Below are 57,671 nucleotides of genomic sequence, written 5' to 3' on the forward strand. Positions count from 1 at the left end.
ACAGGCTGGCGCCGTGGTCCACGCTGGCGGCCTGGCAGCTCAAGCTGCCGCCTGCGCCGGCTGCGGGGGTCACGGTGTAGCGGTTGACCTCGAACAGCGCCGTGACGCTGCGGTTGACGTCCATGGTCAGGCTGCAAGGGCCGGTGCCGCTGCAGTCGCCGCCCCAGCCGCTGAAATGGTGGCCTGCCGCCGCCACGGCGGACAGGCTGACGCCAACGGCCGAGGTGTAGCTGGCGTTGCAGGTGCCCCCGCTGGCCGTGCAGGCGATGGCGCTGGCCGCGTCGCTCACCGTGCCCTCGCCGGTGACGGCCACGCTGAGCACCTGGCGCGGCGCCTGTGGCAGCTCGACCGCGCCCAGGTCGCACCCTGCGCCCTGTGGGCGCAGAGCGCCCCGCTGGTCAACGGCCGGGCACAGGCCGGCATCGCCCACATCGATGGCCGCCCCCGCCAGGCCAGGCATCCGCGTCTGCCCCAGGCCGCCGTTGTCGGCCAGGGGCCCGAGCAGCGGATCGCCGGTCAGCACGCTGGCACAGGTGGCGCTGGCCGGGCAACCGCTCTGCACGATGCTGTGCGAGATCTGTGCGGCGCCCCCCAAGATGTCCTGCGTCGCCGCGTTGCTGGCCTGGTTGTCCCAGAAGATGGCGTTGGTGACGATCGGCCTGGCGTTGCTGCCCTGGTTGTAGATGGCGCCCCCCATGTGGTTGAGGCCCAGCGCGGCATTCCCCGTGAAGGTGACGTTGGTCAGCCGCATGGCGTTGGTGCCCGCATTGCCCTGGTTGTAGATGGCACCGCCACCGTTCACGCCCGTGCCGGTGGTGGCGTTGTTGACAAAGGTGGCGTTGGTGATGACCGGGCTGGCCTGCGGGGCGCCCGCGCTGCCGCTGCTGTTGTAGATCGCGCCACCATTGGGCGCGCGGTTGTTGCTGAAGGTGGCGCCCGTGATGACGGGGTGGGCCTGGCCGTCCACGTTGGCGTAGCTGTACACGGCGCCCCCTACCGCGGTGGCCGTGTTGCCGTCAAACACCACGTCGGTCAGCTGTGGGCTGGCCGTGCCGCGGGCGTTCGTCCCCGCATCCAGCATCAGCGCGCCGCCGTAGCGCGCCGTGTTGTTGAGGAAGCGCACGCGCTGGATGCGGGGGCTGCAGCTGCGGTTCACGTTGAACAGGCTGGCGTTGCAGTACGCGCCGCCGCCCCAGCCGAAGCCGGTCAGGTTGCTGCCGTTCTGGATGGTGAGGCCTTCGATCACGGTGTCGGCGGTGATCGAGCCTCCCGCGGTGGTGCCGTCCAGGGTCAACACCCGCTGGGCACCCCCGCCATCGAGCACGGCCAGGCCAGGATCGATGGGCGTCACGCGGTCGCTGGCCGCGGCTTCGGTGCCCGCGAAACCACCACGCAGCACGAGGTTGCGGTTGATGACCAAGCCGCCGGTGTAAGTGCCAGGGGCCAGCCAGACTTCGGTGCAGCTGGCGGTGGCCAGCGCGCTCGCCAGGTTCTTGGGCGTGGTCCAGAGCGCGCCATCGTTACCGGCGGTGCCGGTGGGGCTGACGCGGCAGACGGCGGCCTGGGCGCTGGCGGCGGTCAACAGGCCTGCTGCGAGCAAGGCCAGGGCGTGAGAACAAGGAGGCATGGCGATGAGGGGCCTGGCGCGGGCGCGCGCCCTGGCTCAGGTGGACATCGCCCCATGCTAGGAAGAGACCACGGCCCGCACATCCCGTAAATCAGTGATTCGGTGGCTGGCGTGCTTCGACCGCCACAGCCGCACCCCAAGTCGGGAGGGCACAGGCGGGTCAGGCTCCCGCCCTGCGAGACGGCGAACGCCTCGCCAACCCTTCACCTCAATCGGCCAGCAGGCGGTGCTCCAGCAGCTTCTTGCGCAGCGTGTTGCGGTTCAGGCCCAGCCACTGGGCGGCGCGCGACTGGTTGTTGCCGGCCTTGTTCATCACCAACTCGAGCATGGGCCGTTCGACGGCCTTGACGATCAGGTCATACAGGCCATCCGGCTCGATGCCGCGCAGGTCCTCGAAATAGGTCTGCAGGCTGTCTTTCACACACTCGTCGATCGATTGTTTGCTCATGTCGCAGGCGGTCATCCGGGCTGGGCAAAGCCACCCGGCGTGGCGCAAAAAAGTCGCCGATTCTAACTGCACATTTTTTCAGCACGCCATCCGCCTTTCCCCGACCCCGAGGCAGCGGCCCGCACCACTCGCCCGCCGCCGGCGACAGCGTCCGAGGTCGCCGCCTCACCCCCGAGAAAACCCTCGGTTTCATGCCTGAAAAACCCCGTGCGACAAGGCTTAGCGCCCCGGTGACATGGTTGCGGCGGACCCGCGGCTAGCATGCGTCACGCGACGGCCATGCCACCTGTTCGGATGCCGTCTCTTGGCTTTTTTCGCTGATTTCATCACCATGCAAGACACCCTGCTGACCTTCCCGCGCACCGTTTTCCGCGACGACCACGAAATGCTGCGCGCTTCGGCCCGCCGCTTTTTTGACACCGAGTGCCTGCCCAAGCAGGACGCCTGGAACGAGGCCGGCAAGACCGACCGCGACACCTGGCTCAAAGGCGGCCGTGAAGGCTTGCTGTGCACGGGCATCTCCGAAGAGTACGGCGGCGGCGGCGGCGACTTCGGCCATGCCGCCGTGCTGGTCGAAGAAGCCGCTTACGCCGGCGTGTCCGGCCTGGGCTTTCAGCTGCACTCGGACATCATCGCGCTGTACATCCAGCGCCTGGGCACCGAAGAGCAAAAGAAGAAATGGCTGCCCAAGTGCGTGACCGGCGAGGTCATCCTGGCCGTGGCCATGAGCGAACCCGGCGCGGGCTCGGACCTGAAATCGGTGCGCACCACCGCCATCCGCGATGGCGACGAGTACGTGATCAATGGCTCCAAGACCTTCATCTCGAACGGCCTGAACTGCGACCTGGTCGTGGTGGTCTGCAAGACCAACCCCGAACTCGGCGGCAAGGGCGTGTCGCTGGTGCTGGTCGAGACCGACCGCCCCGGTTTCCGCCGTGGCCGCAAGCTCAACAAGATGGGCCAGGAAGCCGCCGACACGGCCGAGCTGTTCTTTGACGACGTGCGCGTGCCCGTCAGCAACCTGCTGGGTGAAGAAGGCCGCGGCATGAACTACCTGATGCAGGAGCTGCCGCAGGAGCGTTTCATCATCGCCGTGGGCGCCGCCGCCACGCTGGAAGCCTGCTTCGCCGAAACCGTGAAGTACACCAAGGAGCGCATGGTGTTCGGCAAGCCGCTGTTCGACTTCCAGAACACCAAGTTCAAGCTGGCCGAGGTGAAGTCGCGCATCACCGCCGTGCGCATGATGGTGGATGCTTACCTGGTCGAGCACATGAAGCGCAAGCTGACGCTGGAAGAAGCGGCCATTGCCAAGCTGTTCGCCACCGAAGAGCAGACCAAGTGCCTGGACGAGCTGCTGCAGTTCTTCGGCGGTTACGGCTACATGATGGAGTACCGCATCTGCCGTTCGTACGTGGACACGCGCGTGGCCCGCATCTATGGCGGCACCAGCGAAGTGCAGAAGGAGCTGATCGCGCGCAACATCTGATCGCGCCGATCGCCAGGCAGTATGGCTGCACTGCCGTTTTAAACCAAACGGCTACTGCGCCATACTGCCTTTAAACAGGCCACCGCATCCACAACAACGACGCTTTGCAGGAGACAAGATGCACCCTTACCTTCACGCCCAGAATTTCCCCGACAAGCCCGCCTACGTCATGGCCGAAACGGGCGAAACGCTGACCTACCGCCAACTCGACGAACGCTCGAACCAGTTCGCCCAGCTGCTGCGCGCACGGGGCGTGCAAAGCGGTGACCACATCTCGCTGATGCTGGAAAACCGGCTGGAATTCTTCGTCGCCACCTGGGGCGCCCAGCGTGCCGGCATCATCTTCACGGCCCTGAGCACGCGGCTCAAGACCGAAGAGGTGGTCTACATCCTCGAGAACTCGCGCGCCAAGCTGTTCCTCACGTCCAAGGCCTATGGCGATGTGGCGGCCGCCATCCTGCCCCGCATCGAGGCGGGCGTGCCCAACCGCCTGATGATCGACGGCCCCGCACCGGGCTATGACGACTTCGCCACCGAGTTGGCCAAGCAGCCCACGACCCCGATCGCCGACCAGCGCGGCGGCGGCGACATGCTGTATTCCAGCGGCACCACCGGCAAGCCCAAGGGCGTGTTCATCCCGCCCGAGTCCGACGACATCGCTTACGTCGGCACCCTGACCAAGATCTGCGCCAACTACTTTGGCATGAACACCGACACGGTGTACCTGTCGCCCGCGCCGCTCTACCACGCCGCCCCCATGCGCTACTGCATGACGGTGACCCGCCTGGGCGGCACCGTGCACGTGATGCCGCATTTCGATGCGGAGGACTACATGCGCCAGGTGGCCACGCACAAGATCACGCACTCGCAGCTGGTGCCCACCATGTTCGTGCGCATGCTGAAGCTGGACCCGGCCACGCGCGCGCAGTACGACATGTCGTCGCTCAAGTTCGCCATCCATGCGGCCGCGCCCTGCCCGATTCCGGTCAAGCAGCAGATGCTGGACTGGTGGGGCCCCATCATCTGGGAATACTACGCAGGCACCGAGGGCAACGGCCTGACGCTGGTGAACGCCGAGGGCTGGCTGGCCAACAAGGGCACCGTGGGCAAGGCCGTGCTGGGCGTGATCCACATCTGCGACGACGAAGGCAACGAGCTGCCCACGGGCGAGGTCGGCACCATCTACTTCGGCGAGGGCAAGGAATTCACCTACCACGACGACCCCAAGAAAACCGCTGAAACGCGCCACCCCAAGGGCTGGACGACGCTGGGCGATGTGGGCTACGTCAACGAAGGCGGCTACCTGTTCCTGACCGACCGCAAGGCCTACATGATCATCTCGGGCGGGGTGAACATCTACCCGCAAGAGGTGGAAGACCTGCTGGTCACGCACCCCAAGGTGCTGGACGCGGCCGTGTTCGGCATCCCCAACGAGGATTTCGGCGAAGAAGTGAAGGCCGTGGTGCAGCTGCGCGACCCGGCCGAAGCCAGCGACAGCCTGGCCCAGGACCTGATGGACTTCTGCCGCCAGAACCTGTCGTCGATCAAGTCGCCCAAGACGCTGGACTTCATGGACGAGTTGCCGCGCCACCCCACCGGCAAGCTCTACAAGCGGCTGCTGCGCGACCCCTACTGGGCTGGCCGCGCCACCAGCATCATCTGACGCCAGCGCGCGTGGCAGGCCTGGGCGGGCTGCCGGACCCGTTTTTCATGCAGTACCCAACGAGGAGAGACCCATGAACGCGATCCGCAGGACCACCTGGGCCTTGGCTGCCGGCCTGGCCCTCATGAGCACCGCCATGGCGCAGGCGCCCGCGCCGGCCCAGGACGCCGCGAGCTACCCCAACCGCCCGGTGAAGGTGATCGTGGGCTGGGCCGCGGGCGGCGCCACCGACGTCATCGCGCGCGTGCTCAGCGAGAAGTGGAGCAAGTCCATGGGACAGTCCTTCGTGGTCGACAACAAACCGGGCGCCGGCGGCATCATGGGTGCCGATGCGTTGGCCAAGTCGCCGCCCGATGGCTACACCATCTCGGTGTTCCTGAGCGCCACGCTCACCGCCAATCAGTTCGTCTACAACAAGCTGCCCTACAACCCGGACAAAGACTTCGCGCTCATCACGCACCTGACCAATGGCGCCGTGGTGCTGGCCGCGCGGCCCGAGACGCCGTATGCCACCGCCCGCGAATTCGCCGACTACATCAAGGCCCACCCCGGCAAGGTCAAGTACGGCTCGTATGGCACGGGCTCGTTCGGCCACGTCATCATGGCCTACATCGACGAGATGCAGCGCGGCCAGATGACGCACGTGCCCTACAAGGGCGAAACACCGCTGCTGCAGGACCTGGTCGGCGGCTCGGTCGAGCTGGCCCTGGTCAGCGTGGCGAACTCCGAACAGCACGTGAAGGCCGGCAAGCTCAAGTACCTGGGTGTGACGGGCCCCAAGCGCCTGCAGGCCCTGCCCAATGTGCCCACGCTGGCCGAGCAAGGCCTGGACGAGGTGCCCCTGAAGATGGTGGGCTGGACCGGCATCGCGGCGCCCGCCGGCACGCCCAAACCCATCATCGACAAGCTGGTCGCCGAAACCCACAAGGCCTTGCAGGACCCGGCCGTGCAGGCCCGCATCATGGGCTTCGGCAACGAGGTGGTCACCAACGGCACGCCGGCCGAGGCGCTGGCGCGCTACAAGGCCGATGTGCCGATCTGGAAAAAACTCGTCGACCTCTCGGGCGCCAGGGCCAACTGATGCACTGACGCCTGCCCTCTTTCTGTTTACCTGCCAGCGCTTGCGGTTGAAGCGCTGGTTTCGCGCTTGTTGCGCACCAACCCAAGCGGTTAGCCCCGCACTCCGACTCACTGCCAACCATGTTCATTGCCGTATCGCGCCGCGCCCTTGCGCTGGCCCTGCCCGCCCTGCTCGTTACAGGCCATGCCAGCGCCCAGGACGCCGCCGCCAACTACCCCAATCGCCCCGTGCGTGTGATCGTCGGCATGCCCCCAGGCGGCGCCACCGACATCATGGCGCGTGTCATCGGCGAGAAGCTGGGCGCCCAGCTGGGCCAGTCTTTCGTGGTGGACAACCGCCCGGGCGCGGGCGGCATCATCGGCACCGATGCGGTGGCCAAGGCCGCTCCCGATGGCTACACGATTTCGCTGATCCTCAGCGGTGCGGTGATCGCGAATCAGTTCGTCTACAGCAAGCTGCCTTACAACCCGGACAAGGATTTCACCTACGTCTCCCAGGTGATGGAGGGGGTGGTGGTGCTAACGGCCGATGCGAAGGCGCCGTACAAGGATGCCAAGGAGTTTGCGGCGTATGCCAAGGCCAATCCGGGCAAGGTGTCGTATGGCTCGTACAGCACGGGCTCGTATGGGCACGTGGTGATGGCGTACATGAACAAGCAGCAGGGGGCCGACATGACGCATGTGGCCTACAAGGGCGAGGCGCCGATGATCCAGGGCATGCTGGGCGGTGAGGCTCAGCTGGCGTTTGGCAGCGTGATGAACATGGGCCCGCATGTGGCGTCCGGCAAGTTCAAGTACCTGGGGGTGTCCGGTCCCAAGCGCATGGCGGCACTGCCGAATGTGCCGACGCTGGCCGAGCAGGGCCTGACGGATGCGCCCTACCGCATGTCGGGCTGGGCCGGGTTCATCGCACCGGCGGCCACGCCCAAGCCCATCATCGACAAGCTGGCGGCGGCCATTCACACGGCCATGGCCGATCCGGCGATCCAAAAGCGCATCCGCGACATGGGCTTTGAGCCGACGCTGGACAGCTCGCCGGCCAAGAACATGGAGCGCTACAAGCACGATGTGCCGATCTGGAAGAACCTGATCGAGTTGGCCGACGCCAAGATTCAGTGACGGTCGGCGGCAGGCCCCACGCAGGGCGTCTGCCGTGTCGGCCCATCCTCCCCTGGCGCGGGGCGATGTAGCGCGCCGCGTCACCCCCTCATGTGCCGGCTCGGCACAAGGTTCCCCAGCCAGGGGGCCGGCCCACCGCCAGAGCACAGCCGCTGGGCAGCCGGCGATGCCCGTACCGTCTGCGGTATCGTCGGACCTCCCCTCCCTCCGAGCGCAAGCCCTTTTCCCGCCGCCATGCCGCCTGCAGACGCTCCCGCTAACCTGGCCGACCAGGTCGCAGACACCCTTCGCACCGAACTCATGCACGGCGCTTTTGCACCGGGCCAACGCCTGTCCGAGTCCACGCTGTGTGAGCGCCTGGGCGTGTCGCGCAACACGCTGCGCGAAGCCTTTCGCCTGTTGACCAAGGACGGCCTGCTCACCCACACGCCCAACCGCGGCGTCTTCGTCGGCATGCCCAGCATGGCGGCCATCATCGACATCTACCGCGTGCGCCGCATGGTCGAGTGCCACGCCATGGCCCAGGCCTACCCGCTGCACCCGGCCAAAAAGCGCATGCGCAGCGCCGTGGAGCAGGCGCTGGCCGCGCGCGAGGTCCGCGACTGGAATGCCGTGGGCTCGAGCAACATGGACTTCCACATGGCCGTCGTCGAGCTGGCCGACAGCGAACGCACCAACACCTGGTTTGCGCAGGTGCTGGCCGAACTGCGCCTGGCCTTCGGCCTGATGCACGACCCCGAGTTCCTGCACGCGCCCTACGTGGACCGCAACCAGGAGATCCTGGAGCTGGTGCTGGCCAACCAGTTCAGCCAGGCCGCGCAGGCGCTGCACGACTACCTCACGCACTCCGAGCGCATCGTGCTGGCTGTGCACGCGCGCCAGTTGGCCGCGACCAAGGGCCACTGACCCACGGCTCGCGTCGGGCCGGCCAAGCGTCTTGCCGCATCCCCTGAAACTGGAATCACGCGCAGTCGCACAGCGTCTGGTCCCTTCACGAGTCCACCGACCGCTTGCACACCACTGCCTCACCGGCAGGTAGCTCGGCAGCTTGCAACCGTCGCGCCCCTCAGCCTCGGCGGTCAGGAGTATCTTGCTCTCCTTGTTCAATTCTCATCGACTGTTGCCCTGTACTGGCTCACGCGATAGCGGGCAACGCGGGCCAGGCGCGCCTTAGACGTGCGGCGCATCAGCGGCTTGACGGCATTGGCACATCGGGACTGGCTGCTCCCGCCGACGCATCAGCGTGGTGGACCCGCTCCATCATCAGTCGATCCGAGGCGGTGGGAAAAACAGCGCTCGATCGCCCAGGGCAGCGCGTCGACAACATGGGTCGACATGCGCTTCAGGCCATTCTTTTCAGTCAGGGTTCACCTGCAGGTGAACACGGCTCGCCCCCGATCAACGAGCAGCCAGCCGGTTGGCCACCCAAGCCCGTGGCCATCGATTGACCATCGCGGAGTATCCCGCCATAGTCGATTGAAATGCATCGATCATCCGCCCATACCTCACTCAATTCGGATACTCTGTCAATCGATCCAGTCGTCTGACCATCAATGGCAGCGCTTGAGACCGCGCTGACTCACGGCCGCCTTGCGCCGGTCGGTGGACACCGTCAGCGCCGGCCTCGCCCGCCGCCCGAGCGTCCCCCACCGGTGCGTCCACCGCCCGACCGACCGCCACCACCCGAGCGGGGGCCATCGTTCTTGCGCTGGCGGAAGAAGCTGTCGGCGCCGATGTAGCCCTGCGAGGTGCGCAGCGGATCGGGCTGCCCCCCCGCGCCACGGCCGCGGCCGGCCTGGCCGGGCGCGCGGCGACCCCGGCCCTCGGCCACACGGCGGTCGACGAACTCGTCGCCGGGACCCTCTCCGCGGGCCTCGCGGTCGGGACGCGTGAAGCCGTCGCGCGCGTTCTGGATGCGGGCATCGCGGGCCTGGACCATGCGTTGGTCGCGCTGCGACAGCGGACCGCTCGAAGGCCGCGGCCCGCCGCCACGGCCGCTGCGGTCGGCGTTGCGGCCCCGCTTGTTGCGCATGGACTGCACCTCTTGCGCCTTGCGCACCACATGGGCCGGCACCTCGTGGCCCACCTGCGGCAGGCCCACGGCTTCGGTCAGGGCGCGGATGTCGCGGTGGTCCAGCTCCATCCAATGCCCGCGGCGCAGGCCGCGCGGCAGCAGCATGGCGCCGTAGCGGATGCGGATCAGGCGGCTGACGGCGTGACCCACGGCCTCCATCATGCGGCGCACTTCGCGGTTGCGGCCTTCGGAAATGGTGACGCGGTACCACTGGTTGGCGCCCTCGCCGCCACCGTCTTCGATGGCGGAGAACTGGGCCGGGCCGTCTTCGAGCTGCACGCCGTCCAGCAGGCGCTGCTTTTCATCGTCTGACAGCGCCCCCAGCACGCGCACGGCGTACTGGCGTTGCAAGCCGAAACGCGGGTGCATCAGCCGGTTGGCCAGGCTGCCGGAGTTGGTGAACAGCAGCAGGCCTTCGGTGTTCAAGTCCAGGCGCCCGACCGACTGCCACTTGCCCGTGGGCAGCCGCGGCAGGCTGCGGAACACGGTGGGCCGGTTCTGCGGGTCGTTGTGCGACACCACCTCGCCTTCGGGCTTGTGGTAGGCGATGACGCGGGCCGGCGGCGGCGCGATGTGCACGCGCACCGGCTTGCCGTTCACCTTGATCACGTCGCCAAACTGGATGCGCTGGCCCACGTGCGCGGGCTCGTTGTTGACCGAGATGCGCCCTTCTGTGATGAGGCGCTCCATCTCCAGGCGCGAGCCCATGCCAGCCTGCGCCAGCACCTTGTGCAGCTTGGGGGCATCGGCCTGGGGCGCGAGCACCCGCTTGGGGGCTTGCGTGCTGGCGGCCTGCTTGTCGAACGCGCCCGAGGTGATGGCCGAGAAGGCGTCCCAGTCCCGCGGTTGCGCCGCGGCCTCGTCGGCGTGATCGTCAGAGGACTCGTCATGCCATTCGTCAGCGTCCGCGTCGTCGATGCCAACTTCATCCAACAGGGTATCAGACCCTTCCGATGATCCATCAATCGGCACCTGCGAATACCCTCGCTTTTTTTGCGAAGCCCGCTCAGGCTTGGGCCCGCGCAGGGCGGCTTCGGCGCGGCGCGCAGCGGGACCGCGGCGGCGCTTGGCCGGCGCAGCCTCTTGCGGCGGCTCGCCCGATGGCGGCGTGGGCGTCACGCCGTCGCTGGATGCAGCAGGATCGGCGATCGACTTGGGGGTGTCAGGGGAAGAATCGGTGCTCATGGCGGGTCAGGGCTCGGTTGGGTCGTCGCGCCCTTGGGAGGCTGCGGGAGACGATGCCGGCGCAGCCGGATCGGAAAGGTGTGAAACAGAAGTGGCCGTCCACGTGGACGGACGCTCGACTGGCTGAAGTCCCGGCTCAGGAGCCAGGTCGTGAGGTGGGCTCGTGCGCTCGTTGAACGCAGCCGAAGGCGCCTGGGCTGCAGGGTTGGGTGTGACGGGCGGGTCAGGCTCGCCGTCCGCCATGGCTTCGGCAGGCGGCTCGGCAAGATCCTCGCAGACCGGCTCAGCGCTGGATGCAGGGAGCAACGCGGGCTGCTGGCCCTCTGTGCCAGCGTGCCAAGGTTCGGAGGGCACGGTGGCCTCAGGCTGCGGCGGGTGGCTCGTCGGCTCCGGGTCCGGTGGCGATGCGCCTTGCATCACCGGCGCGGGTTGCACAGGGGTCTGGCTGGCGGCGTCCTCGGCCACCGGCTCGGGCATGTCCTGCCCGTCCATGGCGAGATTTTGGGGGTGTGAGGGTGCGCCCGCGTCGACGGACGCATCAACGAACGTGACGACGGGTGCCGCATCAACTGCTGCCTCACCCGGCAGCGCATCGTCCGGCGCCCCACCGGCGCCCGCGGCCGCTTCGGGAAAGAGCTCTGCCGAAGCTTCGTCGCCCAGCCGGGTCATCACCTTGGCCATGACGGCCTCGCTGTGCTCCAGCGTGGGCAGGTCTTCGAGCGAGCCCAGGCCCAGGTCGTCGAGAAAGGCGCGCGTGGTGGCGTACAGCGCCGGCCGACCCGGCCCTTCCCGGTGTCCGATGACCTCGACCCAGCCCCGGTCTTCCAGCTGCTTGATGACCGTGGTGTTGATGGTGACCCCCCGGATGTCTTCCATGTCGCCGCGCGTCACGGGCTGGCGGTAGGCGATGATGGCCAGGGTTTCGAGCGCCGCCCGCGAGTACCGCGGCGGCTTTTCGGGGTGCAGGCGATCGAGGTATTCCCGCATCTGCGGCCGGCTTTGAAAGCGCCAGCCCGACGCCACCTGCACCAGCTCCAGCCCGCGCTGGCTCCACTGCAGCTGCAAGTCTTCGAGCAGGCCACGCACCGTGTCGGCGCTCACGGCGTCGCCAAACAGCGTGCGCAGGTCGCGCAGGCTGACGGGCTGCAGGCTGCACAGGAGTGCGGTTTCCAGAATTTGCTTGGCTGCGATGCTGTTCATGCGCAGGAACGATAGGGGTTGGCCGCGGGGAGCGGCGTGCGGCGTCACGTGTGTCGCCCGATGCGGCCGGTGATGACCTTGGCCTGATGGAGCCCGCTGAAGCTCTCGTGCGCCCGGTTGGCAGGCGCTGCAAGGTGCCCATTGTAATGAGACACCGTGCCGGTGCCAGGTCGAAACGCTTCAACCTACCTTGCGCGGGCGCAATCTCAGGCGCTGGCCAGCCCCAGGGCCTGCAAGGCCGCCTGGATGTCAGCGGGCAACTCGCTCTCCCACGCCAAGGCCTCGCCCGTGACGGGGTGCGTGAACGCAAGCCGCCAGGCGTGCAGCGCCTGGCGGTTCAAGCCCCAGCGGGCTTGGCCGCCATAGACCGCGTCGCCGACCAGCGGATGCCCGAGGTGCGCCATGTGCACGCGGATTTGGTGGGTGCGGCCCGTGCCAAGCTTGGCCTGGACCAGGCACGCCTCGTCGAAGTTGCGCTGCAGCGCAAACGTGGTGTGGGCCGGCTTGCCCGGCTGACGCACCAGATCGACCACGGCCATGCGCAGGCGATTGCGCGGGTCGCGACCGACTGCGGCGTTGACCACGCGCTCGGCCGGTCCGCTCCAGGGTCGGTGCGCCAGGGCTTTGTATTCGCGCCGGACCTCGCGGGCGGCGATGGCGTTCACGAGGGCCTCCATGGTCTGGCGCGTGCGGGCGACGACCATCAGGCCGCTGGTGTCCTTGTCCAGCCGGTGCACGATGCCCGCGCGCGGCAGGTTGACCGCCTGGGCATCGAGCGCCAGCAGACCATTGAGCAGCGTGCCCTGCCAGTTGCCGGGGGCCGGGTGCACCACCAAGCCGGCCGGCTTGTTGATGACGCGCAGGTGTTCGTCGGCGTAGACCGTGACGAGGTCCATCGCTTCGGGGCGGTAGGCCTGCGACTGGGCCGTGGGCTCCAGGTCCACCTCCAGCAACTCGCCGGGCTTGAGCCGCTGCGCCGGCTTGCGCAGCGGTTGCAAGGCGTGCGGCAGGCCGATGCGCACCGCGCCGTCGTCGATGCGCTGCTGCAGGTAGGAGCGTGAAAACTCGGGGACCAGCTCGGCCAGCACCCGGTCCGCACGCTGGCCGACCAGCTCCGGCGTGACGGGCAGGAGCCGCGTCTCGCGTTCACTGCCGGGGGTGTCAGGGGTCTCGGCATCACCGTCGGGCAGCAGGCCGTCGGGGGCATTGTCAAACTTCGTCACCGGAGGAAATGGGGGGTCGATATAATCAAAAGGCTGTGGATATCTGAGATTGAGTGCCCATGCGTCAGCCCCAATTATCGGCTTTGTCTGTCCTGTCCCTGACGGCCGTTCTGGCGCTGGCAGGATGCGCCTCCAAACCCGCCGTCGACCAAACCGTGGGGTGGAGTCCGAACCGCATCTATTCTGAGGCCAAGGACGAAGCCCGCTCCGCCAACTACGACAAGGCGGTGGAGCTGTACGAGCGCCTGGAAGGCCGCGCCGCCGGCACACCGCTGGCCCAGCAGGCCGAGCTCGAAAAAGCCTACACCCAGTACCGCGGTGGCGACAAGGCATCCGCCATCGCCAGCCTGGACCGCTTCATCAAGCTGCACCCCGCCAGCCCGGCTGTCGATTACGCCCTCTACCTCAAGGGCATCGTCAACTTCAACGACGACCTGGGGCTGTTTTCCTTCGTCTCCCGCCAAGATCTGTCCGAGCGCGACCAGCGCGCGGCCAAGGAGTCGTTCGAGGCCTTCAAGGAACTGGCAACGCGTTTCCCCGATTCGCGCTACACGCCCGATGCCACCGAGCGCATGCGTTACATCATCAACGCCCTGGCGCAGTACGAGGTGCACGTGGCCCGCTACTACTTCTCGCGGGGCGCCTACGTGGCCGCCATCAACCGCGCGCAAGTGGCCATCACCGACTACCAGGATGCACCCGCGCTGGAAGAAGCCCTCGAGATCCTGGTCAAGTCCTACGATGCGCTGGGCATGGAGCAGCTGCGCGACGACACCCGCCGCGTGCTCGAAAAAACCTACCCCAACAGCACCGTGCTGACCAAAGGCATGCAGCGCGACTCGGGCCCATGGTGGAAGGTCTGGTGAGCCCCTTGCCGGCCTGAGCGGTGCACCCACTTCGCCCGGCAGGCCCATGATTCGTCTGCTTTTGGTCACGAAGTCTCAGCCCCTGACCCGCATCGGACGCGATGGCGCGTGGCAGTTCATAGAATGAGCGTTCGCCAGACTGCGGGGAGCGTTCCTGGCGCCGACGACCAAGGACAGAACAATCATGACAGAAGGTTATCGACTGACCGCAGCCACCGGTCTGCACAAGGGCGACCGCGAATACCAGCAAGACCAGGTCAGCCTGTTTGCCCATCCACGCAACCATGGCTGTGTGTTGGGTGTGGTGGCCGACGGCATGGGGGGCCGCACGGGCGGACGCAAGGCCGCCGACCAGGTGCTGTTGACAGCGCGCCAGCTGTTCGAACGCTTTTCCCCCGCCAGCGACGACGCCTCGAGCCTGCTGCAGCAGATCGCCTCGGAGGCCCACATGGTGATCAAGCTCACGGCTTTGTCGAGTGAGCAGGACCCGCATTGCACGCTGGCGGCCTTCGTGATCCTGCCCGGCGGCGAGTGCCATTGGCTGCACGTCGGTGATTCGCGCCTCATGCACTTTCGCAACAAGCGCCTGGTGCGGCGCACCAGCGACCACTCGTACGTGCAGGCCCTGGTGGACCGCGGCGAGCTGGACGAAGACGAGGCCCGCGTGCACCCGCAAGGCAATGTGCTGCTGTCGTGCCTGGGCACCGAAGAGGATCCGACGCTGGACAGCCATTTCATCCCCAAGCTCGAGGTGGGCGATGCCTTGCTCGCCTGCACCGACGGCCTGTGGCACTACTTCACCGACGAAGAACTGGCCTCGGTCGTGGGCACCTTGTCGCCCCGCGAGGCCAGCGAGCTGCTGGTGAACAAGGCCCGTGAACGCGCGGCCGGCAGCGGCGACAACCTGTCGTTGGCCATCGTGCGGGTCGAGGTGCTGGAAAACCGCCCCGCCGTGGGCTCGGCGTTTCAAACCCTGCGGTGAGCCACTCCGCATAAATTTTTTGGAGTATGCAGCACTTGCCGTTGATTAACGAACGGCAACAGCACCATACTGCCTCAAATCTGACCAACCCCTTGCGCATGCGTGAACAACCCCAGCACGACCGGGTGTGCCGGCCATGAGTTCAACCGACCTGGGCTCCGCGCCCATTGGGGTGTTTGACAGCGGCATCGGCGGCCTGAGCGTGCTGCGCGCGCTGCTGCAGCGCCTGCCTCAGGAACGCTTTGTGTACGTCGCCGACACCGGCCACGCGCCGTATGGCGAAAAGTCCATCGCCGCCATCACCGAGCGCAGCCAGCGCATCACCCACTTCCTGCGCGATGCCTGCGCGTGCAAGGCCCTGGTCATCGCCTGCAACACGGCCACGGCGGTGGCCGCCCACACGCTGCGCCAAGCCCATGCGGGCTGGCCCATCATCGGCATCGAACCCGCCATCAAACCCGCAGCCGCCCTGACGCGCACCGGCGCCGTGGGCGTGCTGGCCACCCAGGGCACCTTGTCCAGCCCCAAGTACCGCGAGCTGCGCAGCCGCGTCGTGGCCAGCGTGAACGCCGCAGACGACGCCCCCGCTCTGGCCGTGCACGACGTGGCCTGCAACGGCCTGGCCAGCGCCATCGAAGCGCTGGTGGATGCAGCCAACGGCCCCGTGGCCGAGCAGCGCGTGCAAGCGCTTTTGCACCAATACCTGGGTCAGTTGGGCCACTGCGGCGCCGAGCCCGGGCAGGTGGACACCGTGGTGCTGGGATGCACCCACTACCCGCTGATTGCCGACCGCATCCAGGCCCTGTTGCCACCGCAGGTCACCCTGCTGGACCCCGGTGACCGTGTGGCCCTGCACACCCTGAACGTGCTGCACGCGCTGGGGCAGCTCAGCCCGCGCTCGGCCGTTTCATCCGCCCACCAGGCCGTTCACCTGTGGACCAGCGGCGATCCTGACCGCGTGAGCCAGGCCGCCCAGCACTGGATGCACATGGCCCCGCTGCCTGCGCATCCGCTGCCCTGCTGATCGATGTCATTTGTCCCTCCCTCATCGCGGCACCTGGCCGCGTTCCTCGTCGTCACCCTGGCCTTGACCGTGCCCTGGTTGTGGCCCAAAACCTGGGGCCCCCTGACCAATGCCCTGCCTTGGATGGCGTCGGCGGTGTGCGCCATGGTCGCCCTGGCGATCTCGGGCGCGCTATCTCGGGTCAGCGCGGTGTCGACGCTGGTCTGGAGCTTGGTGATTGCCGCCGGGCTGAGTGCGCTCATCGCCTGGCTGCAATTGCTTGACCTGGAAGAGGCCTGGCGCCCCTGGGTGGCCCAGGCCGGCCCCGGCATGGCCTATGGCAATTTGCGCCAGCCCAACCAGCTGGCCAGCCTGTTGGCGCTGGGCCTGTGGGCTGGTGTCTGGCTGTGGCGAACCACTGCCCCGCGCGCGATCCAACGCCTGCTGTTGGTGGCTTACATGACCTGGGTCACCAGCGCCATGGTGATCAGCGCATCGCGCATCGGCCTGGTGCACATCGCCGTCTTGTGGGCTGCGTGCCTGGGGTGGTGGCTGCTCAGGGATCGCCTGCAATCCGCCCGCGCCTGGACCCTCCCCTTGCTGGCTTCGGGCGTTGCCGTGCTGTATGGGCTGTGGCTCGTCGCCGCACCCGCCGTGGAGGAATGGCTCGGCAACGCCTCAGGGCGCGACCTCGTGGATCGCCTCGCCCAGGGCGAGTCCACCTGCGGCAGCCGCCTCATCCTGTGGCGCAACGTGCTGCACCTGATTGCCCTGAAACCCTGGACAGGCTGGGGCTGGGGCAACCTCGACTGGGCGCACTACATGACGCTGTACGAGGGGGCGCGCTTTTGCCACATCCTCGACAACGCCCACAACCTGCCCCTGCAACTCGCCGTGGAGCTGGGCGTGCCGATTGCGGCCCTGCTGTGCGGGCTGGCCGCCTGGCGGGTCTGGCGCGCCCGTCCCTGGCGCGAATCGGCCCCCGAGCGCCGCCTCGCGTGGGGCATCCTGCTCGTTGTGGCCGCCCATTCCCTGGTCGAGTACCCGCTTTGGTACGGCCCGTTTCAGCTGGTCAGCCTGTGCGCCCTGGGCATCCTGCTGACGCGCGATCCAGCCGGGGAAGCCGATCGCCAATGGCTGGGACAGGCGGCCTCGTCTTCACGCACCCACGGCTGGCGCGTTGCCGTGGCCAGCGTGGGCCTGGCCCTGCTGGCGTATGCCGCGCACGATTACTGGCGCATCGCCCAGCTGTTTCTGGCCACGCCGGACCGGGCGCCCGACTATGCCGACAACACCTTGGCCAAAGTCAGCGATTCGTGGCTGTTCAAAGGCACCGTGGAGTTCGCCGCTTTGTCGATTCGCGACGTCAATCGCGGCAATGCGGCCGAGATGCTGAGCCTGGCGGAACGCACCCTGCACTATTCGCCAGAACCCCGCGTGGTGGAAAAGCTGCTGGACAGCGCCGCATTGCTTGGCCGCACGGATGTGGTCACCCTGCACAGGGCCCGGTTTCAGGCGGCCTATCCTGAGGACCATGACAACTGGCAAAACGCCAGCCGCTGACTTCACGCCGTTTTCAGCGGCTCAATCCAGCCCCTCAAGATGTCGCCCAACAAAAAGCCCCGCCAATGAAGCGGGGCTTTTTGCGGCGGGATGCCACTTCGACTCAGGCAATCAAAAACTGATCGCGGTCCTTGTCGGCAATCCATTTCGGCGCCTTGCCACGGCCGGTCCAGGTTTCACCGGTGGCCGGATTGCGATATTTGGGCGCCACTTTGGCACCGCTGCTCTTGCTCGAACGTTTACCCGACGAAAACACATCGTCGGCGGTCAGGTCAAACTGTGCCACCAGGGCCCGCACCTGAGCAATCGCGTCCTTCAGCTCCGTTTCGCGCGCTTCGCGAATCTTGGCTTCCAATTCCTCACGCTGCTTCAGCAATTCCTGGTAGTTGCTCATGGTCATTCATCCCAAAAAGTCGGTATGGCGCGATTATACGGATTTTTCAAACGTCATTTTCAATCGGCAATGCAAGCGAATGTGCAATGACTTTATCAATCCTTCGACCATCCAAATCAACGACCTCGAACCGCCAGGGCCCGCACTCGATGCTTTCACCCAGCGCCGGCAAGCGGCCTGAAATGGACATGAGCAAACCTGCCAAAGTGTTGTAACGCCCTTTATCCTGATCGGGCAATTCCTTGATGTCCAAGCGGCTCTTCAATTCACTGACCGGCATCATGCCATCCAGCAGCCAGCTGCCGTCTTCACGCACGACCGCCCAGGCATCGATGGATGCACTGGGTTGCAGCTCGCCCGTGATGGCTTCCAGCAAATCCCTCGGCGTCACCAGACCTTGGACGACGCCATATTCATCCACCACAAACACCATGCGCGCCGATTTGGCACGCAAATGCTCCAGCAACTCCATGCCCGACAGGGTTTCGGGCACGAAAATCGCGGCCTGCGCGTGTTGGCTCAAGGTGTCGTGGCAATCACGACCCAGGGCCAGCAGTTGCGCCAATGCAATCGTGCCATTCACCTCGTCCAGGTTTTCGCGGCACACGGGGTACCACGAATGCACATGGACATTGGCCTGGACCGAGACCTTCTCCAAGGCCTGAGAAACCGTGAGGGTTTCATCCAGCCATTCGATGTCGCCGCGGGGCACCATGAGCGAGGTCAGCGCGCGGTCATCGAGGTGAAACACGTTGCGCACCATCTGGTGCTCGCTTTCCTCGATCAGGCCCGCATCCACCCCCTCTTCCAGGCTGGCGGCGATTTCCTCTTCGGTGACGGCGCGCTGTGATTGGTTATTGATGCGCAGCAGTTTCAAAATCGCCGTGGTGCTCAGCGACAGCAACCAGACAAACGGCTTGGCAACCGTGGCCAAACCCGCCATGGGCGGCGCAACCACCCGCGCCACCTGCTCGGGAAACAGCTGCCCGATGCGCTTGGGCACCAGTTCGCCAAAAATGATGGTGGTGAAGGTGATCGCCGCAACCACCAGCGCCGTGGCCAAAATGCCGGCCGGCTTATCGGCCATGCCCAGGTTTTGCAACCAGGCGGCCACGGGCGCACTGAAGGCCGCCTCACCCACGATGCCGTTCAAAATGCCGATGGAGGTGATGCCCACCTGCACCGTCGACAAAAACCGGGTGGGTGATTCAAGCAACTTCAGCGCCGAGGTCGCCCCTTTGTCTCCTGCTTCGCTGAGGGCGGCCAACCGGGCTTTGCGCGACGATGCCAGCGCCAGCTCCGACATGGCAAACACGCCATTGAGCAATGTGAGAAAAACAATCAGCAGGAGATTCATGCAAAGCCGGCGCGAGCCGGTGGAAAATGACGACATGGCACTGTACTGCATTGGCGACCTGCAGGGCTGCGCAAGCGCCCTGGACTCACTGCTCGCCGCCCTGGATTTCTCCCCCAGCCGGGACACCGCATTTTTTCTGGGCGACCTCGTCAACCGAGGCCCCGATTCCCTGGGTTGCCTGCAACGCGTGCACGCCCTGGGCGATGCCGCCCGGTGCCTGCTGGGCAACCACGACATCCACCTGCTGGCCGTGTCGCAAGGCCTTCGCACGGCCGGCCGCAAGGACACCCTGGGCCCCATCCTCCAGGCCCCCGACGCCGCGGCCTGGATGGACTGGCTGCGTCGGCAGCCTCTGGCGCTGCACGCGGCCGACACCCTCATGGTTCACGCGGGCGTGCTGCCTGACTGGACCTGCGCCCAGACCTTGGCTCTCGCAGCCGAGGTACAGGCCGCGCTGTCGGGGCCCGATTGGCGCGAGGTGCTGGCCGAGCTGTTCGGCAACGAGCCGGCCTGGTCACCCGCGCTGACCGGCGCAGCACGGCTGCGCGCCATCGTCAACGCCTTGACCCGCCTGCGCTACTGCGCCGCCGATGGCCGGCAGGACTTCGAGAACAAGGTCACCACCGATGCGCCGCCGCCCGGCTTCATGCCCTGGTTCGATGTGCCGGGCCGCCAAACGGCGCACGACACCGTCGTCTTCGGCCATTGGTCCACCTTGGGCTGGTTGAACCGCCAGGACGTGTTTTCCATCGACTCCGGCTGCGTCTGGGGTGGTCAGCTCACCGCGCTCGAACTGGGAACCACCCCGGCCGATCACCGCCCCATCCGCGTCCCCTGCCCGCAGGCCCAGGCACCCGGGCGAGGCTGAATGCAGCCCACCCGCCTGAGCCTGAGCAAGCCCACCGCCGACATGAAGCGTCTGGCCCTGGGCCTGCTGGTGGCGGCCGCCACCCTGTATGTGCTGGCCGTCGTCCTGCAGACCACGCGCCCGCATGCCACCTGGTCGTACCTGGCCGCGTTTGCCGAAGCCGCGATGGTGGGCGCGGTGGCCGACTGGTTCGCCGTGGTGGCCCTGTTCCGCCATCCGCTGGGCCTGCCCATTCCCCACACGGCCATCATCCCCGAGAACAAAGACCGCATTGGCGAGAACCTGGCCAATTTCCTCTGCCAACACTTCCTCAGCACCGAGCAGGTGCTGGGCAAGTTGGCCCAGCTCGATGTGCCCGGCAAACTGGCCCGCTGGCTGGCCACACCGGCCCATGCCGAACGCGTGTCCACCCAGCTGACTGTGGTGGCGCAATGGGCGCTGCGTGCGCTGGCCACGCCCCAGGTGCGTGACTTCGTGCAGCAGCTGGCGCACAAAGGGCTGCGCCGCATCGCCATCGCGCCGCTGACCGGCCAGGTCCTGTCCGGCATGACGCACGACGGCCGGCACCAGCAGCTGCTGGACGCCGTCATGCTGCAGGTCGCCACCTGGCTGGGCAAGGAAGGCGTGCAGGAGCACGTCACCGAGGTCATTGCCAAGGAGCTGCGCACGCTGCGCTACGTGGGCCTGGACCAGGTGGCCGCGCGCATGGCCACCGGCAAGCTGGTGCACGCCGTGGCGAACACCCTGCGCGATATGGTGGACGACCCCCAGCATGAACTGCGACAGCGCTTCGACGGCTTTGCCCAGGACTTCGTGCAACGCCTGCAGCACGACCCGGCCTTGCACGAACGCGTCAGCCAATGGCGAGATGCCCTGCTCACCCATCCCGCCGTGTCGGGTTATGTGCAACAGCTCTGGGACGAATTCCTGCAGTGGCTGGCGCAGGATCTCGCACAGCCCGACTCACGCCTCGCCACGCAGGTCGCGTCCATCGTCCAGGCCATTGGCGAACACCTGAAAGCCGACGCCGCGCTGCGCGACTGGCTGCAGGCCGAACTCCTGCGCGCAGCCCCCGCGCTGGTCGATCGCCACCGCGACGACATCCGCCGCTACATCGTGGCGCGCGTGCACCAGTGGAACGCGCAGGAGCTGTCCCAGGAGCTGGAAGCCCACATCGGACGCGATCTGCAGTTCATCCGCATCAACGGCACGCTGGTGGGTGGCCTGATCGGCGTGTTGATTCACGCCCTGACCCAGGCTGCGCTGGCCCTGGCGGCCTGAGGACTGACCTCTTCACCTAAAAGGCTGCCAGCTACACGGCCCCGGCGTTGAGCCAAACCAAAAGCGCATTGCGCGCAACATGCCGAGCCGGTCAAGCACCTCGGTCAATGCCTTGGGCCTACTGCGCAGCGCCGCGCCGCGCCGCGAAAAAATGGTGACTGTGCTCCGGAGGCAGGTCAGCCGCAGCTGCCATGCAACGAACAGCGCCCTTGCCGCCCACACCAGCGACACCGCCTGGAGGCCTGTGCAGATCGCTCAGCACCCCGCTGTGGATGACCACCAGTGTCTGAGCTGACGACCCGCCCATGTCGCCGACGAAAGCGCAACTACGGCCGCCTGAAAAGCAGTATGCCCCGGTTGCCATTCAATCGAAAACGACAACCGGGGCATACTCCCCAGAGGGTTTGCGAATCACTGCGCGTGTTCAGCCGTGCACTGCACCTCGTCGCGCGCATCGTCCAGCGCTTGCCGACGCTCGGCTTCACGCTGCAAGGACTGCTCGGTGCGTGGCTTGGGCGGCGCGAACAGGGCTGCGGTGTTGCGCCGCGAGCGGATGTTGAGCGATGCGCCCTTGCGCAGGCGGCGGCCCTGCGATTCCCAGGCCGGCAGCTCTTGCACCCCAGCCGCCGTCGGCTCGTAGGGCTTGTCGAAGAAGGGATCCGTGGGCGCGGCCTTGTGGGCGCGTGCAGCGTGGCTGGACCCGCCATCGGCGCGCTTGCGCCAGCCGTCGTCATCGCGCCGGCTGCGGCGCTCGTCCCGTTCGCTGCGATCACCGCGGCGCTCTTCACGGTCGCCACGCTCGGGGCGGTCGCTGCGTTCACCACGGTCGCCCCGGCCGACGCGCTCGGGCGCGCGGCGGCGCGTGTCCATGTCCAGCGCCTCCAGCTCGATCGACTTCTTGATCAGCTTTTCGATGTCGGCCACCAGGCGGTTGTCGTTGCCCCCCGATGCGAGGCTGACCGCCAGACCCGACGCCCCTGCCCGGCCGGTGCGGCCAATGCGGTGCACGTAATCCTCGGCATTGAACGGGATGTCGTGGTTGAACACCGCGGGCACATCCTTGATGTCCAGGCCGCGCGCGGCCACATCGGTACAGACCAGCAGGTCGACCTCGCCCTGCTTGAAGGCTTCGAGCGATTTCAGGCGCTCGTCCTGGGTCTTGTTGCCGTGCAGCGCTGCCGTGCGGTAGCCGTCGCGTTCAAACGCCCGGGCCAGGCGTGCGCAACCCAGCTTGGAGTTGGTGAACACGAAGGCCTGCTTGATCTGGCGCTCGCGCAGGATGTGCTCGATGGCGCGTCGCTTGTCGTCTTCGGCCACGCGGAAAAAGCGCTGCTCGACGGTCGAAGCCGTTTCGTTGGGCCGGGCCACCTCGATGGTGACGGGGTTTTGCAGGTAGCTGCCAGCCAGCTTCTTGATCTCGGGCGAGAACGTGGCCGAGAACAGCAGCGTGGTGCGCTTGGGCGGCAGGTGGCTCAGGATGCGTTGCAGGTCGGGCAGGAAGCCGATGTCCAGCATGCGGTCGGCCTCGTCCAGCACCACGTACTCGACCTGGTTGAGCACGGCCGACTTGGCTTCGATGTGGTCGAGCAGCCGGCCGGGCGTGGCCACCAGCACCTCGACGCCGGCCTTGAGCTCGGCCGTCTGCGGCTTCATGTCCACGCCGCCGAACACCACGGCCGAGCGCAGGTTGGTGTACTGGGCATACAGCTTGATCTGCTGCGCCACCTGGTCGGCCAACTCACGGGTCGGCAGCAGCACCAGCGCGCGCACCGGGTGGCGTGCCGGCGACGCCGAGGCGTTTTCATGCTTGAGCAGGCGCTGCAGCAGCGGCAGCGAAAACGCAGCCGTTTTGCCGGTGCCGGTCTGGGCGGCGCCCATCACATCCTGGCCTGCGAGCACCACCGGAATGGCCTGCGCCTGAATCGGGGTCATGTTCTCGTAACCCATTTCAGCCACGGCGCGGGCAATGGGTTCGGCCAATTGGAGAGAGGTGAAAGCTTGTGTCATCTAACCGGCGATTGTCTCACTTAGGACGCATTTGAGTGCAAACCCGGATTTGCCCATAAAACAACATGCGCTTGCCAGACCGCCACAGTCACCTGTTGGACCGCCAGTCGGCACTTGCCTGTCGACAATCGACGTGCACTCAGCCAGCCATCTGACCGGCGGTCCGGGTGCGAGCCACGGTGCGCTGCACGCAGCGTGGCGCCCACCACCCGCCCGCCCCGCCAACCTTTCGCCCCGTCCACCATGATCCGTCGCCGCCTTCTTGCCTGTGCCCTGAGCGGGCTTGCCCCGCTCGCCGTCCACACCACCGCCGTGGCCGAGTCCGCGGCCGCCTGGCCCACCAAACCTGTGAACATCGTCGTCAGCTTCGCGCCGGGTGGCGCGACCGACCTGGTCGGCCGCGTGCTGGCCAAAGAGCTGCAAGCGGTTTTCAAACAGCCCTTCGTCGTCATCAACAAGCCTGGCGCCGGTGGCCAGGTGGGCACCGAGTACGTGGCCAACCAGCACAAAGGCGATGCCTACACGCTGCTGATCAGCGCCACCGGCCACGTGATGGCGCCCTCGTCGCAGTCCAACGTCAAGTACGACCCGGTCAAAAGCTTCGAGCCCGTGGCGCTGCTGATCACCATGCCCAACTACCTGCTGGTCAGGCCCGATCACCCGGCCAAGACCCTGCCCGAGTTCATGGCCTGGGCGAAGACGCAAAAGTCCATCGGCTTTGGCTCGGCCGGCAATGGGGGTGCCACGCACCTGTCGGGTGAGCTGCTGCGCCACAAGACGGGCCTGCCCTTCGCCCATGTGCCCTACCAGGGCAACGGCCCGTCCATGAACGACGTGCTGGCCGGCCACCTGCCCGTCGCGATTTCCGACACCGTCAGCTCCGCCAGCATGGTGTCCTCGGGCAAGCTGCGCCCCATCGCCGTCACCACGGCCAAGCGCAGCCCGCTGTTCAAGGACGTGCCGTCGTTGTCGGAGGCCGGGGTGAAGGACTATGACCTGCAGAACTGGGTCGGCCTCTACTTTTCCGCCAACGTGCCCAAGCCCATCGTCGAGCGCCTGAACAAGGAAGTCGTGCGCATCATGAGCACCGAGCCCGTGCGTTCGCAGATGGAAAAAATGGGGGCCGAGAGCGCCAACGGCTACAGCGCCGCACGCTACACCCAGTTCGTGGGCGACGAGGTCAAGAACTGGGCCAACGTGTTCAAGGTCACTGGCGTTCAGGTCAACCAGTGAGTTCCAAATGGGGTATCGATTCAGATGATAGTGTTTGCCATCGGCAATCACCCCATACCCCAACCAAAATGCATTGACAGGCCGTCAAGCCGCGGACCGTCCCCGTCTGGGCAGGGTGTCTCTTGGCCCTGGCGACCTGGACAGCGGCCGGGGGGCGCGCCTGTGAGACGGTGGATCGGATCGCGCCGGAGCCAACGGAACACGACCGCTTCATCCTGTGGCGCACGGCACGACCGCGCAAAACGCGCGTTGGCCCAAAGCCACTGGCCCTGCCCTGGGACAGGACCGAGTGGGTCGGGCGTCTGCCGCACTGCGCGGTGCGTCAACCCGCCAGGGGCTTGGTGATGGTTTCGTACTTCTGGCCGTTGAAGCGCTGCAGCACTTTTTGCTCCACCGGGTAGTAGTCGGTGGGCGAGGTGTTGACCAGGATGCCGGGGAACAGCAGCGGCGCGGCGTAGTCCTTGAGGCTGGCGGCCTGCTTCATGACGTTGGCGCGCGTCAGGTCATCGCCGCACTGGCGCAGCACCTGGACCAGGGTGGCGGCGGTCGAATAGCTCAGCACGTTCAGCCAGTCGTGCGGATCGCCGGCGGGAAAGTACTGCTTCATCATGGCGAAGTACGCCTGCATGTGCTTGTCCGTGGCAGCTTCGGGCGAGGCCGTGTCCATGATGTAGGAGGCCGAAATCACCCCCTTGGCGTTGTCCAGCCCCGCGGGCTTGAGCACCGAGGCCACCGACTGCGACACGCTGGCCAGGTAGTGGGCCGGTGCCCAGCCCAGCTCAACCACCTTGCGGATGGATTGGGCCGCGAACTTGGGCGTGGTGATGTTGACGAACACGTCGCAGCCGGCCGACTTGAGCTTGACCAGCGCGCTGTCGACCGTGGGGTCGGTCACGTCGTAGGTGACGTGCTGGGTGATCAAGGTCTTCTTGGTCCCCAGGCCGTCCACCAGCCCCTGGAAATTGTCCTTGCCGAAGTCGTCGTTCTGCATCAGCACGCCGATCTTGGCATTCGGGTGGTTTTCCAGGATGTGGCGCGCAAAGATGCGACCCTCGGCCTGGTACGAGGGCTGCCAGCCCATGGTCCACGGAAAGTTCTTGTGATCGCCGAAGCGCGTGGTGCCGGCGCCCACGAACAGTTGCGGCACCTTGCGGGCGTTGAGGTATTTCTGCACCGCAATGTTCTGCGACGAGCCCAGCGACGAGAACATGCACAGCACCTCCTCCTGCTCGACCAGCTTGCGCGTCAACTCGACCGACTTGGCCGGGTTGTAGGCATCGTCCAGGCTGATGAAGTTGATCTGTCGCCCGTTGATGCCGCCCTCGGCATTGAGCTTCTTGAAAAAGGCGTCGAGCGCCTTGCCACAGGTGCCGTAGGCCGAAGCCGGGCCCGAGTACGGCTCAAGGTTGCCCAGCTTGATTTCCTTGTCGTTGGCGCCCACGTCATAGCGCCCCTTGGCCAGGGCAGCGAGCGGCAGGGTGCCGGACAGGGCGGCTGCAGCCCCCACTTTCAGCGCGCGGCGGCGGGATTCGTTCATGGCTTGGATCACACGGGTCTCCTGGGTGGTGAGAGAAGGCACTGCTGCGAGCCGGCAGGCCTGGCCTGCCGGGTGGTCCTGCTGAATGAACAAAGGGGCGACAACTCGCCGGGCTGCCGTGTGCTCAGCGCCCCGCCTGGCTGCGGGCGCCGGCCAGCTTCTTGGCCAGGCCGACCACGCCACCGGGCATGAGGAACATCAGCACGATGAGCACCACGCCATAGATGGCCCAAGGCGCGGCCTTGGAGATGGATTCGGCCAGCGTGGGCACGAACATGATGAACACCGCCCCGAACAAGGCGCCCCACAGCGTGCCGACGCCGCCCACCACGATGCCCACCAGCAGCGAGATCGACAGGAACAGGTTGAACGAGTCGGGCGACACGAACTGCACCGCGATGGCCGACAGCGCGCCCCCCACGCCGGTGTAAGCGGCCGAGATGCCGAAGGTCATGGACTTGTAGTGGCGGTTGTCCACCCCCATGGCCTCCGCCGCCATGGCGTGATCGCGGATCGCCCGCAAGGCGCGGCCGGTGCTGCTCTCGATCATGTTGTGCGCCAGCCAGAACATGACGATGGTCACGATCAGGGCGAACACGTACATCCACTGGTCGGGCGTCAGCGGCAGGCCGAACGGCGCATCGGGCTTCATCAGGATGAGGCCCTGCACGCCGCCGGTCCAGGGCTCGAGCGCCTTGTACTTGAGCAACTGCGGCATGGCCACGCCCAGCGCAAAGGTGGCCAGGGCCAGGTACAGGCCTTCGAGCTTGAGCGCCGGCCGGCCAAACACATAGCCCACCACCAGGCACAAGACCCCCGCGCAGGGGATGGTCAACCAATACGGCATGCCCAGGTGTTCGATGAGCATGCCGGCGGCATAGGCCCCCAGCGCGAAAAACGCACCGTGGCCCAACGAGATCTGGCCGTTGTAGCCCGTCAGCATGTTGAGCCCAATCAGCGCAATGGCATAGGACAGCACCATGGCGCCCTGGAACAGCTGGTAGCCCTTGAGCACGAAGGTGAGCGCGCAGGCCAGGATCAGCACCGCGACGACGGCCAGGCGCGGCAGGCTCATGGCCTTCACCAGGCCGGAAGACGGAATGGGCTGCAGCCCGGCCGGAGCGGCCTTCAAGGTGGATTCATTCATGACAGTCATGGCCTTCCGCTTAAACCCGGGTGACGATCCTGCGGCCCAGCAGGCCCGAGGGCCGCACGATGAGCACCGCCACGATCACGATCAGGGCCACCACGAGCTTGAGCTCCGAGCCCACCACGTAGGCGCCCATGAGGTTTTCCAGCACGCCCACCAGCAACCCGCCGATGACGGCGCCAATGGGGTTGTCGATGCCGCCGATCAAGGCGCCGGCAAAGGCGTAGATCAACACGCCGGTCATCATCGTGGGGTCGAGGAAGACCACGGGCGCCACCATCATCCCGGCCACCGCGCCGATGGCCGCCGCCAGGCCCCAGCCCAGCATCAGCATGCGGCCCACGCGGATGCCGACCAGGCGCGACGAACCGGGGTTCTGCGCGGCGGCGCGCATGGCCAGGCCAAGCGGCGTCAGCTTGAAGAAGGCAAACAGCAGCGCCACCATGACCAGGGCCACGAAGATGGTGCCCACCTCGTGCGCCGACATCAGCGAGCTGCCGTACCAGGCGTTGCTGGGGAACGGGCTCGGGAAGGGCTTGATGGTGTAGCCGAAGATCCAGCCGGCCAGGCTGTGGAAGATCACCATCAGCCCGATGAAGACCACGACGATAGACAGCATGGGCGCGTTGTGCAGCGGCCGGATGACCGCGAACTCGACCACGGCGCCGATGGCGAACGACAGCACCACCGTGAGCACGAAAGCCCCCCAGTACGGCATGCCGGCATTGATGAGCATCCACGCCAGGAAGGTGGAGAACATGGCCATCTCACCCTGCGCGAAATTGATGTGTTGCGTGGCCTGGTAGATCATCACCAGCGCCAGGGCCACGCAGCCGTAGATGCCGCCTGTGGCCAACCCCGCGAGCACCTGATGTGCGAACTCTTGCATTGCGTCTCCTGTCCTTGTCTTGTGGTCCCCGCTTCGGGCGCAGGCGGCGCGGGCCGGCGCACGTTCGCGGCCCCTACGCTCACCGCACCGATCGCCTACTCGCCCAGGTAGGCGCGGCGCACGGCGTCATTGCGTTTCATCTCGTCCGAGCTGCCCGACAGCACCACACGGCCGGTCTCCAGCAGGTAGGCCGTGTCGGCCATCTCCAGCGCCAGACGGGCGTTCTGCTCGACCAGCAGGATGGACACGCCCTGCTCCTGGTTGATGCGGCGCATGATGCCGAAGATGTCCTTGACGACCAGCGGTGCCAGGCCGAACGACGGCTCGTCGAGCAGCAGCAGGCGGGGCCGGCCCATCAACGCGCGGCCGATGGCCAGCATCTGCTGCTCGCCGCCCGACAAGGTGCCGGCCTGCTGCTTCTCCCGCTCCTTCAGGCGCGGAAAGTAGTCGTAGATGCGCGCCAGATCGGCCTCGACGCCCTCGCGGCTGCTGCGGGCATAGGCCCCCAGGCGCAGGTTTTCCTCGGTGGTCAGGCCCTGAAACGTGCCCCGTCCGTCGGGCACGTGGCCCACGCCCATCTTGGCAATGGCCTCGGTCGAGCGGCCCACCAGCTCGGTGCCCGCCAGCTTGATCGAGCCGCTGCTGCTGGCCATGAACTGGCACAGCGCGCGCAGGCTGGTGGTCTTGCCGGCGCCATTGGCACCCAGCAAGGTGGTGACCTTGCCCTGCATCACGTCCAGGTCGATGCCGTGCAGCACCTCGATTTTTCCGTAGCGGGCCTTGAGGCCGCGCACTTCCAGCAAAGCAGTCATTCATCACCTCCGTGCGTTTGCGTCGCGGCTTTAGCAGTATCCCTGATCGCCCGATCATCACCAATCGGGCGCAGCACCATACTGCATATGGATGCAATGCTCATGCCATTGCCTCCTCGGCCTCGGCGCCCAGGTAGGCGCGAATCACCTCGGGGTGGGCGCGCACCTCGGCGGGCGTGCCTTCGGCGATCTTCTTGCCGAAGTTCAGCGCCACCACGTGGTCCGACAGGCCCATCACCAGCCCCATGTGGTGCTCCACCAGCAGCACGGTGATGCCCATGCGGTCGCGGATGCTGCGGATCAGCTCGCTGAGCTTGTCCAGCTCCTCGTGGTTGAGCCCGCAAGCGGGCTCGTCGAGCAGCAGCAGCTTGGGTTCGGTGGCCAGGGCGCGTGCCAGCTCCACGCGCTTTTGCGTGCCGAACGGCAGGTCACCCACCAGCTTGTCGGCATGCGGGGTCAGCTCCAGCCAGTCCAGCAGTTGCTGGGCCTTGGCCTGAGCTTCGGCCTCGCGCCGCTTGGCGCCCGGAAGGCGCAGGGCGCTGCGCGCAAAGCCGGCGTGGTGGCGCGTGTGGCAGCCGATCAGCACGTTTTCGCGCACCGTCATGCTGGCGAACATGGCCAGGTTCTGAAAGGTGCGGCCAATGCCCATGGCCGCCATGCGGTGCCGGGGCACGTGGGTCACGGCCTGGCCTTCCAGCCAGATGGCGCCGCTGTTGCAGGCATACAGCCGCGACAGGCAATTGAACAAGGTGCTCTTGCCGGCCCCGTTGGGCCCGATCAGGGCGCAGATCTGGCCGCGCCGGACCGAAAACGACACGCCGTCCAGGGCCACGATGCCGCCGAACCGGACCGTGACGGCCTCCAGACGCAACAGCTCCGCGCCGCGCGTGTCTTCACCGCTTGACTGCACTGACATGGCACTCCTTGAAAACGATGGCCAGGCCCAGGGGCGCCCCTGCTCGGTGCGGGCAGGGCGTGCACATGGACTCGATCAGCATGGCCACAGTGCCGTTGCTCATTCAACGGCAATTGACCCATACCCATTCAATTCACTCAGATGGTGGGCAAGGCGTGCTCGCGGTACTGCTTGCGCAGCGCCACCTTGAGGATCTTGCCGGTCGCGGTGTGGGGCAAGGCGTCGACGATGACGATGTCGTCGGGCAGCCACCACTTGGCCAGGCGCTGGGCCAGAAAGTCCATCAGCACCGCCGTGTCCACCTGGTGGCCGGCGCGGGGCACGACCAGCAGCAGCGGCCGCTCCTGCCACTTGGGGTGGGCCACGCCAATCACCGCCGCCTCGGCCACCGTGGGGTGCGAGGCCGCCGCGTTCTCGACGTCGATGGACGAAATCCACTCGCCGCCCGACTTGATCACGTCCTTGGCGCGGTCGACCAGCTGCAGGTAGCCCTCCTGGTCGATGGTGGCCACGTCACCGGTCGGGAAAAAGCCCTCGGCATCGAGCTGCGCCCCGCCCTCGTCGCGGAAATAGCCCGAGGCGATCCAAGGCCCGCGCACGTGCAGGTGCCCGCTCGACACGCCGTCCCAGGGCACGCTTTCCCCATCGGGCCCGACGAGCTTGAGGTCCACCCCCCAGACGCCACGGCCCTGCTTGAGCTTGAGCGCCATGACGTCTTCGGCCGGCCAGCTCGCATGGTGCGGCAGCAGGTTGCTGATGACGCCGATGGGGCTGGTTTCCGTCATGCCCCAGCCCTGGATCACGCGGGCGCCAAACTGGTTCTCGAAGCGCTCGAGCATGCCGCGCGACACGGCGGCGCCGCCGATGCCCACGCACTTGACGGCCAGCTCGGCCTTGGGATCGATCTCGGGGTGCTGGTCCAGGTACTGGAACAGCATCATCCACACCGTGGGCACACCCTGCGAGAAGGTCACGCGCTCGTCCTTCATCAGGCGGTAGACGCTTTCGCCGTCCAGGTGCGGGCCGGGCAGCACCAGCTTGGACCCCACCATCGCCGCGGCATAGGGCGCGCCCCAGGCGTTGGCGTGGAACATGGGCACGATGAGCATCAACGTCTCGGCCGACGAGATGCCGAAGGTGTCCAGCGACAGCTCCATCAGCGCATGCAGCACCGTGGACCGGTGCGAATACAGCACGCCCTTGGGGTTGCCCGTGGTGCCCGAGGTGTAGCACAGCGATGACGCGCTGCGCTCGTCGAACTCGGGCCAGGTGTAGGCCTCGCTCTCCGCGTCCAGCAGGGTTTCGTAGCACAGCAGGTTGGGCACGTCGATGGCCGGCATGTGGGCCTCGTCCGTCATGGCGACGAAGGCCCGCACCGAGGTCAGCTGCGGCGCCAGCTGCTCGACCAGCTTGGCAAAGGTGATGTCGAAGAACAGGACCTTGTCTTCCGCGTGGTTGACGATGTAGGCGATCTGTTCGGGAAACAGGCGCGGGTTCACAGTGTGCAGCACCGCCCCCGTGCCCGAGACACCGAAGTACAGCGTCAGGTGGCGGTGAGAGTTCCAGGCCAGCGTGCCGACCCGCTCGCCGGGCGCCACGCCCAGGCGCTGCAGGGCGTTGGCCGCCTGCTTGGCACGCCCGCTCAACTGCCCCCAGGTGGTGCGGTGCATGGGCCCCTCGGGCAGGCGCGACACGATCTCGGTGTGGGGGTGGAAACGCGCCGCATGCTCGAGCAACGACGAAATCATCAACGGGCGGTCCTGCATCAAGCCATGCATCGCGGGCCTCTCTTCATCTCTGTCAACAACGCATCAGAGGTATACCCGAATTCCCGTTTCTCATTCAACGGCAACCCAGGCATACCCACCCCATCAACCCATCAGCGGCTTGGTGAAGGCCTCGTACTGCTGGCCGTTGAAGCGCTGCAGCACCTTTTGCTTGACGGGGTAGTAGTCGGTCGGCGAGGTGTTGCACTCGATGCCCGGGAACAGCAGCGGCGCGGGGAAGTTCTTCAGGTTGGCCGCCTGCTTCATGACGTTGGCCCGGGTGAGCTCGTCGCCGCACTGCTTGAGCACCTGCACCATGGTCGCGCCCATGGAGTAGCCCAGCACGTTCAACGTGTCGTGCGGGTCGCCCGAGGGGTAGAACTCCTTCATGATGGCGAAGTAGTTCTTCATGTGCGGGTCCGTCGCCGCCGCGGGCGACGAGGTCTCCATGATGTAGGCGGCCGAGATGATGCCCTTGGCGTTCTCGAAGCCGGCGGGCTTGAGCACGGCGGACACCGACTGCGACACGCTGGCCAAGTAGTGCGCGGGCTTCCAGCCCAGCTCGGCCACCTTGCGGATGGCCTGGGCCGCGAACTTGGGCGTGGTGATGCTGACGAACACGTCACAGCCGGCCGACTTGAGCTTGACCAGCGCGCTGTCGATGGTGGGATCGGTCAGGTCGTAGGTCAGGTGCTGGGTGATCATGGTCTTGGCCTTGTCGCCCAGGCCATCCAGCAGGCCCTTCATGTTGTCCTTGCCGAAGTCGTCGTTCTGCATCAGCACGCCGATCTTGGCATTCGGGTGGTTTTCCAGGATGTGGCGCGCATAAATGCGACCCTCGGCCTGGTAGGTGGGCTGCCAGCCCATGGTCCACGGGAATTCCTTGTAGTCGCCGAAGCGCGTGGTGCCGGCGTTCACGAACAGCTGCGGCACCTTGCGGGCGTTGAGGTACTTCTGCACCGCGATGTTCTGCGACGAGCCCAGCGAGGCGAACATGCACAGCACCTCCTCCTGCTCGACGAGCTTGCGCGTCATCTCGACCGACTTGGCCGGGTTGTAGGCGTCGTCCAGCGTGACGAAATTGATGCGGCGACCGTTGACCCCGCCCGAGGCGTTGACCTTCTTGAAATAGGCCTCGATGGACTTGCCGCAGGTGCCGTAGGCCGAAGCCGGGCCCGAATACGGGTGCAGGTTGCCCAGCTTGATCTCCTTGTCGCTGGCGCCCACGTCGTAGGTGCCCTTGGCCAGGGCCGTCATGGGCAAGGCGCCCGACAGGGCCGCCATGGCCCCCAGCTTCAGCGCGCGACGACGCTGCTCGTCGATGGAATGAGTCACCCTAGTCTCCTGTGTGTTGTCATGAGGCCGTCAGTGCGGCAGTGGCGGAGGCAGTCTAGCCAGCCACCCCCTGGCGCTGGATCGTCGAAATTGACGAAACGCCGGGGGTGTTTGCCCCATCGTCGCTTGCGACGAGTCGCCTGCCACAGCCGACCCTTCGCGGCTGTCCTGAACGACATTGACGGCACTTGCACGCCCTGCGTAGAGTGCCCGACTCCGTGACCTGCCCCCATCGCGCCACGCCCCATGCCGACCGATGCCGTCCCCCGTCCCGGCGCCCCCGCGCTGAGCCACAAGCTCCACCCACCCGTCGCTCGAACGGGCCAGGTGGTGCGGGCAGCGCTGCAGCAGCGCATCGCGCGGGCCCAGGGGCAGCTGGTGCTGGTCACGGCCCCGGCCGGCTTCGGCAAGACCACGGCCCTGCTGCAGGCCCATGACCACCTGAAACGCCAGGGCCTGCCCTGCCTGTGGCTGACGCTGGACACGGCCGACAACGACACCTCGCGCTTCCTGGCCGGTCTGCAGGCGGCCTTGCAGCTGGCTGGCCTCGCCGGCTCGGGCGACGCCATCCGCAGCCTGCTCGAACAGGCGCAGCCCTTCGCACTGTTCCTCGACGAGGTCGAGGTGCTGACCGAGCCCGCCGTGTTGTCGCTGGTGCGCGAGCTGGCCGAGCGCCTGCCACCCCAGGCCCACTTGGTGATCGGCGCACGTGGTGTCCCGCCCATCGGCCTGGGGCGGCTGCGCGTGAAGGGCAAGTTGACCGAGGTCGATGCCGAGCAGCTGCGCTTCGGCCTGCCCGAGACCCGGCAGCTGTTCGACCAGCTGGGTGCACCGCCCGGCCTGGAAGCAGCCCACCTGTGCCGCCTGCATGCCAAGACCGAGGGCTGGGTCGCCGCGCTCTGGCTCGCGCACCAGGCGCTGGCCCGCGCGGCCGACCCGCTCGAATTCGTCGAACGCTTCTCGGGCTCCAACCGCGCCGTGACCGAATACCTGGCCCAGGACGTGCTGGCCCAGCTGCCGCGGCCCTTGAAGCAGTTCCTGCTGCGCACCAGCCTGCTCAAGCAGCTCAACGCCTCGGTCTGCGACGCGCTGAATCCCTGCGCCAACAGCCTGGAGCTGCTGGAGCAGCTGGACGAGCAACAGCTCTTCCTCACCCCGGTGGACGCCGACGCGCGCAGCTGGCGCTACCACAGCCTGTTTGGCGACTTCCTGCGCAACCAGCTGGCCCGGGAATGCCCGGACGACGTGGCCAGGCTGCACCTGGCGGCCTCGGGCTGGTACCACGCCCAGGGCCGGCCGGTGCCCGCCATCGACCACGCCATCGAGGGCGGCGACCTGACCCTGGCCTTGACGCTGATCGCCGAGCACGCCGAAACCTTCCTCGAGCAAGGTCGCATGCGCCTGCTGGCCCGCTGGTTCACCGCCATCCCCGACGAGATGCTGCGCATCTATCCGCGGCTGGAGATGGTCGCCATCTGGGCCCTCTGCCTCACGCGGGGCCCGTGGGACGCCATGGCGCGCCTGGACGCCAGCCTGGCCAGCACCACCGACGCCGGCCTGCGCGCGCACGCCAAAGGCATGCGCCCCATGTTCCTGGCCATGCAGGACCGCTACGACGAGGCCCTGGCGGCCGGCCAACAGGCCCTGCCCGGCCTGCCCAGTGGCGAGCCCTTCGCCGACGCCACGCTGCTGAACGCGATGGCCCACGTCACCTCGGTCTTCTTCCCCGAAAGCCAGGTGCACCCGCTGCTCGAGGCCTCGCGCCAGCAGCAGGGCCTGCGCAGCAACTTCAACCGCATGTACAGCGAAGCCGTGCTCGGCATCCTGGACCTGATGCAAGGCCACCTGCAGCAGGCCACCGAGCGCTTCCGCCTGAGCCTGGACACCACCCACGCCGTCACCCAGCAGCATGCGCACGGCAACGCCTGGGCCGGCGTGCTCTACGCCCACGCCTTGTACGAAGCCAACCAGCTCGACCAGGCCGAGCACCTGCTCAACATCTACCTGCCGCTGGCGCGCGACGTGGGCCTGCCTGACCACATGATCCTCAGCCACATCATGCGGTCGCGGCTGGCGCAGTGGCGCGGCGACATCGACGCCGCCACCCAGTGCCTGGCCGACCTGGAAACGCTGGGCCACACGCGTCACATGCGGCGCGTGGTGGCCGCGGCGCAGCTCGAACGCGCCCACCTGGCCCTGACGCGCGAACAGGCCGCGCAATCGGCCGCGCAGTTGCGCCATGCCGAAGACGAGGCGCTGTGGGCCCGCGAGCGCCGGCAAAGCCTGATCGCCAACGAAACCCAGTACCTGCAGCTGTCGCGCATCCGCTGGCAGCTCGCGTTTGGCGACAGCGCCCAACTGGACGCCGCCGCCCAGGCGCTGGAAGCCGAAATGGCCTGGGCCATTCAGGGGGGCCGCCAACGGCGGCTGCTGGTGCTCAAGCTGCTGCGAGCCGCGGCACTCGATCGCCTGGGCCGCTGGCCCGAAGCCCAGGCCCTGCTCCTGAAAGCGCTGCTTCCCATCGCGCAGGAAGGCTATGTGCGCCTGGTGGTCGACGAAGGCCCCGTGGTGGCGCGCACGGTTCGGCGCCTGCACCAGCTGGTCGAGCGCGACGCGCAGCTGCAGCAGACGGTCCACCCCCAGGTGCTGGCCCACCTGGCCAAACTGGTGACCGCCATGCGCACGCTGGGCGCCCTTGAGCCGCCCGAGCTGGCGCCCCCCCGCACGGCCACCACCGACCCGCTCGCAGCGCCGCCCGCCCCCACCGAAGGCGCCGCGCCGGACGGCATGGAGCCGCTGACCAAACGCGAACGCCAGGTGCTGCAGCTGCTGGCCCTGGGCTATTCCAACAGCGCCATGGCCGAAAAGCTCTACCTGTCCGACAGCACGGTGCGCACGCACTTGCGCAGCATCAACGCCAAGCTCGGTGCGCGCAGCCGCACCCACGCCGTGGCGCTGGCCCGCCAGGCCAGCCTCGTGCAGGGCTGACCGGGCATTCAACGGGCGATTCGGCAGGGGTGGCAGGCGTCAGCTGCCCCGCTTGCACCGGGCAAAGCGCTTCGCAAGCGCAGCCAGCTACCCGCGCCGGAACGCTGGGAATGCGGCCGTTGAGCAGCGTTGGCTGCAGCGAGAGACGCTTAACTAGACAGCAGTATGTGGCCATTCACGATGATTGATCATCGGAAAAACCCACATACTGCAGTCCACCCATTTCAGACAACGCGAGGCATCTCCAACCCCGGGGATGCGCCCATCATCCGGCAGAAAGACGTCCACACCGTCCTGCCGAGCGGCCCGCCCGTTGGCGACCGAAGCCGCACGGCTGGCGCCACGGCCCGCTGCCGTCACAGGGCGCGCGAGATGACCTCTTTCATGACCTCGCTGGTGCCGCCATAGATGCGCTGGATGCGCGCATCCGTGTACAGCCGCCCAATCAGGTATTCGTTCATGTAGCCGTAGCCGCCAAACAGCTGCAGGCAGGCATCCACGACGCGGCCCTGCGCCTCGGAGCCCCAGAGCTTGGCCATGGACGCCGTGGCCGTGTCCAGCTCGCCGCGCACCAGCTTCTCGACACACTGGTCGATGAAGGCGCGCCCCACTTTGATCTCGGTGGCGATCTCGGCCAGCTTGAACTTGGTGTTCTGGAAATCGGCGATGGACTTGCCGAACGCCTTGCGGTCGCGCACGTACTGCAGCGTGGCCTCGTAAGCGCCTTCCATCGCGGCCAGCGCGGTCACGCCGATGATCAGCCGCTCGTACGGCAGGTCCGACATGAGCTGGAAAAAGCCCTGGCCTTCGACGCCGCCCAGCAGGTTCTCGGCCGGCACGCGCACGTCGTCGAAGAACAGCTCCGACGTGTCCTGCGCCTTGAGGCCGATCTTGTCGAGCACCCGCCCCACGCGAAAGCCCTCGCAGCCCTCGGTTTCGACCAGCAGGATGGAGGTGCCGCGCGCGCCCTGGCTGGGGTCGGTCTTGGCCACCACCAGCACCAGGCCGGCCAGGAAGCCGTTCGAGATGAAGGTCTTGCTGCCGTTGATGACGTAGTGGTCGCCGTCGCGCAGGGCCCGCGTGCGGATGCCCTGCAGGTCCGAACCCGCGCCGGGCTCGGTCATGGCGATGGCGCCCACCAACTCGCCACGGGCCATGCGCGGCAGGTGGCGCTGCTTCTGCTCGGGCGTTCCATGGTTGAGCAGGTAATGCGCCACGATGGAGTGCACGCTGTTGCTCAGGCCGGTGAGCGAGCGCCGCGCGGCCTCTTCGTAGAACACGGCCTCGTGGCGGAAGTCGCCGCCCGCCCCGCCCCATTCCTCGGGGATGTCGGTGCAGAGCAGACCGGCCTGGCCCGCCTGGCGCCACAGCGCATGGCCGACGTGGCCGTCTTTGCGGGCCTGCTCGTCGTGGGGCAGCATGTGGTCGTCGATGAAACGCACCACGGTGTCGCGGTATTGCTCGAGGTCGGCGTCACTCCATGTACGCGGGAAGGTGATGGGCATGGCAAAGGTTTCCAGGGTGGCGGCTGGCGGTGCAGCCGGAACGGTGCAACCCATGCTGCCGAAATCCCGCGGGGCTCACATCGTCCAAAGCGATGAAAGCGCCGACGGGCCTGAGCCCGGCGTGACAAGCCCAGGCACCCTGCGCGAGGCCAGTCCGCACCGCCTGCGGATGCGGCATGCACGCCGCTCCGGGCTTCAGCGCCGAACGCGGATCGAAATTGAACGAGCCCACAAAGCCGCGTGCCTGGTCGATGACGAAGTGCAGGCTGGCGCCGCTCAAGCCAGCCTCTGCGGACGTGAGTCTGCGTGCCTGTGAGACTGTGGGCCGAGGAATCCGTGCGTCAGCCAGCGGGCAGCGTGGGCAGCAGATCGCCCGCGAATGCGCGCCAGGCATGCCATTTTCATCATGATGTATCCAGCCATCCTCGTTTTCACTGAGACGTGAACAAGCTCATACTCCACCCCTCAAGCCGATGGCAGCTGCACCTGCGCCAGGTGGTCGAGCAGCGCACGCACGGCCGGCACCATGCCGCGCCGCGACGGAAACACGGCGTGGAAGATGCCCGGACTGAGCCGCCAATCGGGCAGCACGCGCACCAGCCGGCCAGCCGCGATGTCGGCCTGGCAGAAGTAGTCGGGCATGGCGCACAGGCCCACCCCCGCCACGCAGGCGCGCAGCAGGCACTCGAAATCGTCGGCCATGTAGCGCGCGCGCACGCGGATGTCGGCCGCCTCGCCCTTGGGGCCCTGCAGCGCAAACCGCGCCATGCCCTTCTGACCCGACAAGCCCATGACATCCAGGCGCTGGAGGTCCTCGGGCTGCCGCGGCACGCCCTGGCGCTGCAGCTGCTCGGGGCTGGCCACCACCCACGACGAGGTCTGCCCCAGGCGCTTGACCACCAGCTGCCCCGCCTCGGACAACTCGCTGCGCACGCGCAGCGCCACGTCGATGCCCTCAGCCAGCAGGTCGACCGCGCGGTTGCTCACCTCCATCTCCAGCGTCACCTTGGGGTTGGCCGCCAGAAACGCCGGCAGCATGGGGCCGATCAAGGCCTGCGCGGGGTGCACGGGGCAGCTCATGCGCACCACGCCCGCCGGCTCGGCCTTGATCTGGGCCACCGCCAGCTGCGCGGCCTGCGCCGCTTCGCGCATCTCCTGCACGTGCTGCAGGTAGCTGTGCCCCACTTCGGTCAGCGCCAGCTTGCGCGTGCTGCGCTGCAGCAGGCGCACGCCAAGCTGCGCCTCCAGCGCCGCAATGCGGCGCGACACCCTCGATTTGGGCGTGCCCAGGCTGTCGCCGGCGGCCGTGAAACTGCCCTTCTCCGCCACCTCGGCGAACAGCAGCATGTCGTTCAGGTCGGGCAGCTCGTGCATGAAAGACTCCGGCTCATTGTTGCTTCAGACAGAACAATCCGTCATGAGTTGGCCATCTTATCGGGCATTCAATTCGTCCGCAGAATAATGGTCAGCGCGATGCACACGGGTGCACCAGCCTTTCACAGAACGGAACACACACCATGAAACTGCTTCACATCGACTCTGCCATCACCTCCAACTCGGCCTCGCGCGAGTTGACGCACTACATCGTGGACCGCCTGACCACCGAGGGCGACCAAGTGCAACACCTGGACCTGCATGCCCAGCCCATCGACCACCTGGCGGCGGTGTCGCTCGGCTTTCGCACCGGCCAGCAGGCGGCCACGCAGGCCGAACGCGACCAGAACGCGCTGTCGGAACAACTTGTGAGCCAGTTCCTGGACGCCGACACCATCGTCATCGGCGCGCCCATGTACAACTTCAGCATCCCCAGCCAGCTCAAGGCCTGGCTGGACCGCCTCGCCCAGGCCGGCCGCACCTTCCGCTACACCGAAAAGGGCCCGGAAGGCCTGGCCGGTGGTCGCCGGGTGATCGTCGTGTCCACACGGGGCGGCCAATACGCCGGCACGCCGTTTGAAACCGCCATGGACCACCAGGAAGCCTTCCTGCGCACCATGTTCGGCTTCATGGGCATCGCCAACGTGGAAATCGTGCGCGCCGAACGCCTGGCCATGGACCGCGACGGCAGCCTGGCCGCCGCCAAGGCCCACATCGACGCCACGCTGACCGCACCCGTGGCCGCCTGAGCCACGCCAGCCTGCCTGCCCGCGCCTGCCGTGCGCGGGCCCTGCTTCAGCCAGCCTGCCCTGCAGGCTGGCTGTTTTTGTGGCCCCAGCGCTGCCAGGCCTTTTCGTGGAAGAAGAAGGCGAAGGCCTGCACCGTGGGCTCGAGCAGGCTGAGCGTCAGGGACGCGATCAGGTTGCCGGTGACCGCATAGGCGACGATGGCGGCCACGCCGATGTGGATGGCGTAATAGCTCAAGGTCTTGAGCAAGGTGTGGCGGTTGTGCTGAACGATGCGGCGGATGCGGGTCATGGTTGGTTCTCGCTTGGTGAAGTCAAATGATATCCATTCTCATTTGAAATGTGCTTGAACCCTTCAATCACGGCGATAGCCACGTTCAGCAACAGCTGCCACATCCATCTGGCAGACTGTGCGTTGGCCCCCGGGTGCACCCTGCGTGTGCCGGCGGCCAATTCCCCCTGCAGGTACGCCATCTGCCTGGCATTGAGGAAAGCTAAATTTAGTTTAGGCAAAATGAATTATTGAATTCGATAGTTCGCATCTATAATTCATCCCATCGCAGCTTCATCAACCCAAGGAGAACATCCCATGTCCCTGATCAACACCGAAGTCAAGCCGTTCAAGGCTCAAGCATTCCAAGGCGGCGCTTTCAAGGAAGTGACCGATGCCGACCTGAAGGGCAAGTGGTCCGTCGTGTTCTTCTACCCGGCCGACTTCACCTTCGTGTGCCCCACCGAGCTGGAAGACCTGGCTGACAAGTACGACGAATTCAAGAAACTGGGCGTGGAAATCTACTCGGTGTCGACCGACACGCATTTCTCGCACAAGGCCTGGCACGACACGTCGGAAGCCATCAAGAAGATCGACTACGTGATGGTGGGCGACCCCACCGGCACCATCACCCGCAACTTCGGCGTGATGATCGAGGAAGACGGCCTGGCCGATCGCGGCACCTTCGTGATCGATCCCGACGGCAAGATCCAGATCGTGGAAATCAACGCCGGCGGCATCGGCCGCGACGCAGGCGAGCTGCTGCGCAAGGTCAAGGCGGCTCAGTACGTGGCCTCGCACCCCGGCGAAGTGTGCCCCGCCAAGTGGAAGGAAGGCGAAAAGACGCTGAAGCCTTCGCTGGACCTGGTCGGCAAGATCTAAGCACCCAAGACCCGAGATTGCCGGCGAGCCCGTCTCGCCCGACCCACGACGTGTGCGCGCTGCAGGCGCACAGGTCAGGACTCCCAGGCCTTGCGGCCAGCATCCCAGCCGGGCGCAGGCGCAGCCGGGGTGCGGGAGTCCCTTTTTTTCGCCCGCAGCCTGTGCCTCTCGCCCGCCCTTTGGCGGCCACTGGCCCAGTACACAACAGTTGCCGCTGTTTTGACAACGGCAAGCACTGAATACCTCACATCAGGAGTTTTCGTCATGTTGGACACCGATCTCAAACAACAACTGGCTGCCTACCTGGAGCGCGTGACGCTGCCGTTTGAGATGGTGGCCTCGTTGGACGACGGCGCCAAATCCGCCGAGCTGCGCGAGCTGCTCGAGGACATCGCTGGCATGAGCGACAAGATCACGCTCAAGACCGATGGCAACGACGCGCGCAAGCCCTCGTTCACGCTGCAACGCCAGGGCACGGCCACGCAGCTGCGCTTTGCCGCCATCCCGCTGGGCCATGAATTCACCTCGCTGGTGCTGGCGCTGCTGTGGACCGGCGGCCACCCGCCCAAGGCCCCCGCCGACGTGCTCGAGCAGATCCGTCACCTCGACGCCGACCTCGACTTCGAGATCTACATGAGCCTGTCGTGCCACAACTGCCCCGACGTGGTGCAGGCCCTGTCGCTGATGGCCATCCACAACCCACGCGTCAAGGTCACCGTGATCGACGGCGGCCTGTTCCAGCAGGAGATCGAAGACCGCGAAATCATGGGCGTGCCCACGGTCTTCCTGAACGGCCGGTACTTCGCCAACGGCCGCATGACGGTGGAAGAAATCCTGCAGAAGGTGGACACCGGCGCCGCCAAGCGCGACGCCGCCAAGCTCAGCGCCAAGGCCCCGTTCGACGTGCTGGTCGTGGGCGGTGGCCCGGCCGGCGCGGCGGCAGCCATCTACGCCGCCCGCAAGGGCATCCGCACCGGCGTCGTGGCCGAGCGCTTTGGCGGCCAGGTGAACGACACGCTGGAGATCGCCAACTACCCCGGCGTGCCCGAGACCACGGGCCCGCAGTACGCCGCCGCGCTGGAGCAGCACGTGCGCAACTACGAGGTGGACATCATGAACGCCCAGCAGGTCGTCAAGCTGGTGCCGGCCGAGCAAGCCGGCGGGCTGCTGCAGGTGCAACTGGCCAACGGCGGCGTGCTGCACAGCCGCACCGTCATCCTGGCCACGGGCGCGCGCTGGCGCAACGTGAACGTGCCCGGCGAGCAGGAGTACAAGACCAAGGGCGTGGCCTACTGCCCGCACTGCGACGGCCCGCTGTTCAAGGGCAAGGACGTGGCCGTGATCGGCGGCGGCAACTCGGGCATCGAGGCCGCGATCGACCTGGCTGGCCTGGTCAAGCACGTGCACGTGGTCGAGTTCATGCCCGAACTGAAGGCCGACCAGGTGCTGGTCAACAAGCTGCACACCCTGCCCAACGTGACCGTGCACACCAACAAGCAGACCACGGAGATCCACGGCGCCGAAGGCAAGGTCAACGCCTTGAACTTCAAGTGCCGCGCCTCTGGCGACGAAACCCGGGTGGCGCTTGAAGGCGTGTTCGTGCAGATCGGCCTGGTGCCCAACACCGAGTTCCTCGGTGACACGGTGGAGCGCACCCGGTTCGGCGAGATCGTCGTCAACGCGCGCGGCGAGACCAACGTGCCCGGCGTGTTCGCGGCCGGTGACTGCACCACGGTGCCCTACAAGCAAATCGTGGTGGCCGCAGGATCGGGCTCGACTGCCGCACTGAGCGCCTTCGACCACATGATCCGCACGCCCGAGGTGAAGTGAGGCCACGCCGAGGTCGACGGCCGCGCGGTCGGCCTCTTTCACTGCACCAACAACCCGACGCAGTGCATCAAACCTGGCAGTATGGCCTGCTTTCCGTTAAAATTGAAACGGAAAGCAGTTCATACTGCTTCTCACTTCGCCAGACCAGCCCGCCTGGCAGTGGCTTTGCACGGGCCACCTCGTCAAGGCGGCCACGCACGTCGGGACACAGGCGGACCAGGCAACCGACGCCAGATCGAGAACGCCTTCATGCCGCTGAACCACTCCGATCTGCTGCATTGCACGGCTGGCTGCTGGCAGGGGCTCTTGCCATCGGCGATGGTTGGACGCTGTGCATGCGCCCCGCATGCGTCAGGGGTGCGCCAACGCGTGTGGTCAGCCATCGCAGACTGGCACGCGCATGACCCGTGGCTGTTTTTGGCTAAGGTCTGGCGCGATCTGCATGCCGCTGGAGGCATTGGCGGGTCTCTCTGCGGGAGCCGCCGAGCAAGCGAGTTGAGATGAACGGCATGGGTGGTCAGGCGCCGAGCGCCGACTTCTGAAATCGATCCTTAAACATTGAATGAGAATGACGGATTCCTTTTGCATGACAACGGGCTAGATGCAAGAGGTTGCCCCGCACACGCGGGGATAGACCCAAGAAAGCCCCGGCTGCGCTAACAGTCCGGGGGGTTGCCCCGCACACGCGGGGATAGACCCGACCCAAACTACAACAGCAAGGCCTGGGATTGGGTTGCCCCGCACACGCGGGGATAGACGCCACGGCGCTCAGCGTCACCGGCTGCCGCGTGGGGTTGCCCCGCACACGCGGGGATAGACCCGCTCCTTCAATGACGGGGACATCATCTTTGTCGGTTGCCCCGCACACGCGGGGATAGACCCCTGAAGCTGACGCCCGCCTACGAGGCCCTGCTGGTTGCCCCGCACACGCGGGGATAGACCCCAGCACCAGCGGATGCGGTTCATTCTGAAAAGGGTTGCCCCGCACACGCGGGGATAGACCCATGGGCGTGACCACCAGCGGATCCACCAGGGTGGTTGCCCCGCACACGCGGGGATAGACCCCCACTTCAGGGAGAACAGGGTTTTACCGGTGCGGTTGCCCCGCACACGCGGGGATAGACCCGGCGTCGGTCGATTCATCGGCAAAGTGACCCGGGTTGCCCCGCACACGCGGGGAAGGTTGCCCCGCAAACGGGAACAGTTCTCCGCTGTGTGCCTGACCGCGGTCAGTTGAGCAGCTCGTCCGGCAGGTCGTCGGCATCCATCACGAAGCCGGTCAGCGACTCGTCGCAGAACACGCATTCGCTGAGGAACTGGCGCAGGCTGCGGGCATGGAACCAGGCCAGGCCCGACTCGGGGTCGCACAAGGCGTCGGCCAGGGCGTCGCGGTCCTCTTCGCTGCCCTCGAGCTCGGCCTCCTCCAGGTACTCCTCCAGGCTGGTGTTGCTGGCGTAGAGCTCGTGGTCCAGGCTGGCGATGAAGCCTTGGTACTTGCCCGCCAGCACCTCGACGAAGACCTGGCCACCGTAGCCTGCCCCGATGGGGAACAGCACCTCGCGGAAGATGAAGTCCTCGAGCTGGGCGTTCAGGTCATCGAACGGGGCCTCGGCGCCCAGCGCGTACAGGTGCCGCAGGTCTGCATTGCCCTCGGCGTCGTCCTCGCCCACGGCCAGGCACTCGTCCGGGTCCGACGCGTCCGCGAGGCGATCGAACGAGAAGCCGTTCTGCCGAAACAGGAACTCGGCGTAATCCTGCGAGAAGCCGTATTGCTCCTGCAGGTCCAGCACCTCATCTTCCTGCGGGAGGGGATGGCCAAAGCTGTTGGGAAAAAGTATCTGCATGGTCGTCCTTGTGAAACGGCGGGGCCACACCCCGAATACCTGACGCGATGCCGCCAGCGTGGCCATGAAAAGGCAGTATGCCCATGTTTCCGTTAATTTCTGAACGGTAACATTGGCATACTTCAAAACAATCAGTCGACCATGGCGGCCTGCTGCCAAGCCAGCCTGGCTTCGTCAGTCCGGTCTTGCGACTCGGCCAATCGTGCCAGCGCCCGCCAGGCCCGGCGCTGCAGGCGGGGCGACGGCAGGCCACGCGCCGCCAGCGCGAGCCGCTTGCGGGCGTCGTCCCACGCGCTGCGGCTCAACGCGACCATGCCCGCGAGGTACTGCAGCCCCGCCTCTTGCGGTGCCGCGCCATGGGCAGCCTCGATGCGGGTCAGCCAGACCTGCTCCTCGGGTCGGCCATGCCGCGCAACGAGCAAGGCCTCCAGCGTGTCCACCAAGTCCTCCCACAACGTGGCGCTGAGGCGGCTGGGGTCCCGCATGGCCGAATCCCACAGTTGATGCAGCCAGGCGTCGGCTTGCGCCTGTGCCGGGTGGGTGGGGGAATTCGGCGACGCCTGGCTTGCGCCCTGACTGGCAGACGGCCGCAGGTCGGCGTGGGCACTTGGCGATGGCATCGACAGGTTGGCCGCCGTGTTCGCCGATTGGCTTGCCGATTGGCTCGCCGAAGGGCTTGCCGAAGGGCTCCCCGGTTGGCTAGCCGAGCTGCCCGCAGCCAGCGCCAGCGCCCGCCGGGTCAGCCGCAAGCCCGTGGCCATGCGCAGGCGCCAGTCCTCCGCCTCGGTCTCGGCTTTGGCACCTGCCTCGGCCTGTGCCTCGGCATCATCGGCCGACGCGCGCTCGCGCTCGCCGCCCTCGTCGCGCTCGCCCTGCCAGTCGGCCAGCTGCTGCCAGATGGCCCGCAGCACCTTGAGCGAGGTGGTTTGCGCGGCCGCGGCTTCGGCCAGGGGCAACAGCAGGCGCAGCGATGCGGCGTCGGACAGGTCGCCATGCTTGCGCAGCAGCCGCGTGAGCTCGAAGGCTTCGAGCGGGCGGCCCGCCATCTCGGCGGCCTGCGCCAGCACACGCAGCGCGGCGGTGCGCCGGCGAGCGCCCCGCCCCATGTCGTGCACCAGGCGCTGGGCGCGCTCGGGGTCGCGCTCGATGAGCGCCCATTGCGCGGCACGCAGTTGCAAGCCGTGCTGGGTTTCGGTCAGCAAGTGGGTGCTGCCGCTGTCGCGCGACACCGCCAGGCCTTGCTGCAGTTGCGCCTCGCGCTCCTGCGGCTCGCGCAGCGCGTAGGCGCTTTCGGCCAGCAGGGTGTGCGCCAGGGCCTGCATGGCCGCGCCGTGGTGCAGCGATTCGCCGGCATCGCGCAGGCTTTGCTCGCGCGCCAGCGCCACGCGGGCGGCCTCGCGGGCGCGCACGTAGCGGCCGGCGCGCCAGTAGATCCAGGCATCGAGCAGCGCGGCGTGAGCGCCCCGCTCGCGCTGCAGGCTGCGCCATTGGCGGGACTGGGCCGGCAACTCGAACAGCTTGGTCAGCGCGTTCAGCGCCGCGTGCACCAGCGCAAACGACAGCACCAGCACCAGCAAGGCCAGGTTCAGCGACAGGTCGATGCGGCGGTGCGGCAGGAAGATGCTGACGGTGCCGTCGTTGCTGACGGCCACCAGGGCCGCCGCCACGGCGGCCGCGAACAGGCCCAGGATCCAGAGCACGGTGCGCATGGTCGGACGTCCTCAGGGCGAACCCGACGCGGCGGCCAGGGCGGCCAGCGAGTCGTCGATGCGCGGCGTGCCCCACTGCAGCACCTCGTCGCGCAGCTGTTCAATGGTGGCCAGCGAGGCCTGGGTCTGGCGCGCGCCAGGGTCGAAATAGCGCCGCAGCAACTCGGCCACGGCCGTCAGGTCGCCGCGCACCGCCTCGGGCTGGCGCGCCAGCATGCCCATGCGGGCACCCTGCAGGCGCTGCTTCAGCGCCGCACGCAGGTTGTCGGTCTGCTCGGGCGTCAGCAAGGCGGCTTCGGGCGACTCGATGACGCTGACGCGCACCAGCGAGCGGATCTGCTGCCAGAACCGGGCCAGCCCCTGACTCAGCCAGCTGTCGGCGGTGACGGCGTCCTCGGCACCCGAAGCTTGGCCGGCCGACTGGCGGGCGTCGTGGAGGGTGGGCAGGTGGTCGATGCGGCGCGTCATCTCATCGAGCCGCGCCAGCACCACGGCCGTGTCGGTGGTGGGCATGGCCTTGATGCGGGCGATGTCGCCGGTCAGGGCGCGCTGGATGCGGGCGGCGTTGGGCACGGTCGAGGCCGCCACGCGGCGCTGCGCCGACTGCAGCGCGGCCAGCAGCGGCGAGGCGCTGCCGGTGAGCTGGGTCTGTTCCTGCGCCATGCGCAGGCTGGCCTCCAGGTCGGCCACCAGGCTGTCGTCGGCCGAACGCGAGGCCGCGTGCAGCAGCGCATCGATCTGGGCGCGCTGGGTGGCGAGTTCGCTCACCCGCCCCTCCAGCTGCGACACGCGCGTGCCGGCTTCGGCCGCCTGTTCCTGAGCCTGCCGGGCCAGGGTGCGGGCTTCGACCGACTGGTTGCCGGCATCCAGGTTCTGGCGCGCCAGCTGTTCCTGCACGGTGGACAGGCGCTGCCAGAGCAACAGCGACGCCAGCAGCGATGCGCCGGCCAGCACCAGCGCCGACACGGTCCACAGCACCCAGATGTTGCGCCCAGGCGCTGCGGCAGTACCCGCCGCTGCCGATGGTGTGATCAACGCGGCATCACCCTTACTCCCTGCCGACGAACCGTGTTCCGGTTCGTCGTGATCCAGCATGGTGATCTCCAGCGACGGGTCGGGCCGGGCACTGCTGGCGGGCAAACCGGACTCTGGCGATGCGGGGGCGCTCATGCCAGGGATTCTATCGACGCGACCACCTCGGCCAGTACCGGTCGGCACACGTGAACACTGGCAAACCCCAAAGCCTGAGCCGCCTGCGCCACGCGCGCATGGGTGCACAGTGCCTGGTCGCACGACCAGTCGTGCCGCCAGGCCTGCTCCGCACCCGCCGACTGCTTGAACACTTCGGCCAACAGGTTGGCCACCGCATGCGAGCTGCTGAACAGCCAGCCCTGCCGCCCCGGGGGCAAGGCGCGCAGCCGCGCCGGCAGGTCGCCGGGCCGGCCGCGCTGGTAGGCCGCCACGTCACCCACCACGCCGCCCAGGTTGTGCACCTGCTGAAGCAGCCAGTTGCGGCCGACGATCTGCCCGCCCTCGTCGGCCCCGCGAATCAGCAGCAGGCGAAACGGCTGGCCCGCGCGCGACGGCACCACCTGCCCGGCCACCTGGGCCCACAGCGATTCGGATTCGAACTGGCGGGCGTGCGCGGCGGGGCGATCGACGGCCTCGGGCGCCAGCCCCGCGTCCAGCAGCGCCTGCGCCGTGCCCGGACCCGGCGCCCAGGCGCGCGCAGTGGTGCCGAACGCGCGCGCGAGGTCTGGCGCGGCCGCGAGCAGGCCGCGCACGGCGTTGGCGCTGACGAACATCACCGCCTGCCACTGTCCGGCCCGCAGCTCGTCCGCACGCGCACGCAGCGCCTGGGGATCGGGCGCTGCGGCAATGCTCAGCAAGGGCAACGCACGCGCCGCGATGCCCTGCGCTTGCAAGCGCGCGACCCAGTCGTCGGCCTCGGGCTGGGGACGCGTGACCCACCAGGTTCGGGCCCCGGCTTGGCCCGCAGCCGGCGCCGGAGAGTTCTGCCGGGCGGCAAGCCGGACGGCATCGGCAGGCGTGCCGCCCATCAGTGGGCCCCTGCCGCGCGCAGATCGGCGGCGACGCGCTCACCGAGCGCCGCCGCCGCCGCGAGCAGCGGTGCCAGCTCGGCCTGACCACCGGGCTGCAGGGTCTGCAGGCCGCTGAAGGTGCCCTCTGTGCGGGCCTCTACCAGCACGGGTGCGCCCTCGGGGTCGCCCCAGGCTGCATCGACCCGCAGCTGCTCGCCCGGCAGGCCGGCCGCATCGGGCAGCCAGCGCGCATGCGCAGCCAGCGGCATCGAGCAGCTGCCGCCCATGGCCCGGCTGACGGCGCGCTCAGCCGCCACCGCCACCCAGGTGCGCACATCGGCAAGGGGCCAGAGCTGGGCCTGCAGCTCGGTGCGCGCGCGCATCACCTCGATGCCGAGCGCGCCCTGGCCGGCGGCGGGCAGCATGTCGTCCACGGCGAACTCGAAACGGATGCGCGCCTGCAGCCCCAGGCGCTTGAGCCCGGCCGCCGCCAGCACGATGCCGTGGTACTGCCCGTCGTCCAGCTTGCGCAAGCGCGTGTCGAGGTTGCCGCGCAGGGGTTCGATGCGGATGTCGGTGCGCCCCAGGCGGGCGAACTGGGCCCGCAGGCCCACGGTGCGCCGCAGGCTGGAGGTGCCGACCACCGCGTCCGCCGGCAACGAGGCCAGGTCAGCATGGTGTGGCGACACCCAGGCATCGCGCGGGTCTTCGCGCGCCATCACGCAGGCCAGGTCAAAGCCCTCGGGCAGCTCCATGGGCACGTCCTTGAGGGAGTGCACGGCCAGGTCGGCCTGGCCCTGCGCCAGGGCGGCTTCCAGCTCTTTGACGAACAGGCCTTTACCGCCCACCTTGGACAGCGTGCGGTCCAAAATCTGGTCGCCCGTGGTGGTCATGCCCAGCAAGGCCACCGCATGCCCGCACTGCTGCAGCCGGGCCTGAACGTGCTGGGCTTGCCACAGCGCCAGGCGGCTTTCTCGGGTGGCAATGGTCAAGGTGGTCAAGGTGCAGGCTCCGTCGCTCAAACAGGGCCGGTATGGTAGCGCGGCCTGTCCGCCGAGCCAGGTCACGCCGGGGTGACGCTGGCGTGTCGATCACGCCGATGGGGTGCAGTATCCATCGCTTCCCGATCATCTTCAAACGGTCCTGGGACCATACCACCCATCTACATAAGCGGACTGGTTTTCGGGATCGCTGAGCCCGCTGGATCGGCCGGGCGTAGCGGCAGACGACCGATGCGATTGCCGTGCCGGACGCGGGCCCGGTTCAAGGCTGACTCAAGGCGTGCCGCACCTGCGTGAGCTGGCGGCGCGAGACCGGCATCAGCTCGTCGATGCCCGCGATGCGCAGCATCCAGGCTTCGCCCTGGCTGCTGTCGATGGCCCGCTCCAGCGCCTGCATGGCCCGACGCGCCACCAACACGCTGCGGTGGGTGCGCACGAAGCGCGGGCCCCAGCGCTGCTCCAGGTCGCTCAGCGACCCATCGGCCAGGTAGCTTTGCGTCAGCGTGCGCACCGTGAGGTACTTCAGCTCGGAGCGGATGTAGAGGATCTCGCTGGCCTGCAGGCGCAGCACCCGGTTGCGCTCCTGAATCATCAGCACGTCCGGGTCATCGCCCGGCAACGCGCCCCGCCCCGAGGGATGCTGGGCCGCTGCTTTCTGCAGCGCCTTCTGCAGCCGCTCCAGGCGCACGGGCTTGGTCAGGTAGTCGGCCGCATCGAGGTCAAAGGCCGCCGCCGCGTGTTCGGCATGGGCGGTGACGAACACGATGGCCGGCGGATGGGGGAAGGTGCGCAGGGCGTGGGCCAGCGCCACGCCGCTGAGGCCCGGCATGTGGATGTCGAGCAAGGCCACGTCGTAATGCCCGGTGCGCATCAGCGCCAGCGCGTGGGCGCTTTCGGCCGCCTCGCCTGTGACTTCGGCCGCCGGCTGGGTGCAGTCGGCGAGCAGGGTTTTCATGCGGGCGCGAGCCAGGGGCTCGTCATCCACCAGCAGGACCTTGAGCGTCATGGGGTCTCCTCCTTGTGTTTGTCTGGCCGGGGCTGCACCCGGGTCACCGGCCATTGCGTGGATCCGCCTTCGAGCGGGATGCGGATGCGCACCTCGTACACCCCGGTGGCCACCAGGCCCGCTCGAAAACTGCTTTGTACATCGTGCAGCAGGGCCAGCCGTTCGCGCACGTTCGCCAGGGCCAGGCCGTTGCCGGGCTGACCGGCGCCGCCGGGCAGCGAATTGCGCACCTTGATGACCACGGTGTCGCCCCGGCGCTGGGTGCTGACCCACACCTGCGCGCCCGACACGCTGGGCTCGACGCCATGGCGGATGGTGTTCTCCACCAGCGGCTGCAGCACCAGCGGCGGCAGCCTGGCCTCGCCGGCCGACTCGTCGACGTGCCAGTGCAGCCGCAGCCGGTCGCCAAACCGCACCTGTTCGATCTCGAGGTAGCGCTGCGCCAGGTCCAGCTCCGCCGCCAGGGTGGTCGTTTCGCGCGCCTCACCCAGCACGTGGCGGAACAGCTCGGCCAGGTCTTCGAGCACGCGTTCGGCCTGACGCGGGGACTCGCGGATCAGCGCGATGGCCGAGTTCAGCGTGTTGAACAGGAAGTGCGGGCGGATGCGCGATTGCAACTCGGCCAGCCGCGCGCGGGCCGCCGCCGGCTCGCGGCCGCGTGCACGCAGCTGCAGGTCGGACATCAGCACGGCCGCCGCCATGGCCCCGCTGCAGGCCCCAGCCACCCCGCGCACCTCGGCCAGCAGGCCCAGGTGGTAGAGGCCCAGCACGGCGAACAGGCCGGCCAGCATGCCCAGCGCCGCGCCGCAGGCGTACTGCAGCCAGGTCGGCAACCGGGCCAGGCCCTGCTTGAGCGCACAGGCCAGCACCAGCCACAGCAGGCACCCTGGCAGCACACCGGCGGTCCACAGCGACACCTGGGTGACCCAGGTCCAGGGTTCGTCGGTCACGAACATGGCCGCCACGGCCACCACCAGCTCCACGGCCAGCACCACGCGCAGCACGACCCCGGCATGGCAGGCATCGAACAGCAGCACGCTGGAGGACACGCCCACGCTGTCCGCCGCCCCCGAGGCGCGTGCGGCATCGCGCACCGGCTTGGCCGGTGTCCGCGAGGTCAACAGTCGTCCATTCTCAAATCTGGCCATGCGCAAAAAAGTCGCCGGGTGGCGCCCGATAAAATTTCGCCTTCCAGCCTGCACGCGCAGGCCTCTCACCAACCGGTCGAAGCTGCCGAATTATTGGCCAGTCACAGCCGGTTGGAGAGCCCCTTGCCCCCACACCAGCCCGACTGGGCCCCCGAAATGTCCACAAATCAACTCGACAAAAAGTCCGAAGGCTGGTCCGCCTTGTTTTCCGAGCCCATGAGCGAGCTCGTGCAGCGCTACACGGCCAGCGTGTTCTTCGACAAGCGCCTGTGGCGCGCCGACATCGCCGGCAGCCTGGCCCACGCCGACATGCTGGCCGCCCAGGGCATCATCGGCGCGAGCGATCTCGCGGCCATCCAGCGCGGCATGGCCCAGATCACGCAGGAGATCGAAGGCGGTCAGTTCGACTGGAAACTGGCCCTGGAAGACGTGCACCTCAACATCGAGGCCCGCCTGACCCAGCTGGTCGGCGACGCGGGCAAGCGCCTGCACACGGGACGCAGCCGCAACGACCAGGTGGCCACCGACATCCGCCTGTGGCTGCGCGACGAGATCGACGCCATTCGCGGCCTGCTGCGCGAGCTGCAAGCCGCCCTGGTCGACGTGGCCTCGCGCCACGTGAACGTCATCCTGCCGGGCTTCACCCACCTGCAGGTCGCCCAGCCCGTGAGCTTTGCGCACCACCTGCTGGCCTACGTCGAGATGTTTGCCCGCGATGAAGCGCGCCTGGGCGACGTGCGCAGCCGCGTCAACCTGCTGCCGCTGGGCTCGGCCGCGCTGGCCGGCACCACCTACCCCCTGGACCGCGAGCGCGTGGCGCGCACGCTGGGCATGGATGGCGTGTGCCAGAACAGCCTGGACGCCGTCAGCGACCGCGACTTCGCAATCGAGTTCACGGCGGCGGCCAGCCTGGTCATGGTGCACGTGTCGCGCCTGTCGGAAGAGCTGATCCTGTGGATGAGCCAGAACTTCGCGTTCATCAAGATCGCCGACCGCTTCACCACCGGCTCGTCCATCATGCCGCAGAAGAAGAACCCCGACGTGCCCGAGCTGGCACGCGGCAAGACCGGGCGCGTGGTTGGCCACCTGATGGGCTTGATCACCTTGATGAAGGGCCAGCCCCTGGCCTACAACAAGGACAACCAAGAAGACAAGGAGCCCCTGTTCGACACCGTGGACACGCTCAAGGACACGCTGCGCATCTTTGCCGAGATGATCGGCGGACAGGCCCAGGCGGACGGCAGCAAGGCCGGCGGCATCACCGTCAATGCCGACGCCATGCGCGCGGCCGCGCTCAAGGGCTTTGCCACCGCCACCGACCTGGCCGACTACCTGGTCAAGAAAGGCCTGCCCTTCCGCGATGCGCACGAAACCGTGGCCGAAGCGGTGAAGGCCGCCAGCGACCGGGGCTGCGACCTGACCGACCTGCCGCTGGAGACCCTGCAGCGGTTCAACGCCTCGATCGAGGCCGACGTCTACGAGGTGTTGACGCTGGAAGGCAGCCTGCAGGCGCGCAACACGCTGGGCGGCACCGCGCCTGCCCAGGTGCAGCAGCAGATTGCCCGCCATCAAGCCCGCTTGAGCGGCGCGTGACCGCACGCAGCGTGCTGGCGCACGGGCCCGTTCAGGTGTGGCCGGGCGCCAGCAGCAGGCGCTCGCTTGGTGACCGGCACACGCGTCGCCCGCAGCGCAGGGTAGAAAACTCGGGCATGGTCTGGTCTCCGGCGCACGCGATGCAACCCCTGTGACAGGTCTGTGCCCAATCGCCGACCTGGAGCAGGTGGCATCTGTGTGAATGCCTGCGGATGCGCTGTATTGAAACAAGAGTATCTCGTGCATTCCATTCATTGGATATCGCAAATCGACTGATACTCCCATACCTTAAGGCCCAACATCCGAGACCTCAAAGCTGTGGTTCGCGCGTGACCGAGACACCGCGTCACCAGGGCCCGTGGCGAGCGGGTGCCGCCGCTCGAACAGCTCATCCCTCGCGTTGCGACGGTGCCTGCAACAACGCCTCATCGAGATGCACAAAAGCCACCCCAAGGTGGCTTTTGTGCATCTGGGCCTCGACCGGGTCAGGCCAGCGAGCGCTCCTGCTCGGCCTTGGCGTAATCGCGCACCAGCGCGAGCAAGGTGTCTTCCGAGTACGGCTTGCCCAGGTAGTGGTTGGCGCCGAGCTCTGCGGCATGCTCGCGGTGCTTTTCGGCGATGCGCGAGGTGATCATGATCACCGGCAAGTCCTTGAGCGCCGCGTCGTTGCGGATGTTGCGCAGCAGGTCGAAGCCGTCCATCCGGGGCATCTCGATGTCCGACAGCACCACGGCAGGACGCTCGGTTCGCAGCTTGTCGAGCGCCTGCAGGCCGTCGTTGGCCAGCTCGACGCGGAAGCCTTCGCGCTGCAGAAACCGCTGCGTCACGCGGCGCACGGTGATCGAGTCGTCCACCACCAGCACCAGCGCGGGCTCGTCCTGGCCGCTCTTGGGCAGCAGGTGCAGCGGCGCATCCAGCGCCACGGTCATGGCCTTGGCCTTGGCGCCGTACACCGAGGCCAGGGCCACCGGGTTGTAGACCAGGGCGACGTCGCCCTCGGGCAACACCGTCATGGCCGCCAAGCCGGGCATGCGCGAGAGCTGAGAGCCGAGGTTCTTAACCACCACTTCGTGGTTGCCGACCACCTCGTCCACATGCACAGCGATGCGCTGTGAAGCGGAACGGAAGATGACCAACGGCAGGCCTTTGTCGGCCTGGTCCAGGCTGCGCGGGCTGTCCTGCAGCAGCGCCCCGCCCCAGTAGAAATCGAGCTTGTCCTGGTTGTACACGTACTGGCCGGCCTGGTAGGCGGCCACCAGTTCATCCCGCGTGAGGTTGCGCACGATCTCGACCACGCTGGAGGGCACGCCCACCACGGTGTCGCCCACACGCACCATCACGACCTGGGTCATGGCGGTGGTCAGCGGCAGCACGAGCTTGAACGAACTGCCCTGGTCCGCGGCATACCGCGTCTCGATGCGGCCGCCCAGCGACTGCACCTCGTTGCGGACCACGTCCATGCCCACGCCACGGCCAGCCAGCTCGGTCACGTGTTCAGCGGTCGAGAAGCCGGGGGCAAAAATCAACTGCCCCACCTCGACCGGCGTGAGCGGGTGATCGGCGGCAATCAGCCCGCGCGCCACGGCTTTCTCGCGGATGGCCGCGGCATTGAGGCCGGCGCCATCGTCGCGGATCTCGACTGCCACATCGTTCGCCGCCTGCGTGACGACGATGGTGATGGTGCCGGTCGCCTCCTTGCCCTTGCGCCGGCGCTCGTCCGGGCGCTCGATGCCGTGCACCACCGAGTTGCGCAGCAGGTGCTCAAACGCGGGCGTCATGCGCTCGAGCATGCTGCGGTCGATTTCGATCGTGCCGCCGGCAATGTCCAGCTTGACCTGTTTGCCGCTTTCCTTCGACGCCTGACGCACCACGCGGTACAGGCGCTCGGACAGGGTCTCGAACTCCATCATGCGCGTGCGCAGCAGGTTCTGCTGCAGCGAGCGCGTCATGCTGGCCTGGGCCGCCAAGTCGTCTTCCACCGTCTCGACCGAGCGCTGCAAGGTGCGCTGCAGCGTGGAAATGTCGTCCACCGATTCCGCCATGGAGCGCGTGATCTCCTGCACGCGCGTGAAGCGGTCGAACTCCAGCGGGTCGAAGTTCTGCGAGGTGTCCTTGGTCTGCTGCAGGCGCGATTGCATCTGCGTCTCGGTCTGCAGCTCCATGTCGCGCAACTGGCGACGCAGGCGGTCCAGGTTGCCGGTGATGTCCTTGACCGAGGTGCGCAGCTGGTGAAGCTTGTTCTCCATGCGCGTGCGCGAAATCGTCACCTCGCCTGCTTCGTTGACCAGCCGGTCCAGCAGCTGCGAGCGCACCCGAACCGCCTGGTTGCTCTTCGCGCGATCGTTGCTCAGCACCAGGGGCGCGGGCTCAGCGATGTCGTTGAGGTCGACCGGCTCGCCAGCAGGCGTCTGGGCCTGGGGCGTTTCTGGGGTCTGGGCTTCAGCAGCCTCCTCTGCCGGCTGCGCGGTGTCGGCGTTCTCATCGTTCGGCCGAGCGCCCTGCGCGGCCCGGGCTTGCGATTTCTCGAACAGGGCCTCCAGGTTGTCCAGCTCACCGAGCATGGACTCGATGCTGGCCTGGTCGTGCTCATCCTGTCCCAGGGCCTCGATGTCAGACTCCATGCGGTGCGCCAGCTCACCCAGGCGCATGGCGCCGGCCAGTCGTGCGCTGCCCTTCAGGGTGTGCAGCGCGCGCAGCACCTGGCCGCGCGGCGCGGGATCTTCCGGCTTGGCCACCCATTCGCGCAAGGCGCTGGCCAAGGCCGGGAACAGGTCGGTGGCCTCTTCTTCGAAGATGGGGAACAGGTCGGCGTCGAACGCGTCTTCGACGTCGAAGTCGTCTTCGGCCACCGAATCTTCCGACACCGTGACGGCTTGCGGGGTCTGCCCCAAACCCAGGCCGGTATCGGCCAACGCATGAATCCCGGGCACCAGGAGGCTGGGCGTTGCAACGCGCGGTTCAGGCGTCGACACCGCAGGCACGGCGCGAGGCTCGTCCGGCGTCACCGCCGGAGCCGGGACCGCGGGCGACTCGGTCAACACAGGGGCCTCGGCTGACGCGGCCACCGCAGCCACTTCAACCACATCGACGGGAGACACCGGCTCAGGGGTGACCTCGGCGGCGGCCTTCTGCGCCTCGTCTCCGTCAGACCCAGGGGCCACGGCGGCGGGCGGTGTCACCGCCGGCACAATCGGGTCAGCCAGCGAGGCTGGACCTGTCTCGAGGGCGATGGCGTCGGCACGAACCACGGCCGGCGGCGGGTCCAGGGCCTCGACCGCTGCGAGCACGCCCGCATCCGGTGTCTTGAGGAAACCAGCGGCAAACTGGTGCAGCAGGTACGAGACCTGCTCGGACCCGCGCACCAGGGTCTGCATCTGCGATTTGCTGTGGTCGCCATGGGCCAGCAGCCGCTGCAGGGCATGTTCCATGGCACGCGCCAGGTGCGACAGGGCCTCGAAACCCACGGTGGCCGAACTGCCAGCCAGCGAATGCGCGCGGGCGATGGCCAGCTCATGCACCGTGGTGTCCACGCCATGGCTCAGCTGGAACAGCGCCTGGTCCAGCGCCTTGGACCATTCCTCGGCCTCGCCCAGGTACACGTTGTACAGCGCCTCGCTGATCTGCAAGCCCCCCACGTTGCGCATCGCGCCTGGCGCAGCGAACATGGTCTCGGTCGGCATGTCCTGGAGCTCGGCGAAGTCCAGGTCCAGCAGCGCGCTGGCGTCCTGCTCCGCGTCCACGGCCGCGAAATCCGAATCACCGAGGTCGATCGAATGCTTGGCGTCGCCCAGATCCAGCTCCAGGTCGGGCAGGTTCAAGCGGCTCAGGTCGAACGACGGCAGCGAGGCCGGCGGCGGCTGGGTCTGCAGGTACTCCTGCTGGGTGTTGACAGCGGGCACCGATTCCTCGCCCACGTCGAAGTCGATGCCCGCCCTGGCGGCCTGCCGCAGGTCGGATTTCGGGGCAGCCTCCTCCGCAAAGTCCAGCCCATCGTCCAGCGGAGGCAGGTCCAGCGACGGCAGCTCCAGCCCGACCAAGGACAGCCCCGGTGCCTGGGGCGCCGCGGCCGAAGCCGGCTCGGCCTCGCCCTCATCCTCTACCTCATCCGGGGTGAGCGTGAGCACGCTGGCGTCGACCACCTCAACCGTGACCCCCTGCGCGTCCTGCAGGTCCAGGGGACCGTCGAGCGACGCCTCATCCAGCGCCAGCACGTCCAGCTCCACCACCTCGACCTCTGCCGATGCCAGGTTCAGGTCGACCACGGACTGCGGTTCTGGATCAGCAGGCGGCTCGAATGCCACCGCCTCGACGGGCGCCAAATCCGACGCGGCCACTTCGCCCACGTCCAGCGACAGGCCGTCGAACACCAGCATTGGTTCGAGGGGCTCAGCCACTGCCTGCGGCGCGGACTCGAAGCTCATCAGCTCAGTATCGGGCAATGCCGTTGATCCTTGAATCGACAGCGGCTCGTACTGCCCCTCGTTGCGCATGGCATCGGCAGAAAACCGGAATGGCGCTGCGCTCCAGCGGCCGTGCTGGCCGGTGGCGATGTCTTCCACCCAGTCGCCAAAACCCGTCAGGGCCTGCTGGCACAGGTCGCGCAGCTCGGGGGTGGCCGGCCGGTTTTCGGCCCGCCACACGTTGAGCAACTGCTCCAGCGACCAGGCA

At 67.3% G+C, this 57,671-nt stretch carries 44 protein-coding genes and 1 CRISPR repeat array (2 of these 45 only partly in view); of the genes, 17 read left to right on the plus strand and 27 right to left on the minus strand.

The genetic code is table 11. The annotated features are described in order from the left end of the window. Together CCO03_RS11510 and CCO03_RS11515 are read right to left on the minus strand one after the other, a co-directional pair. Positions 1-1,627: the 5' portion of an IPTL-CTERM sorting domain-containing protein gene (locus CCO03_RS11510; RefSeq protein ID WP_157667655.1), read on the minus strand. The gene continues 464 nt to the left of window position 1, outside the view; only the first 1,627 of its 2,091 coding nucleotides appear in the window; it begins with the start codon at positions 1,625-1,627; its stop codon lies beyond the left edge, outside the window. 208 nt (positions 1,628-1,835) lie between these two features. Further along, positions 1,836-2,075 (minus strand): helix-turn-helix domain-containing protein, encoded by a 240-nt coding sequence (locus CCO03_RS11515; protein WP_087284590.1) that lies wholly within the window; start codon positions 2,073-2,075, stop codon positions 1,836-1,838. 346 nt (positions 2,076-2,421) lie between these two features. On the opposite strand from CCO03_RS11515, the gene CCO03_RS11520 reads away from it, so the two are divergent. From CCO03_RS11520 to CCO03_RS11540, 5 genes are all read left to right on the plus strand, one after another. Beyond that, the gene (locus CCO03_RS11520; RefSeq protein WP_087284592.1) at positions 2,422-3,561 is read left to right on the plus strand and encodes an acyl-CoA dehydrogenase family protein; all 1,140 of its coding nucleotides are present in this window, start codon (positions 2,422-2,424) and stop codon (positions 3,559-3,561) included. A 118-nt stretch (positions 3,562-3,679) separates the two neighbouring features. Beyond that, on the plus strand, positions 3,680-5,224 hold the full coding sequence (locus CCO03_RS11525) for an acyl-CoA synthetase (protein ID WP_087281174.1): 1,545 nt from the start codon (positions 3,680-3,682) through the stop codon (positions 5,222-5,224). 73 nt (positions 5,225-5,297) lie between these two features. Beyond that, a complete protein-coding gene (locus tag CCO03_RS11530; protein WP_087281176.1) occupies positions 5,298-6,305 on the plus strand; it encodes a Bug family tripartite tricarboxylate transporter substrate binding protein in 1,008 nt (335 codons plus the stop codon). Between the two features lie 119 nt (positions 6,306-6,424). Continuing rightward, positions 6,425-7,423 (plus strand): Bug family tripartite tricarboxylate transporter substrate binding protein, encoded by a 999-nt coding sequence (locus CCO03_RS11535; RefSeq protein ID WP_087281178.1) that lies wholly within the window; start codon positions 6,425-6,427, stop codon positions 7,421-7,423. A 234-nt stretch (positions 7,424-7,657) separates the two neighbouring features. Next, on the plus strand, positions 7,658-8,329 hold the full coding sequence (locus CCO03_RS11540; RefSeq protein WP_087281180.1) for a GntR family transcriptional regulator: 672 nt from the start codon (positions 7,658-7,660) through the stop codon (positions 8,327-8,329). 706 nt (positions 8,330-9,035) lie between these two features. Here CCO03_RS11540 and rluB read toward each other — a convergent pair. From rluB to CCO03_RS11555, 3 genes are all read right to left on the minus strand, one after another. After that, positions 9,036-10,682, minus strand: a complete 1,647-nt coding sequence (gene rluB / locus CCO03_RS11545) for a 23S rRNA pseudouridine(2605) synthase RluB (protein WP_087281182.1) — start codon at positions 10,680-10,682, stop codon at positions 9,036-9,038. Between the two features lie 6 nt (positions 10,683-10,688). After that, the gene (scpB, locus tag CCO03_RS11550) at positions 10,689-11,882 is read right to left on the minus strand and encodes an SMC-Scp complex subunit ScpB (protein ID WP_087281184.1); all 1,194 of its coding nucleotides are present in this window, start codon (positions 11,880-11,882) and stop codon (positions 10,689-10,691) included. Positions 11,883-12,088: 206 nt separating this feature from the next. Beyond that, positions 12,089-13,105: an RluA family pseudouridine synthase gene (locus CCO03_RS11555; RefSeq protein WP_087281186.1), complete on the minus strand. Its 1,017-nt coding sequence runs from the start codon at positions 13,103-13,105 to the stop codon at positions 12,089-12,091. Positions 13,106-13,164: 59 nt separating this feature from the next. On the opposite strand from CCO03_RS11555, the gene CCO03_RS11560 reads away from it, so the two are divergent. From CCO03_RS11560 to CCO03_RS11575, 4 genes are all read left to right on the plus strand, one after another. After that, positions 13,165-13,971: an outer membrane protein assembly factor BamD gene (locus tag CCO03_RS11560; protein ID WP_087281188.1), complete on the plus strand. Its 807-nt coding sequence runs from the start codon at positions 13,165-13,167 to the stop codon at positions 13,969-13,971. A 184-nt stretch (positions 13,972-14,155) separates the two neighbouring features. Then, on the plus strand, positions 14,156-14,953 hold the full coding sequence (locus tag CCO03_RS11565; RefSeq protein ID WP_087281190.1) for a PP2C family protein-serine/threonine phosphatase: 798 nt from the start codon (positions 14,156-14,158) through the stop codon (positions 14,951-14,953). Between the two features lie 136 nt (positions 14,954-15,089). Then, complete coding sequence (gene murI / locus CCO03_RS11570; protein WP_087284594.1) at positions 15,090-15,977, plus strand: glutamate racemase; 888 nt, start codon at positions 15,090-15,092, stop codon at positions 15,975-15,977. A gap of 3 nt (positions 15,978-15,980) precedes the next feature. Continuing rightward, positions 15,981-17,519 (plus strand): PglL family O-oligosaccharyltransferase, encoded by a 1,539-nt coding sequence (locus CCO03_RS11575; RefSeq protein ID WP_087281192.1) that lies wholly within the window; start codon positions 15,981-15,983, stop codon positions 17,517-17,519. 103 nt (positions 17,520-17,622) lie between these two features. On the opposite strand, the gene CCO03_RS11580 is transcribed toward CCO03_RS11575, so the two are convergent. Further along, positions 17,623-17,913, minus strand: coding sequence for an H-NS histone family protein (locus tag CCO03_RS11580; protein WP_169717468.1), 291 nt, complete (start codon positions 17,911-17,913; stop codon positions 17,623-17,625). 46 nt (positions 17,914-17,959) lie between these two features. Next, on the minus strand, positions 17,960-19,270 hold the full coding sequence (locus tag CCO03_RS11585; protein WP_087281196.1) for a hemolysin family protein: 1,311 nt from the start codon (positions 19,268-19,270) through the stop codon (positions 17,960-17,962). A 34-nt stretch (positions 19,271-19,304) separates the two neighbouring features. Between CCO03_RS11585 and CCO03_RS11590 the strand changes: the two genes are divergently transcribed. Then, positions 19,305-20,138, plus strand: coding sequence for a symmetrical bis(5'-nucleosyl)-tetraphosphatase (locus CCO03_RS11590; RefSeq protein WP_087284596.1), 834 nt, complete (start codon positions 19,305-19,307; stop codon positions 20,136-20,138). Then, entirely contained in the window at positions 20,139-21,419 is a 1,281-nt protein-coding gene (locus tag CCO03_RS11595) for a DUF445 domain-containing protein (RefSeq protein WP_236903787.1), read from the plus strand. It begins immediately after the preceding gene. 411 nt (positions 21,420-21,830) lie between these two features. Here the strand turns inward: CCO03_RS11595 and CCO03_RS11600 are convergent, their stop codons facing one another. Beyond that, entirely contained in the window at positions 21,831-23,426 is a 1,596-nt protein-coding gene (locus CCO03_RS11600) for a DEAD/DEAH box helicase (protein WP_087281198.1), read from the minus strand. A gap of 243 nt (positions 23,427-23,669) precedes the next feature. Between CCO03_RS11600 and CCO03_RS11605 the strand changes: the two genes are divergently transcribed. Then, the gene (locus tag CCO03_RS11605) at positions 23,670-24,659 is read left to right on the plus strand and encodes a Bug family tripartite tricarboxylate transporter substrate binding protein (protein ID WP_087281200.1); all 990 of its coding nucleotides are present in this window, start codon (positions 23,670-23,672) and stop codon (positions 24,657-24,659) included. A gap of 322 nt (positions 24,660-24,981) precedes the next feature. On the opposite strand, the gene CCO03_RS11610 is transcribed toward CCO03_RS11605, so the two are convergent. The 7 genes from CCO03_RS11610 to CCO03_RS11640 all read right to left on the minus strand — a co-directional run bounded on the left by CCO03_RS11610 (position 24,982) and on the right by CCO03_RS11640 (position 33,064). Next, positions 24,982-26,196: an ABC transporter substrate-binding protein gene (locus CCO03_RS11610; RefSeq protein ID WP_087284600.1), complete on the minus strand. Its 1,215-nt coding sequence runs from the start codon at positions 26,194-26,196 to the stop codon at positions 24,982-24,984. A 124-nt stretch (positions 26,197-26,320) separates the two neighbouring features. Next, on the minus strand, positions 26,321-27,271 hold the full coding sequence (locus CCO03_RS11615; RefSeq protein WP_236904132.1) for a branched-chain amino acid ABC transporter permease: 951 nt from the start codon (positions 27,269-27,271) through the stop codon (positions 26,321-26,323). A gap of 91 nt (positions 27,272-27,362) precedes the next feature. Then, the gene (locus CCO03_RS11620; RefSeq protein ID WP_087281203.1) at positions 27,363-28,235 is read right to left on the minus strand and encodes a branched-chain amino acid ABC transporter permease; all 873 of its coding nucleotides are present in this window, start codon (positions 28,233-28,235) and stop codon (positions 27,363-27,365) included. 95 nt (positions 28,236-28,330) lie between these two features. Beyond that, entirely contained in the window at positions 28,331-29,047 is a 717-nt protein-coding gene (locus tag CCO03_RS11625) for an ABC transporter ATP-binding protein (protein ID WP_087281205.1), read from the minus strand. A 100-nt stretch (positions 29,048-29,147) separates the two neighbouring features. Beyond that, complete coding sequence (locus tag CCO03_RS11630; RefSeq protein WP_087281207.1) at positions 29,148-29,963, minus strand: ABC transporter ATP-binding protein; 816 nt, start codon at positions 29,961-29,963, stop codon at positions 29,148-29,150. Positions 29,964-30,100: 137 nt separating this feature from the next. Further along, positions 30,101-31,741: a long-chain-fatty-acid--CoA ligase gene (locus CCO03_RS11635; RefSeq protein ID WP_087281209.1), complete on the minus strand. Its 1,641-nt coding sequence runs from the start codon at positions 31,739-31,741 to the stop codon at positions 30,101-30,103. Positions 31,742-31,834: 93 nt separating this feature from the next. Beyond that, on the minus strand, positions 31,835-33,064 hold the full coding sequence (locus CCO03_RS11640) for an ABC transporter substrate-binding protein (protein ID WP_236903788.1): 1,230 nt from the start codon (positions 33,062-33,064) through the stop codon (positions 31,835-31,837). A gap of 246 nt (positions 33,065-33,310) precedes the next feature. Here CCO03_RS11640 and CCO03_RS11645 point away from each other — a divergent pair, with 246 nt between their 5' ends. Next, positions 33,311-36,052, plus strand: coding sequence for a winged helix-turn-helix domain-containing protein (locus CCO03_RS11645; protein ID WP_087281211.1), 2,742 nt, complete (start codon positions 33,311-33,313; stop codon positions 36,050-36,052). Between the two features lie 356 nt (positions 36,053-36,408). Here the strand turns inward: CCO03_RS11645 and CCO03_RS11650 are convergent, their stop codons facing one another. The 3 genes from CCO03_RS11650 to CCO03_RS11655 all read right to left on the minus strand — a co-directional run bounded on the left by CCO03_RS11650 (position 36,409) and on the right by CCO03_RS11655 (position 38,931). Further along, positions 36,409-37,557 carry an acyl-CoA dehydrogenase family protein gene (locus tag CCO03_RS11650; protein ID WP_087284604.1) on the minus strand — a complete coding sequence of 383 codons (1,149 nt, stop codon included), beginning with the start codon at positions 37,555-37,557 and terminating at the stop codon, positions 36,409-36,411. Beyond that, positions 37,526-37,837 (minus strand): hypothetical protein, encoded by a 312-nt coding sequence (locus CCO03_RS20090; protein WP_169717434.1) that lies wholly within the window; start codon positions 37,835-37,837, stop codon positions 37,526-37,528. The genes CCO03_RS11650 and CCO03_RS20090 overlap by 32 nt, the downstream gene beginning before the upstream one ends. 185 nt (positions 37,838-38,022) lie before the next feature. Beyond that, complete coding sequence (locus CCO03_RS11655; RefSeq protein ID WP_335583019.1) at positions 38,023-38,931, minus strand: LysR family transcriptional regulator; 909 nt, start codon at positions 38,929-38,931, stop codon at positions 38,023-38,025. A gap of 143 nt (positions 38,932-39,074) precedes the next feature. Between CCO03_RS11655 and CCO03_RS11660 the strand changes: the two genes are divergently transcribed. Continuing rightward, a complete protein-coding gene (locus CCO03_RS11660) occupies positions 39,075-39,680 on the plus strand; it encodes an FMN-dependent NADH-azoreductase (protein ID WP_087281213.1) in 606 nt (201 codons plus the stop codon). Between the two features lie 46 nt (positions 39,681-39,726). Here the strand turns inward: CCO03_RS11660 and CCO03_RS11665 are convergent, their stop codons facing one another. Beyond that, on the minus strand, positions 39,727-39,969 hold the full coding sequence (locus tag CCO03_RS11665; protein WP_087281215.1) for a DUF2061 domain-containing protein: 243 nt from the start codon (positions 39,967-39,969) through the stop codon (positions 39,727-39,729). 297 nt (positions 39,970-40,266) lie between these two features. Between CCO03_RS11665 and ahpC the strand changes: the two genes are divergently transcribed. Then, positions 40,267-40,830 (plus strand): alkyl hydroperoxide reductase subunit C, encoded by a 564-nt coding sequence (ahpC, locus tag CCO03_RS11670; protein ID WP_087281217.1) that lies wholly within the window; start codon positions 40,267-40,269, stop codon positions 40,828-40,830. A gap of 264 nt (positions 40,831-41,094) precedes the next feature. Then, on the plus strand, positions 41,095-42,660 hold the full coding sequence (gene ahpF / locus CCO03_RS11675; RefSeq protein WP_087281219.1) for an alkyl hydroperoxide reductase subunit F: 1,566 nt from the start codon (positions 41,095-41,097) through the stop codon (positions 42,658-42,660). 609 nt (positions 42,661-43,269) lie between these two features. Then, positions 43,270-43,847: a CRISPR direct-repeat array (repeat unit 29 nt; unit sequence GGTTGCCCCGCACACGCGGGGATAGACCC). Between the two features lie 42 nt (positions 43,848-43,889). On the opposite strand, the gene CCO03_RS11680 is transcribed toward ahpF, so the two are convergent. From CCO03_RS11680 to CCO03_RS11710, 7 genes are all read right to left on the minus strand, one after another. Then, entirely contained in the window at positions 43,890-44,504 is a 615-nt protein-coding gene (locus CCO03_RS11680) for a hypothetical protein (RefSeq protein WP_087281222.1), read from the minus strand. A 131-nt stretch (positions 44,505-44,635) separates the two neighbouring features. Further along, positions 44,636-46,213: a heme biosynthesis HemY N-terminal domain-containing protein gene (locus CCO03_RS11685; RefSeq protein WP_087281225.1), complete on the minus strand. Its 1,578-nt coding sequence runs from the start codon at positions 46,211-46,213 to the stop codon at positions 44,636-44,638. 12 nt (positions 46,214-46,225) lie between these two features. Then, positions 46,226-47,383: a uroporphyrinogen-III C-methyltransferase gene (locus CCO03_RS11690; protein ID WP_087281227.1), complete on the minus strand. Its 1,158-nt coding sequence runs from the start codon at positions 47,381-47,383 to the stop codon at positions 46,226-46,228. After that, the gene (locus tag CCO03_RS11695) at positions 47,380-48,273 is read right to left on the minus strand and encodes a uroporphyrinogen-III synthase (RefSeq protein ID WP_087281229.1); all 894 of its coding nucleotides are present in this window, start codon (positions 48,271-48,273) and stop codon (positions 47,380-47,382) included. Before CCO03_RS11695 ends, CCO03_RS11690 begins: the two co-directional genes overlap by 4 nt. Beyond that, positions 48,273-49,256, minus strand: a complete 984-nt coding sequence (hemC, locus tag CCO03_RS11700) for a hydroxymethylbilane synthase (RefSeq protein ID WP_087281231.1) — start codon at positions 49,254-49,256, stop codon at positions 48,273-48,275. The genes CCO03_RS11695 and hemC overlap by 1 nt, the downstream gene beginning before the upstream one ends. A gap of 262 nt (positions 49,257-49,518) precedes the next feature. Further along, complete coding sequence (locus CCO03_RS11705) at positions 49,519-50,262, minus strand: LytR/AlgR family response regulator transcription factor (protein ID WP_087281233.1); 744 nt, start codon at positions 50,260-50,262, stop codon at positions 49,519-49,521. Beyond that, entirely contained in the window at positions 50,259-51,383 is a 1,125-nt protein-coding gene (locus tag CCO03_RS11710) for a sensor histidine kinase (RefSeq protein ID WP_236903789.1), read from the minus strand. The genes CCO03_RS11705 and CCO03_RS11710 overlap by 4 nt, the downstream gene beginning before the upstream one ends. A 183-nt stretch (positions 51,384-51,566) precedes the next feature. Between CCO03_RS11710 and argH the strand changes: the two genes are divergently transcribed. Next, positions 51,567-53,003 carry an argininosuccinate lyase gene (argH, locus tag CCO03_RS11715; RefSeq protein WP_087281236.1) on the plus strand — a complete coding sequence of 479 codons (1,437 nt, stop codon included), beginning with the start codon at positions 51,567-51,569 and terminating at the stop codon, positions 53,001-53,003. Between the two features lie 485 nt (positions 53,004-53,488). Here argH and CCO03_RS11720 read toward each other — a convergent pair whose 3' ends face one another. Then, positions 53,489-57,671: the 3' portion of a hybrid sensor histidine kinase/response regulator gene (locus tag CCO03_RS11720; protein ID WP_087281238.1), read on the minus strand. The gene runs 2,252 nt beyond the window's last position; 4,183 of the gene's 6,435 nt are visible here — the last part of the coding sequence; its start codon lies beyond the right edge, outside the window — the gene reads right to left on this strand; it ends in the stop codon at positions 53,489-53,491.

The organism is Comamonas serinivorans (assembly GCF_002158865.1).
Taxonomy (GTDB): domain Bacteria; phylum Pseudomonadota; class Gammaproteobacteria; order Burkholderiales; family Burkholderiaceae_C; genus Comamonas_E; species Comamonas_E serinivorans.

Coding starts and splice junctions, on each gene's coding strand:
- CCO03_RS11515 (WP_087284590.1), bottom strand. CDS start 2,075: ATGAGCAAACAATCGATCGACGAGTGTGTGAAAGACAGCCTGCAGACC.
- CCO03_RS11525 (WP_087281174.1), top strand. CDS start 3,680: ATGCACCCTTACCTTCACGCCCAGAATTTCCCCGACAAGCCCGCCTAC.
- CCO03_RS11530 (WP_087281176.1), top strand. CDS start 5,298: ATGAACGCGATCCGCAGGACCACCTGGGCCTTGGCTGCCGGCCTGGCC.
- CCO03_RS11535 (WP_087281178.1), top strand. CDS start 6,425: ATGTTCATTGCCGTATCGCGCCGCGCCCTTGCGCTGGCCCTGCCCGCC.
- CCO03_RS11540 (WP_087281180.1), top strand. CDS start 7,658: ATGCCGCCTGCAGACGCTCCCGCTAACCTGGCCGACCAGGTCGCAGAC.
- rluB (WP_087281182.1), bottom strand. CDS start 10,682: ATGAGCACCGATTCTTCCCCTGACACCCCCAAGTCGATCGCCGATCCT.
- scpB (WP_087281184.1), bottom strand. CDS start 11,882: ATGAACAGCATCGCAGCCAAGCAAATTCTGGAAACCGCACTCCTGTGC.
- CCO03_RS11560 (WP_087281188.1), top strand. CDS start 13,165: ATGCGTCAGCCCCAATTATCGGCTTTGTCTGTCCTGTCCCTGACGGCC.
- CCO03_RS11565 (WP_087281190.1), top strand. CDS start 14,156: ATGACAGAAGGTTATCGACTGACCGCAGCCACCGGTCTGCACAAGGGC.
- murI (WP_087284594.1), top strand. CDS start 15,090: ATGAGTTCAACCGACCTGGGCTCCGCGCCCATTGGGGTGTTTGACAGC.
- CCO03_RS11575 (WP_087281192.1), top strand. CDS start 15,981: ATGTCATTTGTCCCTCCCTCATCGCGGCACCTGGCCGCGTTCCTCGTC.
- CCO03_RS11580 (WP_169717468.1), bottom strand. CDS start 17,913: ATGAGCAACTACCAGGAATTGCTGAAGCAGCGTGAGGAATTGGAAGCC.
- CCO03_RS11585 (WP_087281196.1), bottom strand. CDS start 19,270: ATGAATCTCCTGCTGATTGTTTTTCTCACATTGCTCAATGGCGTGTTT.
- CCO03_RS11590 (WP_087284596.1), top strand. CDS start 19,305: ATGGCACTGTACTGCATTGGCGACCTGCAGGGCTGCGCAAGCGCCCTG.
- CCO03_RS11595 (WP_236903787.1), top strand. CDS start 20,139: ATGCAGCCCACCCGCCTGAGCCTGAGCAAGCCCACCGCCGACATGAAG.
- CCO03_RS11600 (WP_087281198.1), bottom strand. CDS start 23,426: ATGACACAAGCTTTCACCTCTCTCCAATTGGCCGAACCCATTGCCCGC.
- CCO03_RS11605 (WP_087281200.1), top strand. CDS start 23,670: ATGATCCGTCGCCGCCTTCTTGCCTGTGCCCTGAGCGGGCTTGCCCCG.
- CCO03_RS11610 (WP_087284600.1), bottom strand. CDS start 26,196: ATGAACGAATCCCGCCGCCGCGCGCTGAAAGTGGGGGCTGCAGCCGCC.
- CCO03_RS11615 (WP_236904132.1), bottom strand. CDS start 27,271: ATGAGCCTGCCGCGCCTGGCCGTCGTCGCGGTGCTGATCCTGGCCTGC.
- CCO03_RS11620 (WP_087281203.1), bottom strand. CDS start 28,235: ATGCAAGAGTTCGCACATCAGGTGCTCGCGGGGTTGGCCACAGGCGGC.
- CCO03_RS11625 (WP_087281205.1), bottom strand. CDS start 29,047: ATGACTGCTTTGCTGGAAGTGCGCGGCCTCAAGGCCCGCTACGGAAAA.
- CCO03_RS11630 (WP_087281207.1), bottom strand. CDS start 29,963: ATGTCAGTGCAGTCAAGCGGTGAAGACACGCGCGGCGCGGAGCTGTTG.
- CCO03_RS11635 (WP_087281209.1), bottom strand. CDS start 31,741: ATGCATGGCTTGATGCAGGACCGCCCGTTGATGATTTCGTCGTTGCTC.
- CCO03_RS11645 (WP_087281211.1), top strand. CDS start 33,311: ATGCCGACCGATGCCGTCCCCCGTCCCGGCGCCCCCGCGCTGAGCCAC.
- CCO03_RS11650 (WP_087284604.1), bottom strand. CDS start 37,557: ATGCCCATCACCTTCCCGCGTACATGGAGTGACGCCGACCTCGAGCAA.
- CCO03_RS11655 (WP_335583019.1), bottom strand. CDS start 38,931: ATGCACGAGCTGCCCGACCTGAACGACATGCTGCTGTTCGCCGAGGTG.
- CCO03_RS11660 (WP_087281213.1), top strand. CDS start 39,075: ATGAAACTGCTTCACATCGACTCTGCCATCACCTCCAACTCGGCCTCG.
- CCO03_RS11665 (WP_087281215.1), bottom strand. CDS start 39,969: ATGACCCGCATCCGCCGCATCGTTCAGCACAACCGCCACACCTTGCTC.
- ahpC (WP_087281217.1), top strand. CDS start 40,267: ATGTCCCTGATCAACACCGAAGTCAAGCCGTTCAAGGCTCAAGCATTC.
- ahpF (WP_087281219.1), top strand. CDS start 41,095: ATGTTGGACACCGATCTCAAACAACAACTGGCTGCCTACCTGGAGCGC.
- CCO03_RS11680 (WP_087281222.1), bottom strand. CDS start 44,504: ATGCAGATACTTTTTCCCAACAGCTTTGGCCATCCCCTCCCGCAGGAA.
- CCO03_RS11685 (WP_087281225.1), bottom strand. CDS start 46,213: ATGCGCACCGTGCTCTGGATCCTGGGCCTGTTCGCGGCCGCCGTGGCG.
- CCO03_RS11690 (WP_087281227.1), bottom strand. CDS start 47,383: ATGAGCGCCCCCGCATCGCCAGAGTCCGGTTTGCCCGCCAGCAGTGCC.
- CCO03_RS11695 (WP_087281229.1), bottom strand. CDS start 48,273: ATGGGCGGCACGCCTGCCGATGCCGTCCGGCTTGCCGCCCGGCAGAAC.
- CCO03_RS11705 (WP_087281233.1), bottom strand. CDS start 50,262: ATGACGCTCAAGGTCCTGCTGGTGGATGACGAGCCCCTGGCTCGCGCC.
- argH (WP_087281236.1), top strand. CDS start 51,567: ATGTCCACAAATCAACTCGACAAAAAGTCCGAAGGCTGGTCCGCCTTG.